The sequence below is a fragment of the Acinetobacter sp. GW821-FHT01C12 genome (assembly GCF_059422625.1).
This window is the reverse complement of the sequence record NZ_JBWKXD010000008.1, coordinates 57,672-115,342: the sequence shown is the minus strand read 5'-3', so window position 1 is coordinate 115,342 and position 57,671 is coordinate 57,672. Positions and strand designations below refer to the sequence as shown.

The 57,671-nt window shown below is 37.4% G+C and carries 44 protein-coding genes, 1 pseudogene and 1 CRISPR repeat array (2 of these 46 cut by a window edge); of the genes and pseudogenes, 38 read left to right on the top strand and 7 right to left on the bottom strand.

Going from position 1 to position 57,671, the window contains the following annotated elements; all coding sequences use genetic code 11:
* The 5 genes from AC07WY_RS16475 to AC07WY_RS16455 all read left to right on the top strand — a co-directional run.
* Positions 1-647 carry the 3' portion of an aldo/keto reductase gene (locus tag AC07WY_RS16475; RefSeq protein WP_494736751.1) on the top strand. It extends 364 nt beyond the left edge of the window, so 647 of the gene's 1,011 nt are visible here — the last part of the coding sequence; the start codon falls outside the window, past its left edge; the stop codon is at positions 645-647.
* A gap of 42 nt (positions 648-689) precedes the next feature.
* A complete protein-coding gene (locus AC07WY_RS16470; protein ID WP_494736750.1) occupies positions 690-1,484 on the top strand; it encodes an SDR family NAD(P)-dependent oxidoreductase in 795 nt (264 codons plus the stop codon).
* Positions 1,485-1,518: 34 nt separating this feature from the next.
* Entirely contained in the window at positions 1,519-1,929 is a 411-nt protein-coding gene (locus AC07WY_RS16465; protein ID WP_494736749.1) for an SRPBCC family protein, read from the top strand.
* 993 nt (positions 1,930-2,922) lie between these two features.
* Complete coding sequence (locus tag AC07WY_RS16460; RefSeq protein WP_494736748.1) at positions 2,923-3,987, top strand: AraC family transcriptional regulator; 1,065 nt, start codon at positions 2,923-2,925, stop codon at positions 3,985-3,987.
* A gap of 291 nt (positions 3,988-4,278) precedes the next feature.
* Positions 4,279-5,952 (top strand): hypothetical protein, encoded by a 1,674-nt coding sequence (locus AC07WY_RS16455; protein WP_494736747.1) that lies wholly within the window; start codon positions 4,279-4,281, stop codon positions 5,950-5,952.
* A 224-nt stretch (positions 5,953-6,176) separates the two neighbouring features.
* Here the strand turns inward: AC07WY_RS16455 and AC07WY_RS16450 are convergent.
* The 4 genes and pseudogenes from AC07WY_RS16450 to AC07WY_RS16435 all read right to left on the bottom strand — a co-directional run.
* Positions 6,177-6,594, bottom strand: a pseudogene (locus AC07WY_RS16450) (exodeoxyribonuclease VII large subunit); the annotation flags it as partial.
* A 265-nt stretch (positions 6,595-6,859) separates the two neighbouring features.
* The gene (locus AC07WY_RS16445; RefSeq protein ID WP_494736746.1) at positions 6,860-9,010 is read right to left on the bottom strand and encodes a TonB-dependent receptor plug domain-containing protein; all 2,151 of its coding nucleotides are present in this window, start codon (positions 9,008-9,010) and stop codon (positions 6,860-6,862) included.
* Positions 9,011-9,097: 87 nt separating this feature from the next.
* Positions 9,098-11,317, bottom strand: a complete 2,220-nt coding sequence (locus tag AC07WY_RS16440; RefSeq protein WP_494736745.1) for an Ig-like domain-containing protein — start codon at positions 11,315-11,317, stop codon at positions 9,098-9,100.
* A 312-nt stretch (positions 11,318-11,629) separates the two neighbouring features.
* The gene (locus AC07WY_RS16435; protein ID WP_494736744.1) at positions 11,630-12,463 is read right to left on the bottom strand and encodes a type 1 glutamine amidotransferase domain-containing protein; all 834 of its coding nucleotides are present in this window, start codon (positions 12,461-12,463) and stop codon (positions 11,630-11,632) included.
* A gap of 466 nt (positions 12,464-12,929) precedes the next feature.
* Between AC07WY_RS16435 and AC07WY_RS16430 the strand changes: the two genes are divergently transcribed.
* Positions 12,930-13,898 carry an acetoacetate decarboxylase gene (locus tag AC07WY_RS16430; RefSeq protein WP_410004175.1) on the top strand — a complete coding sequence of 323 codons (969 nt, stop codon included), beginning with the start codon at positions 12,930-12,932 and terminating at the stop codon, positions 13,896-13,898.
* A 177-nt stretch (positions 13,899-14,075) separates the two neighbouring features.
* Here AC07WY_RS16430 and proP read toward each other — a convergent pair whose 3' ends face one another.
* Together proP and AC07WY_RS16420 are read right to left on the bottom strand one after the other, a co-directional pair.
* On the bottom strand, positions 14,076-15,557 hold the full coding sequence (gene proP / locus AC07WY_RS16425) for a glycine betaine/L-proline transporter ProP (RefSeq protein WP_004722280.1): 1,482 nt from the start codon (positions 15,555-15,557) through the stop codon (positions 14,076-14,078).
* A gap of 460 nt (positions 15,558-16,017) precedes the next feature.
* Positions 16,018-16,452 (bottom strand): hypothetical protein, encoded by a 435-nt coding sequence (locus AC07WY_RS16420; protein WP_262085348.1) that lies wholly within the window; start codon positions 16,450-16,452, stop codon positions 16,018-16,020.
* 205 nt (positions 16,453-16,657) lie between these two features.
* On the opposite strand from AC07WY_RS16420, the gene AC07WY_RS16415 reads away from it, so the two are divergent.
* The 17 genes from AC07WY_RS16415 to AC07WY_RS16335 all read left to right on the top strand — a co-directional run bounded on the left by AC07WY_RS16415 (position 16,658) and on the right by AC07WY_RS16335 (position 35,415).
* Entirely contained in the window at positions 16,658-17,272 is a 615-nt protein-coding gene (locus AC07WY_RS16415; protein ID WP_034615920.1) for a MarC family protein, read from the top strand.
* Positions 17,273-17,556: 284 nt separating this feature from the next.
* A complete protein-coding gene (locus tag AC07WY_RS16410; protein ID WP_494736743.1) occupies positions 17,557-19,761 on the top strand; it encodes a TonB-dependent siderophore receptor in 2,205 nt (734 codons plus the stop codon).
* Positions 19,762-20,055: 294 nt separating this feature from the next.
* A complete protein-coding gene (locus tag AC07WY_RS16405; protein WP_494736742.1) occupies positions 20,056-20,757 on the top strand; it encodes a TetR/AcrR family transcriptional regulator in 702 nt (233 codons plus the stop codon).
* A 620-nt stretch (positions 20,758-21,377) separates the two neighbouring features.
* Positions 21,378-22,643: an alpha/beta fold hydrolase gene (locus tag AC07WY_RS16400; RefSeq protein WP_494736741.1), complete on the top strand. Its 1,266-nt coding sequence runs from the start codon at positions 21,378-21,380 to the stop codon at positions 22,641-22,643.
* Positions 22,644-22,674: 31 nt separating this feature from the next.
* The gene (locus AC07WY_RS16395) at positions 22,675-23,562 is read left to right on the top strand and encodes a VOC family protein (protein ID WP_494736740.1); all 888 of its coding nucleotides are present in this window, start codon (positions 22,675-22,677) and stop codon (positions 23,560-23,562) included.
* Between the two features lie 49 nt (positions 23,563-23,611).
* Entirely contained in the window at positions 23,612-25,303 is a 1,692-nt protein-coding gene (locus tag AC07WY_RS16390; protein WP_494736739.1) for an AMP-binding protein, read from the top strand.
* Positions 25,293-25,757, top strand: a complete 465-nt coding sequence (locus AC07WY_RS16385; RefSeq protein ID WP_494736738.1) for an acyl-CoA thioesterase — start codon at positions 25,293-25,295, stop codon at positions 25,755-25,757. The genes AC07WY_RS16390 and AC07WY_RS16385 overlap by 11 nt, the downstream gene beginning before the upstream one ends.
* Before the next feature lie 11 nt (positions 25,758-25,768).
* Positions 25,769-26,914: an FAD-dependent monooxygenase gene (locus tag AC07WY_RS16380; RefSeq protein WP_494736737.1), complete on the top strand. Its 1,146-nt coding sequence runs from the start codon at positions 25,769-25,771 to the stop codon at positions 26,912-26,914.
* Positions 26,915-26,929: 15 nt separating this feature from the next.
* A complete protein-coding gene (locus AC07WY_RS16375) occupies positions 26,930-27,685 on the top strand; it encodes a maleate cis-trans isomerase family protein (protein ID WP_494736736.1) in 756 nt (251 codons plus the stop codon).
* Positions 27,686-27,836: 151 nt separating this feature from the next.
* Positions 27,837-28,592, top strand: a complete 756-nt coding sequence (locus AC07WY_RS16370) for an MFS transporter (RefSeq protein ID WP_494736735.1) — start codon at positions 27,837-27,839, stop codon at positions 28,590-28,592.
* A gap of 35 nt (positions 28,593-28,627) precedes the next feature.
* Positions 28,628-29,188, top strand: coding sequence for an MFS transporter (locus AC07WY_RS16365; protein ID WP_494736734.1), 561 nt, complete (start codon positions 28,628-28,630; stop codon positions 29,186-29,188).
* Positions 29,189-29,262: 74 nt separating this feature from the next.
* Entirely contained in the window at positions 29,263-30,495 is a 1,233-nt protein-coding gene (locus tag AC07WY_RS16360) for a DcaP family trimeric outer membrane transporter (protein WP_494736733.1), read from the top strand.
* A gap of 385 nt (positions 30,496-30,880) precedes the next feature.
* Positions 30,881-31,483 (top strand): TetR/AcrR family transcriptional regulator, encoded by a 603-nt coding sequence (locus AC07WY_RS16355; protein WP_096733492.1) that lies wholly within the window; start codon positions 30,881-30,883, stop codon positions 31,481-31,483.
* A gap of 9 nt (positions 31,484-31,492) precedes the next feature.
* Complete coding sequence (locus tag AC07WY_RS16350) at positions 31,493-32,470, top strand: zinc-binding dehydrogenase (RefSeq protein WP_494736732.1); 978 nt, start codon at positions 31,493-31,495, stop codon at positions 32,468-32,470.
* Between the two features lie 65 nt (positions 32,471-32,535).
* On the top strand, positions 32,536-32,892 hold the full coding sequence (locus AC07WY_RS16345; protein ID WP_262085353.1) for a DUF1304 domain-containing protein: 357 nt from the start codon (positions 32,536-32,538) through the stop codon (positions 32,890-32,892).
* 421 nt (positions 32,893-33,313) lie between these two features.
* On the top strand, positions 33,314-34,273 hold the full coding sequence (locus AC07WY_RS16340) for an oxygenase MpaB family protein (protein ID WP_494736731.1): 960 nt from the start codon (positions 33,314-33,316) through the stop codon (positions 34,271-34,273).
* A 92-nt stretch (positions 34,274-34,365) separates the two neighbouring features.
* The gene (locus AC07WY_RS16335; RefSeq protein ID WP_494736730.1) at positions 34,366-35,415 is read left to right on the top strand and encodes an AraC family transcriptional regulator; all 1,050 of its coding nucleotides are present in this window, start codon (positions 34,366-34,368) and stop codon (positions 35,413-35,415) included.
* 14 nt (positions 35,416-35,429) lie between these two features.
* Here AC07WY_RS16335 and AC07WY_RS16330 read toward each other — a convergent pair whose 3' ends face one another.
* A complete protein-coding gene (locus tag AC07WY_RS16330) occupies positions 35,430-36,497 on the bottom strand; it encodes a hypothetical protein (protein ID WP_494736729.1) in 1,068 nt (355 codons plus the stop codon).
* A gap of 876 nt (positions 36,498-37,373) precedes the next feature.
* Between AC07WY_RS16330 and AC07WY_RS16325 the strand changes: the two genes are divergently transcribed.
* The 15 genes from AC07WY_RS16325 to cas6f all read left to right on the top strand — a co-directional run bounded on the left by AC07WY_RS16325 (position 37,374) and on the right by cas6f (position 53,969).
* Complete coding sequence (locus AC07WY_RS16325; protein ID WP_419334710.1) at positions 37,374-37,712, top strand: hypothetical protein; 339 nt, start codon at positions 37,374-37,376, stop codon at positions 37,710-37,712.
* Positions 37,713-38,119: 407 nt separating this feature from the next.
* Positions 38,120-38,656, top strand: a complete 537-nt coding sequence (locus AC07WY_RS16320; RefSeq protein ID WP_419334708.1) for a Csu type fimbrial protein — start codon at positions 38,120-38,122, stop codon at positions 38,654-38,656.
* 60 nt (positions 38,657-38,716) lie between these two features.
* Positions 38,717-39,271: a spore coat protein U domain-containing protein gene (locus tag AC07WY_RS16315; protein ID WP_494736728.1), complete on the top strand. Its 555-nt coding sequence runs from the start codon at positions 38,717-38,719 to the stop codon at positions 39,269-39,271.
* Between the two features lie 11 nt (positions 39,272-39,282).
* A complete protein-coding gene (locus AC07WY_RS16310; protein WP_419334706.1) occupies positions 39,283-39,789 on the top strand; it encodes a Csu type fimbrial protein in 507 nt (168 codons plus the stop codon).
* A 19-nt stretch (positions 39,790-39,808) separates the two neighbouring features.
* Positions 39,809-40,609 carry a fimbrial biogenesis chaperone gene (locus tag AC07WY_RS16305; RefSeq protein ID WP_494736777.1) on the top strand — a complete coding sequence of 267 codons (801 nt, stop codon included), beginning with the start codon at positions 39,809-39,811 and terminating at the stop codon, positions 40,607-40,609.
* Positions 40,610-43,108: a fimbria/pilus outer membrane usher protein gene (locus AC07WY_RS16300; RefSeq protein ID WP_494736727.1), complete on the top strand. Its 2,499-nt coding sequence runs from the start codon at positions 40,610-40,612 to the stop codon at positions 43,106-43,108.
* Entirely contained in the window at positions 43,105-44,124 is a 1,020-nt protein-coding gene (locus AC07WY_RS16295) for a Csu type fimbrial protein (protein WP_494736726.1), read from the top strand. The genes AC07WY_RS16300 and AC07WY_RS16295 overlap by 4 nt, the downstream gene beginning before the upstream one ends.
* A 488-nt stretch (positions 44,125-44,612) precedes the next feature.
* Positions 44,613-45,197: a recombinase family protein gene (locus tag AC07WY_RS16290; protein ID WP_419334702.1), complete on the top strand. Its 585-nt coding sequence runs from the start codon at positions 44,613-44,615 to the stop codon at positions 45,195-45,197.
* 1 nt (position 45,198) lies between these two features.
* Positions 45,199-45,459 (top strand): hypothetical protein, encoded by a 261-nt coding sequence (locus tag AC07WY_RS16285; RefSeq protein WP_262085362.1) that lies wholly within the window; start codon positions 45,199-45,201, stop codon positions 45,457-45,459.
* 361 nt (positions 45,460-45,820) lie between these two features.
* Complete coding sequence (gene cas1f / locus AC07WY_RS16280; RefSeq protein ID WP_494736776.1) at positions 45,821-46,786, top strand: type I-F CRISPR-associated endonuclease Cas1f; 966 nt, start codon at positions 45,821-45,823, stop codon at positions 46,784-46,786.
* Positions 46,783-50,172, top strand: a complete 3,390-nt coding sequence (cas3f, locus tag AC07WY_RS16275) for a type I-F CRISPR-associated helicase Cas3f (protein ID WP_494736725.1) — start codon at positions 46,783-46,785, stop codon at positions 50,170-50,172. The genes cas1f and cas3f overlap by 4 nt, the downstream gene beginning before the upstream one ends.
* Before the next feature lie 14 nt (positions 50,173-50,186).
* Entirely contained in the window at positions 50,187-51,437 is a 1,251-nt protein-coding gene (gene csy1, locus AC07WY_RS16270) for a type I-F CRISPR-associated protein Csy1 (protein WP_494736724.1), read from the top strand.
* Positions 51,437-52,321 carry a type I-F CRISPR-associated protein Csy2 gene (gene csy2, locus AC07WY_RS16265; RefSeq protein ID WP_494736723.1) on the top strand — a complete coding sequence of 295 codons (885 nt, stop codon included), beginning with the start codon at positions 51,437-51,439 and terminating at the stop codon, positions 52,319-52,321. Before csy1 ends, csy2 begins: the two co-directional genes overlap by 1 nt.
* A gap of 26 nt (positions 52,322-52,347) precedes the next feature.
* Positions 52,348-53,361: a type I-F CRISPR-associated protein Csy3 gene (csy3, locus tag AC07WY_RS16260; protein WP_262087680.1), complete on the top strand. Its 1,014-nt coding sequence runs from the start codon at positions 52,348-52,350 to the stop codon at positions 53,359-53,361.
* Positions 53,362-53,363: 2 nt separating this feature from the next.
* Complete coding sequence (gene cas6f, locus AC07WY_RS16255) at positions 53,364-53,969, top strand: type I-F CRISPR-associated endoribonuclease Cas6/Csy4 (protein ID WP_262087681.1); 606 nt, start codon at positions 53,364-53,366, stop codon at positions 53,967-53,969.
* A 131-nt stretch (positions 53,970-54,100) separates the two neighbouring features.
* Positions 54,101-57,671: a CRISPR direct-repeat array (repeat unit 28 nt; unit sequence GTTCACTGCCACATAGGTAGCTTAGAAA); it runs 1,023 nt beyond the window's last position.

Genomic DNA, 57,671 nt, shown 5'->3' with positions numbered 1-57,671 from the left:
TCGAAGACAGCTTAAAGCGCTTAAAAACAGATCGTCTTGATATCGTTTGGATTCACGATATCGCTCAAGACTTTTACGGTGATAGCTGGCTAGAACAGTTCAACATTGCCCGTACAGGTGCGTTCCGCGCTTTAACCCGTTTACGTGAAGAAGGTGTTATTAAAGCATGGGGCTTGGGTGTAAACCGTGTTGAACCATGTGAATTAACTTTGGATTTAGCTGAAGCTCAACCGGATGCATTTTTGTTAGCAGGTCGTTATAGCTTGCTTGACCATGATCGAGCTTTACAACGTTTGATGCCAGAAGCATTACATCAGAATGTAGATATTGTGATTGGTGGCCCTTATAGTTCAGGCGTTTTGGTGGGTGGAGATCACTTTGAATACCAAAAAGCATCTTCTGAGATTTTGGATAAAGTTGCCAAGATTAACCAGATTGCACAACGTTATGGTGTGGATATTAAAGCAGCTGCACTCCAGTTCTCTTTGGCAAACCCAGCAGTTGCTGCGGTGATTCCAGGCTCAAGTCGTCCGGGTCGTATGGCAGAAGATTTGGCTGCTCTTGATGCTGTTATTCCAGTTACGTTCTGGGAAGAAATTCGCCGTCAAGGTCTTGTATCTGAATTTGCACCTTTACCAATTCGTTAATTTTTTAAGGGGGCGGTAGCCCTCTACAGTGAGTTTTTTATCGTGAAATTAGATCTTCAAAATAAGGTCGCCGTGGTGAGTGGTTCAACTTCGGGGATCGGTTTAGGTATTGCCAAAGGTTTGGCATCTGCTGGTGCTACGGTTGTAGTTGTTGGACGTAAACAAGCTGGTGTAGATGAGGCAATTGCGCATATTCGTCAAAGTGTTCCAGAGGCAAGTCTACGTGGTGTTGAAGCTGACTTGACCACTGAACAGGGCGCAGCTGTTTTATTTGCAGCGGAACCTCAGGCAGATATCGTAGTGAATAATCTGGGAATCTTTAATGATATTGATTTCTTTGAGGTGCCTGATGATGAGTGGATGCGTTTTTACCAAGTCAATGTCTTATCAGGTGTGCGTTTAGCCCGACATTATGCGCAGTCAATGGTGAAGCAAGGTTGGGGCAGAATCATCTTTATTTCTTCTGAGTCCGGTGTGGCAATTCCAGGTGACATGATTAATTACGGTGTGACCAAAAGTGCCAATCTAGCTGTTTCACATGGTCTGGCTAAACGGTTGGCAGGCACGGGAGTCACAGTGAATGCCATTTTACCAGGTCCAACCTTTACCGATGGTCTGGAAAATATGCTGGCTGATGCCGCAACGAAGGCAGGGCGTAGTACGCGTGAACAAGCTGATGAGTTTGTCAAAGAATCACGTCCAAGTTCAATTATTCAACGTGCAGCGGAAGTGGATGAAGTCGCCAGTATGGTGGTCTATATCGCATCACCACTTTCCTCTGCAACCTCAGGTGCAGCGTTACGTGTTGACGGTGGCGTTGTCGATACGCTTGTTTAACTTAATGATTTACTGAAATATACGGAGAAAAATCATGGCGAATACTGTCGCAACTTTAGAAATCCCGGCATCACCAGAACAAGTTTGGCAATTGATTGGTGGTTTTGACAGTTTACCTGACTGGCTACCATTTGTTGCCCAGAGCGAATTAAGTGAAGGCGCTCGTGTTCGTAGCTTAATTTTGGCAGATGGCGGAAATGTAGTTGAACGTTTAGAGACTTTCGACCATCCAAAACGCAGCTACAGCTATTCAATTATTAAGGCACCTTTCCCAATAGTGGATTACCTTTCTACGATCACTGTACTAAAAACAGATCAACCGAATGTTTCGCTGGTGGAGTGGAAAGGGCAATTTACCCCTGTAAATGTAAGTGATGAAGAAGTCATTGCTTTATTCACAAAAATTTATTCAGATGGCCTTAAAGATTTAAGAAATAATTTCTAAGATTGTTTGATGCAGAGTCCAGAAAGTAGAACTTTCTGGACTCCTATTTTTTTATTAAAATAACCTAGTAGTGTTCTTGATTTAAGCAAAGTAATGATTCTTTAGCCAAAGTAATAAAGTATTCTCTTTTCTAATCTCATCCTTTTTCGGAATGATATAAATATTTTAAAATCAATTTCTTACTATGTTGCATTAAAGGTTTTCTTTAGGGGGGACAAGTTGTTAAAATTTAAATATTAGAGATTTGAGGAAAAATGACTTTTCTTTATCGTAAATGTTATTGAGTAAAAATTTTAATCCATAAAGAAATGTAAAAAAGTAAGGGTTAAAGATTGGGTGAATTTTAGGTGTTATGGGAATAAAATATAAATTAAACATAGTGTTATTGATTGGTTCAATTGATGCCATCTCCACCAAAATATTAACCAAGATCTTTTTTAAACTTGATAAAAAACCTTATCTAGTACAGCCCTTAATTAATTTAAGCTTTTGGAAAGGGGAAATGCTAGCTTGTTTGCACTTTCTAATGTTAATGATGATATGTTTGGGGGTACTTTATTGTATATTTTTGATTAATTACGACCTAACTTTCATCAGAATAATCATGATACAGCTAGAATTTCGGAGCATTACAAGGAATGCTTTTCTCAGAAGGTAGCCTATTATTCCATTTCTATTAAGTAACTTACCTCAAGAGTTCCAACTTTTGTTGCAGCATAATTAAAGGCCGAAAGGATTTTTTAAACATTTTCTTTATGTTTAAGTATTTTGCTTTCTCCATAGAAAAGGTCAGCATATCATTGAAGCATTACACTTCTTTTTCGTAGCAAGTTAGCATGAGTGTACTTTGCCATCGTTTTGTTCCTATCAGTAGGTGATAGTTGTTTTTTCACTGCACCATCATTACTGATTGACATCCAGAGTTTGAGTTGGTTAATTATTGTGGTTTACAATAATTAAATACTTGGGATTAATTATCAAGGATGCCGATGTATGATTGTTGATTTACATAAAAAAATTGATAAAACTTTAGAAATTAAAGTACTTGTTGGTCTGGTAATACATTTTTTGGAACATATAAGTTTTTTGGGAATTCAAAGAGAAGATATTTTACAACATGGTGAGTTAAATGAAGCGCAGCTCAGCGATTCAAACCAATGTATTTCACTTTATCATTTCGAAAAAATGGTAGCATACACATATAAGTTGTGTAAAAACCCATTAATCGCTTTAGACTTTTCTCAAAAGATGGATTCCACCGCATATGGCGTTTTAGGGCATTTAGTCCCATTATCTGCAAGTTTGAATAATGCGATTGAGACATTAAAAGAGTTTCAGCCTCTTATTGGCTGTATTGGTGATATTTCTCTTCAGGTTGAATCAGACATTGTCTATTGGAAATGGGCTTGTCGATCAAATGATCCAATATTTAGTCGTTGTGCAAATGAATATAATTTGGCTTGGTGGGTAAGTCTCATCCGTTTAGTTCGAAACGAGGGTTTTTCTATACTGAAAGCGATTCATTTCAAGCATAGTTTAGTAAAACCTGATCTACAGAGTTATTATAATAATTTTTTTGAATGCCCTGTCTATTTTGGTCAAAAAGAGACTGCTTTATTACTATCACCAAACTCATTAAATATGCCATTGAGAACAGGAAATGCTGGCTTATATGAGAGTGTAAGAATATTTGCTTCTAAACTACTCGAACAACAGAAAGTTGAACAAACTTTTACTCAGCAGGTGAAAGCACAAATCTTTTTATTACTACATAAGGATCGACTTTCCCGTGAAAATATTGCGGATCTGTTAGGTGTAAATGTGAGAACATTAAGCCGGAAACTGCATCAGGATGGAAACTCATATAGTAGATTGTTGGACCAAGTTAGGTTCGAGTTAGCTGAAAACTATCTGGTAAGTCATCAGCATTCTATTCTTTTTATTTCTAAAGCTCTTGGTTTTTATAATAGCCATTCATTCATTTCATGGTTTAAGCAACAGACCAATTTAACTCCTACCCAATATCGAAAAAAATTGAATAGTCAAGGAGTTGAGTAACTTCTTCTTGATATTTTTTCTCTGTCCCATATTAGAAGTTAGTTGCCCCATAAGCGTTATTTTTTTTCTTATTCGTTGAGAATATGATTGAAAGATAATCTATGGGACAGCACTGGGTATCTATTCAGTAAACAGGATTACTTATACCAAATTATTTATGGTTGGTTTGTCTGCTTTATAATGGAATTTTAAAGCGTATAGATATTCAACAACAGTTATGCCTATAAGAAAAACATGTCTTGGTCACTTGAGGTCGTTATCAAGATATAGGATAAATATCAAGGAGATGATATGAAATTACAGCAAGTTTATACAAAAACAATAGGTCTCATTCTGCTTGGCTATTCAATTACAGCTTGCCATAATGATGATAAGGATGTTGTTTCAAGTACCTGCCCAGTCATCATGGATGAGAAGTTGTTTGCTGATGCAAAGACGCTGGAAAAACTAGTTCAAGTTGGTCCTGAATTTGGTCAGTTGCGTTCTACGGGGAGTCAGGCACATAACCAATTAATTGACTGGATTGAGACAGAAACAAAGAAAATACCAGGTATGCAAGTTAAATCTGATAGTTTCGAAATTCAACGTTGGCAACCGATTGTACCAGCAGCGAATGGTAAAGGTCGAAGTCTATCTCGCTCTGCTCAATTATCTATAAACGGTAAAGATATCCCTGTAGCAGGCGCAGTACCCTATTCACTAGGGACATCGTTGACTGGTAATATGGGGCAATTGGTTTATTTAGCAAGTAATGAACCTATTACCGTTGAGCATAAAGGAAAAATCATTGTACGAAAAATTCCAACGGCTCAAGATCCTGTTTTTGCTAATGTAGTTGCACCACCTTATGCCTTTTTATTCCAATTTGCGAAATATTTGAGTCCTTTATTAGAGGACCTTAAGACGCAAAGATATGATAGGCCCCAATTAGCGGCTCAATGGATGAATAGTGATTTGGTTGCTGCGGGGAAAGTGGGAGCTACTGGTGTTATTCTTGGTTTTGATGTTCCCCGAGAGCAGGTAAAAGATTATTTTGATCCTCATAATGGATTGCATTATCGCCTTCCTGCTGTTTTTCTAGGAGCAGATGAGTTTGCCGAAGTAAAAGAATTAGCGGCAAATAAAATGGTGGGGCGTATCGTTGTTCAAGCGGAACGTGATAGTGCTTCTACACGTAATTTAATTGCTACTCTACCTGGTATGAGCCCTGAAAAAATAGTGTTTGTAGCGAATACGGATGGGAATACTTGGGTACAAGAAAACGGTGTAGGAGGAATGATTGCCTTAGCACAATATTTTGCGAAATTACCATTAAAATGTAGACCTAAGACTTATGAGTTTGCATTTAATTCAGCTCATCTCCATATGTCAAAGGAGGGAACAAATCGATATATGAGCGAGTTGGACAAAGAATATAAAGAGAAAAAAGTAAGTTTTATATTTGCTGTTGAACATCTTGGAACAAAAGAAATCGTTGCAAAGCCAAGACAAGATGGTGGATTTGGTCGAACCCTGGAATTTTCTGGAAGAGCTGAGCCTCAAGCTTGGTTTGCGCCAGAGGATCATGTATTGATGCAAAATATTGCAATAGAGGCTGCACAAAGACATGGGTTACCGAGTGTATCGATTGCAACGGGTCAAGATGTACCTGACCCTAAACGATTACCTAAACAATGTAATTTCGGAGGTATTGGAACAGCTTCACATAAGCAATTAATTCCAACTATGGCTACAATTTCAGGTCCATGGTCACTTTGGGCCCCATCATACGGCCGTGATGCGGTTGATTTTAATTTGATGCGTAATCAATTGTTGGCAATAGGAGATTCTGTTTTAGCTTTACAAACTCATTCTAGATCAGAAATAGAAGGGCCTTATGCAGCTTGGAGAACAGCTAGAGATGAAGGTAAACTGGTTTGTAGGCCTGAAAACAATGATGGTATAGAAGATGCTCCAAGTCAGTAAGTGGGATTGTAAAAATGTATAAGATCATAGGGATTTAAATAAGGACTCCATTTGTAGACTTGAACTTAAAGATACGAAATACTATTTGCGATAGTATTAACTTCGAAAAAGAGCTGTGTGTTATGCAAACCGCATACACCAGCTTGTTCTAAAAGTAGATCTTTTGAGGTTCTTTGGTGAAATCACCAAGATATTTCAATTTCAATAAGTAGGTGGCTTATTCATATATTCACCAAGCGTTTGATGGTTAAACGAACACGAATTTTTTGATAGCGTTTGCCAATATCATCTATTGTAAAGCTGGATTCGATATCCTTAATGTTGACTGAAAACCCATACTGTAGATCAAAATGGGCTTTGAGTTTCATCAGGATATTCAAGCTTTTTGAAATTCAATCCCAGTTTCACACTCAAACTTGAGTACAATTTTTACAGCACTGGATTCCCAGAGGGTTGCCTTGCTGATTGCGATGACCTTATCTGTATCCTCTTCTTTTTCAGCCCATTCAAGATAGTAATGTCTATCCTTGATAGTTAAATGTTGTATCTCGGTCTTTACTCATATAGGTTCATCAAAGACAGGCGAATAACTTCCTGTATGGTTGATAGATAATCACTAAGGGAGAATTGAAATTCGGGCATTTAATTTGGCTGTGGATAGTTGTTTTATGGTAACTAAGACGAACACTTTTTAATAAATTAATGAGATATTGGGATAATTAATATTTCGGAGAGCATTATTAAAAATGCCGTCTCAAATGATATTGAGACAGGCTTTTTTGCTTTGATTTTATCTCACGTACGCTATATAAACTTTGGATTGAAATAGAACAGATCAGATTGATTTAGATGATCATCATGTTGAATCTATTTTCACAGGCGAGGGCAGCAACCCAAAAATTTACATTCATTTATAATTATTCCATTTAAATTCAGCATTGATAAAATAAGTACGTTCCAGACCATTTAAACCACTATACGCGGCTCTATAGGTGGTATTGCCGAGGTTACGGATCCCCGCACTTAAATTGACATATTTATGATTAAAACCAGCATACAAGCTACCAATGGTATAGGATTCAAAGCCGCCTTTCTGTATGACTTGAGGTTCATTAAATACGGTCTGAATTTTGCCTTTCACCCATGGCTGTAACGGCAATTGGCTAAAGGTATATTTATAATGGCTGTTAATATCAATTGGATGTGCCGCAGCTTGCACAAAAACATCCTCAGAATCAATCTTATTAAAACTGCCTGAAATCCCGAAATCATGCACTTCATCCATATAATTGGCACTGAATTCCATGCCCCAATTATTGACTTGGTTGGCATTATAATATTGAGTGGTATCTTGGAAAAAGTCAGATTCACGATCATTAAAATCGCCTGTCGCGATATTGCATTTACCGATGCGAATACAACTTTCCAACCCAGCCCGATCAATAACTCTACGATTGGTTTTTGTCCAAATATATTGGTCAAAGTCGCTATAAAACACACTGGTATTTAACGCCCAATGATCATTGAGGTATTTCCAAGCAACTTCGGCATGGTAGCCTTCTTCAGGTTGTAAAGCTAAACCTCCACCCAAAAAGCCACCAAATGTATAGCGTTCATACAAATCAGGTGCACGGAAAGTACGGCTGATGTTGGCGGAAATATTCTGAGTATCGGTGAGGTGATATTGTGCTCCAAGCGCCCATGTTGGCTCGAATATGGTTTTTTCAGGGGTAATTCCCGAAATACCGATGAGTTGCGAGGCAAGTTCAGCATTTGCGCCTGGCAGTAATTTTTGTCGGGTTGCCCAATAATTGGCGCGTACTCCTGCAAAACCTGTCCATGTGCCAAAGTCATATTCTAGATTGGTAAAACCTGCATAATAATCTTGTTCAGAATACACCGCAGTGACGGCTTTATCTAAAACAGCTTCAAGACCAAAACTGGCTTGTAATTGATGCCAGTTTAAAAATAGATTGGCATTAAAATTATCACTGTCTAAGGTTTCGGTATAACCGCCTTCTTGTTGGCGTTCTAATAAGGACTGTTTGTTATATTTAAATGAGAAGTTATTAAAAATACCCAGATTGTCTTTACGATAAGTGATGGATTTTGATTCACGTTCTTTGCGTGCCAGCAGCATCACCATTGCATCTTGCATGGTACTCCCATGTGCTGATGCAATATCTTTGCCGATCCATTGGTCATAATCGAGATCAATTTGGCTATCTGTAGCAAATTTTCCTGATAATTTGGCACTCAGTGATTCGGCGTCATAACCCAAATCTTTGACGGTTACTGTGCTATTCACTGCATTTAATGCATTGGTTTTACTAATCGCATATTTTTTATCAGCATCACCACGGACCCGATAGTCATTGGACGATTCTTTGGTATAAGTGACTTTTGCACCAAAATTATCCATGCCTGCGTTTAGACTGGTGGTGGAACTAGTTTTGTCATAACCCTCATCATAAGCGAATTTTTGACTGACCCCGATGCCTTGACTCATTTGTACAGGTTTGGTCTTGACGATAATGACACCACCTGATGCACCCGGGTCGTAAATCACCGCAGGACTACCTTTTACCACTTCAATCATTTCAACGTTGTTAATATCCACCTGATTGATTTCACCAGAACCTGAGTGATCTAAACCTTGATTGGCGATTTTGATGCCATCAACAACACTGACCACGCGTTGCCCAGTCAGACCACGAATTTTTACATTTTTACCGAAAGCCCCAGTTTCGGTAATGGAAACACCCGGAATATCCCGAATCGCTTCTTTGACATCGGCTAAGCCTTCCTGCTGAATTTTTTCCTGACTGATGATCTGTTTGGAATAGGGTTTGTTAAACATTTCTTGTTGATTTTGTCGCTCTGCCTTGAGGACTTTTTCTGCTGTGACTTCAATGACAGGTAGTTTAGTGGGTTGTTCATCAATTATGTCGGTATCTTTATTATTTTCTGCTGCATAGAGTTGATAGAAAGGAGAGTATCCACTAGCAATACACATGGTCAATAATAGATATCGTGGGAGAAAGGGAGGTGTGTGCATGACAGAAATCCAGTCAAAATAAACGCAGGGTTGCTGCCCCATCTTAAGAATAGAAACAGCAACCGGATTGAATAAGCTATGTATAGATTAGTCAGTGATCCAAGAACCATTAATATGATTAACTTTTTTCAATGATTTTTCTTTTTCTGAGAAGCCACTAGTCAGTATAGGAACACCAGCATGACTACCTGTCATATGCAAGCCAAATAGACCACCAATCCCAGCCAAAGTGTTATTACCTGAAGCGTCGGCTGTGACATTGGTAATTCCACCCTCTAGATCCTTGATGTTACCCATGAGTTTGCCCGTGGTGGCATTGACAATGCTACCGACTGTGTCAGCTGTATCCGTTGCCTGATTGGCGCGTTTATTCCATAACAATACATTGCCTTCATAAACACCATTGGCACGGAATGCAGTGCGTTCAAAGTACATGCGGCCAAACGTTGGGGTGACGCTGGTTTTGCTGGCTGTTGGCGCATTGAGTGGTAATTTATAAACGTTATAAACACGGGTTTCTGTGGCAGTTGGATTGGTCTCATTGACATAGACATAATCACCTACGGCCACCGCAGGTACCCGCATTGAAGTAAAGTATGGAATATCCTGATCAATGACAGCATTATCCAATGCTGTTTTTGTGGTTGTGGTTGCTGTATTTAACCAGCCTTGTTGATAGTTGAGGTTCATCTTGTCTTTAGATGGCTTGGCCGCTTCGACAAATAAATAGCCATTTTTGACCGCAGTTAGGTTCAGATTATATGACAAAGCCACATTGCCTGAATTATTGGCTAAATCCGTACCAGTGCCATTATCATAAATTTTGCTTGCGCTGGTGCCTGTTAATTTAAGAATCTCGGCATTTTTATAGACATAGACTTCACGAAATACTTGATGGGTGAACACGGCATTTTGTGTATCAAGGTTATAATTAATCAATAAATAACCAGTATTACCTTCTGCTAAATTATCGACTACATTTGGCATGTTAAAGAAATTACTAAAGATACCTGCGCCACCATGTCCGCCACCAAATTTAATTTGATGATGTTCAGGATTATAATTGGCAGGATATTCGGCACCTGTTACATTCACTATACTTTTTGCAGCCTTATCATAAGCATAAAGTGTTTTTACACCTTCTTTTGCCAAATAAATATGGGTGTCATTTTGTGCTAAGAAGTAGTATTGACCTGTTCCTCCACCAATATCAGTACAGGTGATTAAATCAACGGTACAGCTTTGTAAACGCGCAGCTTCATTACTTGCGGTTGGGTAGCTTCCTTTAACATAGGCAGCACTATAGTTGACCAATACCGAATCAGTTTTACCTGTCGTGTTATTGACAACCGGCTTAATGGTACGACCTTGTGTTACTTTGCCATCTGATAAACGTACAGTGATGTAGGCATTTTTAATATTGTCAGACAGTTCGCCTCTAAAAATATCAGGTAGTTTGGCAAACGTACGCAATTGCACATAGGAATTGTCAATATCTGTTTCATTGAGATACATGGTTTGTGTATCACCAATCGCGGTCATTCCTGCAGCTGTTAATGCAGCTGGTAATGATGTTTTACTAAAAATGGTGGCTTGACTGTTTGGATTGCTTGCATCAAAACGTTTCAGAATATTGTCGGTATAGAATGTATATTCAGTTGCTGTTGTTGTACCAGCTGGTGTGTAAGTTCGTTTTTCTTTAGATGCATTTGGGTCAAGGAAAATACCATATTCACGCTTTTTATAAACCGTTTTATCGCCATCTTTTGCAGCACTCATCACAAAGACACGATTACCTAAAATCACGTTGTTGATACTGCTGTAAGAGTCCTGTTTGTCATTATTAGGGTCATAACGGACAATTTGAGAGTTACCAGTATCTGGGTTGGTGACTTTGTAGAATTGATAATCAAACACCGATTCAACTTGAGTATTAATCGTAATGCTCAGATCTGTGCTAAGTGAACCATCACTGACACTTACTACAAGTGTATCTGCACCGACCACATTGCCTGCAATATAAGTGATCACACCTGTTTTACTGTCAATGCTTGCAGTGCCTAATTTTGGCGCTGTTTTAATGCTATAGGTAAGCGCGTTGTTTTCAGCATCTTTTGCCGTTACGCTAATTTTTTTACTGTCTAAGGTTTGTATGGTCACTGGGCTGATTGCATCAATTGTGGGTGCAGTATTGCTCGGCTTGCTGTCTCCACCACCACTACCACCGCCACCACAACCAGCAAGAATGGTACAGATTGAACTCGCAATCAGGGTTTTATGACCTATTTTCATTTTAGATAACAACATTGCTTTATCCTTTGCTTGATAAAAAAATGGACAATCATCGTGGCTAGAAAGGACAATGCTTTGTTGGCTATATGATAATGATAATTATTTACATTAAAATACTAATCTAATACAAAAACAGAGTCAACATAATAAATCTGTTTAGCATATTGATATTTATTGTGAATTGTTGAAATGTCTTTTAATTAGATTCGTATGGTGCAAATTTTTTAAGCGTGGAAAATTTTTATTGCCGTCATACAAGTACTTTAAGATGAGGCGATATTTTGCAAGCCTTCACTCACAAAATATGCCCAATTTAGCTAATTTAAATTATTGTATAGTCACTAATTTTTTGACTACTTCTTCGCCTACTTCACGTGGTGATTGAGGATTTTGACCTGTAATAATACGGTCATCGACAATGACATAAGAGGTAAATGGAAAAAATCCTTGAGAATATTTTGCACCTTTTGATTTCAACTGATTTTCAAGAAAAAAGGGCACTTGTTTTTTCATCCCTGAAAGCGATTCTTCACGATTTGAAAATCCTGTCACTTTACGGTTTGCAATGAGCGCTTTGCCTTGTTCATCTTTTAGGGAAAGTATACCTGCCACACCATGACATACCGCAGATACCACACCACCTTGACGATAAATTTGTTCAGCTAGTGCGGTTAATTCAGAATTATTTGGAAAGTCCCACATCACGCCATGACCACCAGTAAAATAAATTGCTTTATAGTCAGACGCTTTTACCTCACTTGGCTGTAAGGTGTTATTTAACCGCGACATAAATGCAGGATCGGCTAAATAAGCGCGTGCTTGTTTATCCATATAGATCCATTTTTGACTACGCTCATCCAGTGGCACTGGACCCCCTTTAGGGCTAATAAAATCCATTTGGTAACCCGCTTTATGCGCAACGTCATAGAAATGTGTGAGCTCAGTTACCCATAGCCCTGTAGTATCTTCACGTGAAGGGTATTTGTCATGATTGGTCATCACAACCAATATTTTTCCTTTAGATCCTGACGAAGATGGGTTCGAAATTGATTTTGAACTGCTGTTATCATTCGCAGATGCAAAAGGCACTGAAAATAATGCTGCTAAAATAACCAATAACTGTTGAATTATACGATGCTTAATAACCCAAGTATTTGTCATCATGATTTCCTGTGAGTTGTTTCATGGTGAGTATAAGGTTGAAGTAAGCTTTAAGGTAAAGCCTGTTTTTTAATCTTTTGTCTATTTTAGATGAATGGCATTTTACCCATAAAGTGCTGACTCTGGGCATCATTCAGCATTTGCTTTTATTAGATCTTTTGCAAGTGCGATCAAATCTATATTCATCATTTTAAATTTGAGTTGCGGTTTTTTGTGCATGAATTTTAATCACAATTCAATTTGAATTAAAAAACAAATAACCCTATTGACCTTAAAGTCCACTTTAAACATAGCATGAACTCAATGCTGAATTAGAGTGAAAGCGATGTTGAAATTTTTTAATTTAAATCGAACAACGCAAACACTTTTTATGGGTTTTGCATTCGCACATTCTGCTTTTGCAGCAAATGATCTTACACCAAACAATCAGCTCAGTAACATCTCACATTCACAAGAGTATACAGCGATGCAAAATATAAATACTGTAACGACCAATCGAGTTAATGCAAAGCATCCAACCACTCAATATCCAAATGCAAAAGCGTTTGTAGAGGTTGAATTTGGACCGCATAAGGTACAGGTTCCTAAAGGTGGTTTTTATGACCGATTCCATATGCAACCAAATTTAGATGAGGTCGCAAAAGAATCTGGTGTTGGCAATATAGATTTCTTTAGAAAGATTCCTAAGCAACTGGTTGAAACACGTATAGGTCAAGTGTGGTCGCCAAACTATTATTATAAAACCAGCAATGTTCAACTGTTGATGCTTGCACCATTAGATAAGTTAACAGCAAAGTTGCCTGCTAAAGTTGAACCCTTAAGCCCAATACCTGGCTATGGATTGGTCTCACTTACTTTTTTTGCCTATGATGTCTGTGATAACGATCCTTATGATGAAGTATCTGTTGCTGTTGTGGTTCGCAGTCCTCATGCAAAAGGCGCCAATATTTCAGAGTTAATCAAATCTGCACGTACACGCGATTATTATGGTTATGTCCTTGCGCTTCCTGTCGATACTGAAATTGCACGTGTACGTGGTGTTTACGGTTATGATTTACCCAAGTGGCTCACTGCAATTGATTTAAAAATAGCTGATCAGGTCCAAGCGCATTTGTATGATACTCAAGGCAATCTCGACATCAGCCTCTCTGCGCCAACACCAAAACTTAAAACTGTAAAAAATCAATCACAGCAAGAAAAGAAAACCATGCTGAATCAGGTTGATGGTATTTGGTATCGTTCATACGTTCAGTCAAATAACCAAAAATTTGCTCAAAAATTATTTCCAAAACATGTTGAGTTAAATCGTTATGGTGGCCCAGTCAGTCAATTATTGGATCAACTCGGTGCTAAAAAAATCTTACGAATGGATGTGATCAAAGATGCTCAGTTGGCACTACATATGCCAACACCGATTGCTGAATGGAATAAATAAGTAGAACAATACTTATGTCATAAAACGCTCAATCAATTTCATTGGGCACTTTAATATTCTCGTGACATCTATATCATCCACTCCAGCATCCTTATGTTTTACCTGCTACAAAGAATAATCAATCTAAGCTTGAGGCTTATCCAACACAATTCTATTGAATAAGCCCATGTAAAATCATTAATCAATATCAGGATGCTGCTTGGCGAGATGATCACGCTTTTCTTGCAACTCTTCGATTTTTTGATCAATTTTTTCGATTTTTTGCTCAATATTTCCATGATATTGTTCGAGAAGTTCTTCAGCCTCTTCTGTATCAACAGCCATTGGTTTTGCACCTTTGAGCGGTAAGTTGGCTGTTTCTTTAAGATAAATCGCAGTAATCACCCCAAAGCAACCACAAATCACCAGATAATAGGCAGGCACCATAATATTCTGAGTGGTTTCAACCAATGCTGCTGTGATGGTCGGGGTTAAACCTGCAATTACCACAGAAATATTAAACGCGATTGCAAGTGCACTATAACGAATTTCAGTTGGAAACAATGCGGGTAGGGTAGAAGCCATTATTCCAATCAACATATTCAGTGAAAGTGCCAACATCAACAGACCCAAGAAAATTAAGTAAACATTGTTTGTGGCAAGCAATATAAAGGCAGGGTATGACAAGACAATCAGGGCAATGCTGCCTGCAAAGACAAATGGGCGACGGCCAATTTTGTCACTGAGCATACCTACAAACGGCTGTACAAAGAGCATTCCAACCATTACGGCAATAATAATCAGAACGCCGTGATTTTCTGAATAGCCTAAGTTATGTGAGAAATAACTTGGTAAATAGGTGAGTAGCATGTAGTAGGTGACATTGGTACATAGTACGAGTCCAACACAAACCAGTAGACTGCGTTTATGTTCACGGAAAATTTGTTTAAAACCGACTTTTTGCGGTTTTTTCGATTGTGACTGTTCTTCAGCATGTGCCTGAAAGGTTGGTGTCTCATCTAAAGAGTGACGTAAATATAAGCCAATCAGTCCCAGCGGTAGCGCTAAATAAAAAGGAATACGCCAGCCCCAATCGACAAAGGCAGCTTCGCCCATGGAAAAGCTGATCATTGAAACGACGCCCGCACCAACAACAAAACCTAAAATCGAACCAAAATCCAGCCAGCTTCCCATGAAACCGCGCTTTCGATCTGGAGAATATTCCGCTACAAATATTGCTGCTCCAGCATATTCACCTCCGACCGAAAAGCCTTGAGCAATTTTTACAATGAGCAGCAAAATAGGGGCCCAAATCCCTATACTTTCATAAGATGGAATCAAACCAATACCAAAGGTACTGACCGACATGATAATAATGGTGATGGCCAGAATTTTTTGACGACCGTATTTATCGCCTAAATGCCCGAAAAATAATCCACCCAAAGGTCGAAATATAAAGGGTATAGAAAAGGTGGCAAGGGCCGCAATCATTTGTATACTGGGTGATGAATTGGGGAAAAAGACTTTACCTAATACATAAGCGACATAGCCATACACACCAAAATCAAACCATTCGATGGCATTCCCTAAAGCTGCGGCTTTAATGGCTTTTTTAGTCTTATCATAATCAATAATTTCGACATCATCGATTTCAAGTGGTTTGATTTTTCTTTTATACATAAATGGCTTAATCCTAATGAATGACAGTGTTAAAAAACCTCTTTAAAACACAATCAAAAAAATTCATCATGAGCAGAAATGATTAAAAAATATAACGCTAGGTTACATTTAAGATTTCAATGTCATAGAATTTTAATAAATATCAATTGATTATAATTTTAGTTTTTTTGTGAATTTTATGTGTTGGGTAATCATGAACAAAATGTATGAGATCTGATGCAATTATGTAATAAGTTTAACGTATATAAATCAATCAAAAGGCTTGAGAATAACAGTTGTGTCTCCTGTAGCTAAATTTGTTTTAACCATACTTAAAAATAAATTGAATGATTAAAAATTTTGAGATTAAAGAAGAAGTGTAGGGATGATGACTAAAGCAATGGATAGGCATTGATCCTCACAATTCAGCAAAACACATCAAAAAATTATTTCACATAAAACTTCTACTTATACAGTCGAATTATAAAAAATCCGGATTTTTGACAACCTGTAATAGCTGAGGATTATCGATTGGAATTGAGAATATCACTCCATTGGTACTTTGAACAAAAACAATATGGTCTTTAATAATCGTCTTACAAAAAGGGTTACTATTCTCCAAAAACAAAAACCACACTAACTCATTTTTTAAAAACAGACCGACCACACCATCCCCACCAAAACTACCCTCACCATATCTTATCTGATAGTCTGCATAACTAATCTGCCCCATATAATCAAAATCAATAAGATCCGCTTTCTTCACTTCGTCATCAAAGAAATTTAATTTCCTTACGATATCCACAGTTGCGTTATTCTTGTTTCTATAATCGAGAACAAATATTTCTCCATTGTGCAGAAAAATTCCATTTATAAATGGACATTGAAAATTATTGAATATCTCTATTCGTTTCATATATGCAAGTCCTTGACTCGTTGCTGAACCCCGTTTGTGTAAGTCCTGATTATATTTTTTGTAAAAATAAGCGACTGAATCTTAATAAAATTTACAATTTTAATGATTAGTTAGACAAAGTATCCCCTTGTTGAGAAGTACAATTTTAGCAAAGTAAGCCCTTTTTTTGATTTTGTTTCCTGATTTTGTTTTATGGAAAGCCATTATGTTTTCAAATTATATCCATCCATTTGTTTTGTTTTTCTCATTACTCAATCCGTTTTTAATGAGTATCTATATGATCGGGATGATTCGCCATACTGAAACCCATGTATTCAATAAAGGTTTAGCCCAAGGTGCCTTGATTGCTTATGTGGTTTTTATGCTTTTTGCATGGGGTGGTGAAGCCATTTTTAGTACTTATTTAAATGTTCGTTTTGAGTCATTTCAGATTTTTGGCGGATTAATATTCTTAGTGATTGGCTATCGCTTTGTATTTCAAGGCGCAGATACCATTGGAGAAATGAGAGGAACACCTGCGCATTTGGCCAGTACCATGGCGATGCCATTTATGATTGGCCCTGGCACAATCAGTGCGGCTGTCGTAACAGGAGCGAGTATGTCTTTACTCGAATCCGCTGTGCTGATTGCTTTTACCTTATTTATTAGCTGTGGCATTTTAATGATCATGAAGTATGGGCATGACCATTTACGTTATAGCCATGCAAAATATATTGATCGCTATTTTGATATTGTTGGACGTTTATCTGCCTTGTTAATCGGCACAATTGCAATTGATATGATCGCAACTGGGGTTATTGGTTTGCTTGAAAAGTATTAATAATAATTTGTTTATATTCATTTTTTGAGGTAATTATCAAATAAATATGGTGACATGATTTACGCTGAGGTGAGGGATACACATCAGGCCATGTTAAAGTTTATTCAGTAATATCATCGAGAAATCTTCGTCTTAGCCTTTCAGATTGAAAGGCTTTTCATTTCATAGCTTTGTTTAACAAAACGAATTTGAATTAGAAAATAATGGAGGAATGTAGAGATATATGTTGTTTTTATGTGAAATATAACGATAATGATTTTTATTTAGATTAAGAGTTTTGTTTCGTGAATAAATGGATTTCTCAAAATCGAATCTTTGCTAAAAGTGCAATTTATCTTGCACTTTATAGTTGTTGGATTGGGACAGCTTATGCTGCGACAGAAGCAACAACAGAACAAACAAATGCTTTACCCATGATCGTTGTCACAGCAGAAAACAATTCAGAAAATAACTACACTAAAAAGAATGCCAGTACATCGACTAAACTCGATTTGAGTATAAAAGAAACCCCACAATCGGTTTCAGTGATTACCCGCAAACAAATCGAAGATATGGGTGCGACAAATTTGGGTGATGCACTTTTAAATACAACAGGGATTTTGCTAACAGGGGATAATACGGAGAGGACCAACTTTTCTATCCGAGGCTTTAATGTTGGAGATGGCTGGAATTCAAATATATTGCAATATGATGGTGTTGCTGTAAATGCAAGTAATGTCACCTCTTCTAAACCAGATATGGCAACAATTGAAAGTATTGAAGTATTACGAGGGGCAGCAGGGTTAATGCAAGGTTCAGGAGAACCGTCTGGTGCAATTAATCTTATTCGTAAAAAGCCAACAGAAGTTTTTCAGGCGAGTGGCGCTGTCAGTTATGGTTCATGGAACACTGTACGTGGAGAAATGGATATGTCTGGTCCATTAAATCAATCTGGAAGTGTGCGTGGTCGTTTAGTGGTGGCAGGTCAAGATGGTGATTCATTTATGAAATCTGTTACTCGTGATTCTAATGTTTTGTATGGAATCGTGAGCAGTGATTTAACTGAAAATACGCTATTGAATATTGGATATTCACGCCAAGGTGAACATGCTGTTCCCGTCAATACAATTCCTAACTATTTCAATGGAACCAAAATAGGCATCGATAATTCCAACTGTGGTTGTGATTACAGAGATTTTTGGGATAAAACCAATACACAAGCTTTCTTAGATATAAGCCATAAATTTAATAATGGATGGGAAGTAAAAGCCAGCTATATGAAGGCAAACTATGCCATGGATATGGCATTTACTTCATTGAGCGTAGCTCCAAAAACCACAAGTGCTGATAATGCTTTAGCAACTGTTTATAAGTACGGATATAACTATGAGCAAAAATTAGATATTTATGATTTTTTTGCAAAAGGGACATATCAATTATTCGGTCGTGAGCATGACTTGGTATTTGGTGCAAATCACAGTAAAAGTAATATTACTGGGGCTTGGACAAGTTGGGACCAAGTGCTTGAAGATTATAGTTTAGTTGGCGGAGGTGAAACACCGACACGTGACTATTTATACGTCAATATTAAAAATTACAGTCCTTATCAGTTACCTTATATCGCACCACGTTATCAAAATACCAGCGCTGATCAGGTACGCCAGACAGGATACTACCTCACCACTCGTTTAAATATTATTGATCCGTTCAAAGTTATTGCAGGTGTGCGCCAAAGCAATTATGAAAGTGTCAATGAATATAAGAAATCAAATATTTTAACACCATACTTTGGGCTTACTTACGATATCAATGAGGCATTGACTGCATACGCGAGTTATACCGATACCTTTGTTGTGCAAAATGTCAAAGATCGTAATGAGACATTACTTGATCCAGTACAGGGTAATGTTTATGAAATTGGGTTAAAAGCAGGGCTTTGGGATGATCGTTTAATTGCATCAGTTGCAGGATTTAAAACCAACCAAATTAATCGCTCAATACGAGATGAAAGCACCAAAGGCCAATGCCCATTTAACGGTGGTGAGGCTTATTGTAATGTTGCATCGGGTGAGGTGATCAGTAAAGGGATTGAAACTGAGATTCGTGGTGAAATTATACCCAACCTTAACTTGAGTTTTGGCTACACATACAATACTACGGAATATGCGAACGACCCTACAAATCAAGGTTTGGTTTTTAATGAGGATACGCCTGAACATATTGCACGTTTATTTGCGACCTATAAATTTGCTAATAATTTAATCCTAGGCGGTGGTGCAAATTATCAAAGTACTTGGAAAGTGGGTCGCTATAGCGAACATCCTTATAGTCAGCCTGGATATACGATTGCTAACTTGGTGGCGAGCTATCCACTAAGTGATAAAGTGAATATTGCATTAAATATCAATAATATTTTTGACAAAGAATATTATTCACAAATTTATAGTGATGGAACTATTCGCTTTGGTAATCCTCGAAATGCGACGCTCACCTTACGCGCAAAATTTTAAATCAATCGAAGGATGGCTGATATTTTCAGCCATTTTCAGGACAAGACACAATTATTAAAACTTATTTTAATGTTCGTTTAGCGTTTTTTTAGATTTTAGCTGGATGAATTTTCTTGGTCATTGGCTATCGTTTTATACTTTAAAGAGCGAATACAATTGAAGGGATAAGCGCAATGCCTACACCTTTGGCGAGTACTAGGGTTATGCCTTTTATGCTTAAAGTAAAAATTAACACAAATAACGAAATATAAGTAAACTACAATTCTAATAATTGATCAGGTTTCACGTAGTTTTATGTTCGATAAGCCAAAACCGATGAAGAGCCGTCATAATGGACGTAATGAAATGCAAAGAGAATCTATTTTAAAAGCAGCATCTAAGTTGTTTATCGAAAAAGGATTCGGTGGTACCAGTATGCATGATATTGCTGAATTACTAGCTGTTACACGTCCTGCAATTTATTACTATTTTCCAAATAAAGAATCAATTCTAGAAGCACTGACGGATGAAATTACGCGTGAAGCAAGTAATCTAACCAAGAATATCTTAGATCGGAATGATCTCGCACCAGAAGAATTACTTCGAGAGCTTATTATCAAACATGCGATGTTAATACTCACCCATCCTATACAGTTTAGAGTGGTAGAACGTAGTGAGAGTAGTTTATCTGAAAAGGGTAGAGCGACTGCTGAAATTTCAAGAAAATCAGTGCTATCAAATTTTGTACATGTGATTAAAATGGGGATAAATGCGGGGGTTTTCCAAGTAGCAAATGCTCATATGGCTGCTTTTTCAATGATTGGTATGTGTAATTGGACGGCATGGTGGTTTGAAGGCGATGCTCAAGAAGCCAGTCAAATCGCACAGCAAATTGCAGAATTGGCACTTCGTTCAGTGTTAAAGCAACAACAATCAGAATTTCGTTCGACTTCTCCACGAGAGAGTTTGCAAATTCTTAGAGATCAATTAGATATTTTAGAGAGCCAATTGCCATAAATATAGAACGTTAATTTTGATGAAAATTTAGTGAGATATTGATTTCACTCTATAATTTTTACTTTATAGAATAAAAAGATACGGTTCATATTCAAAACTGCAGAAGTCGGTGATTTGTCGGTTTTTCTAGGTTGTATAGAGCTTAGATAGCGCTCATTTTACCTATAATTCTGTGTGTTTTATCGAGCCCATATAATTGAGCTTCACAAAACAAATTTAAAAAAATTCAAAAAAACAAAACTCACTTTTACGAGAGAAAGGATTCAGGCTTAAATGATTTCTTGCAATAAATACTGATAGAACTAAGAAAATATTGCCTCAATAAGATCTATCTCTCTTAGATATAAAAACTTAAGAATTTTTTAAATTTAACCATTTTATATTTTTATTTTTTATAAATTTACAGATATGTAAAAATTTTTACAGTAATAAAATAGGCGTCTAATATTTTTATAAAAATTATAATCTATTGTTTTTACTATTTTATTTTTCAAATTTCTTTGTCAATTTAATGCTTGGTTCTGTGATATTTCTAGCTATTTTACTATTATGTAAAATATTTGACATATATGTCAGTTTGTTCTAGATTAAATCAATACAGGAATGTAGGTAAGCGATTCATGATGAATTCAACAAAAAGTACCGTACAAGCGATTGCTGGATTTTTAAATACGGATTGGAATCCAAGAGATATCCCTACGGGTACAGTGACGCGTAATGTGGTATTGCGCACAGCAGACCAAGCCGCTACAGGTGGTTCGTTATATATGCCAGCACAAGGAACTGATACGGTTGTTTGTATTATGCATCCACGTGAATTTATGGCGTGTCACTATTTAATCCCAGATGTTGTTGAGGCGGGTTATGCTGCATGGTCGCAGTTTCCACGCTCTGTCGGCAATGATTTACGTCTTGAACATGAATTGGCATTACACGATGTCGCTGCTGGATTGCATTTTTTAAAGGAACAAGGATTTCAGCGAATTATCTTGTTAGGAAACTCTGGTGGTGTTGGGCTATTTTCTTTTTATGTTCAACAGTCTAGTTTGTCCCCAGAACAAAGAATTAAGCATACGCCAGGAGGGCGACCTACAAAACTTGAACAACTCGATATGCCGACAGTAGATGGTTTAATTTTTGTCGGTCCTCATCCAGGTCAAGGCGCATTACTTTTAAATTGTATTGATCCATCGGTTATTGATGAAAACAATGCTTTGCTTGTCGATCCATCTTTGGACCCGCTCAATCCAGAGAATGGTTATAAAGGAAAACAAAATACCCATTATCGTGCTGAATTTATTGCACGCTATCGTGCTGCACAAAAAGCACGGGTCGCCCGTTTAGATGCGTATGCTCATGAATTAATTAACCGCCGACTTGAAGCTCGTAAGCGAGTCAAAATAGCAGGAACATCAGCAACGATAGAAGATCGCCGATTAGCTGCACATACTCCGATTTTTAATGTGTGGCGTACAGATGCCGATTTACGTTGTTTTGATCTGTCACTTGATCCATCTTTGCGTAAATTTGGGTCTTTGTGGGGAAGCGATCCATTTACTTCAAATTATGGTGCTGTGGGTTTTGCTCGGCAATGTACCCCTGAAAGCTGGCTGTCTACATGGTCAGGTTTATCTTCCAATGCAACCTTAGAAAAAACCATTTCCTCCCTGCATCAACCGATTTTGGTGATTGAATATACAGGTGATCAAGCTTGCTTTCCCGAAGAAGTTCAGCACGTTTTTCAAGCCCTACCGACACAAGATAAACAACATTTATGTATTGCAGGAGATCATCACGGTCGTGCCTTAAATCCCGAAGATGAACCTGGGCGTTTGGAAGCAGGACGGCAGATTGCTGTTTGGCTTAAGCGTACTTTTCCAAATTGATATTCAACGAGACACGTTGAGGAGTTTTATGATGAAAACCGCTTCTCCATCAAAATTGGTGCTTTGTGGTGTAGACCATACTGCTAGACCGACATGGAAGTTAAAAGAAACGGTCGAGTTTTATCGAGATATTTTAGGCTTGCCCCTCATTCATGTGATTTCAGCCCGAGGCTGGGGACCTGCTACACATCCAGATTTTTTACACTTTTTCTTTGATAGTGGTCATGGCAGCACGATTGCATTTTTCTACTATCTTGGTAGTGACGCACCAGAACAAATGCAGGGCAGAGACAATGCTGCACCATTACCCGAAGATCATGTGTTTGATGCAACGCATACGGCTTGGTTAGTAGAAAACCCAGATGAATTAAAAGCATGGAAACAACATCTGGAATCTAGAGGTTTAACGGTTTCTGCTGAAACCACACATGAAGTGATTGAGTCAATTTATGTGCGTGATCCAAATGGTTACTTCATTGAGTTTACGCGTAAATTAAGACCACTGGTTCAAGTGGATGCTGATGATGCTGCACTGACTTTAGCAGCCGCAATTGCTGCGGAGGAAGAAGCCAAGTTGCGTGGACAACGCATCACTAAGATTGACCAGATATGGCATAAAAAGGGCATGTTTATTGAACAGGTACCTCAAGCAAAGCTTGAGATTTATGTACCAAAAGTTGAGGAGTTTTCTGCCTTGGTACGCAGTGCTGAAACGCAAGCAGGTTGTACCGTCAGCTCAGATCATCCTGTCTATCACATTATTCGATCCAATGCGCCTATTGAGTTTCGCCGCAAAGCGTTGGGATTAAAACCCGCTGTTTGGTGGGGGCTATTTACAGGTGGTATCCATGGTCGTATCGAAAGTTATGATCGAGATCAAGTCCGTTTAGTACCAGCCATGGAGTCACTCAAATTGTGAGTTAACCGTTTAGATCAGGAAAAGATCGCATAAAAATAGGGAGAACAAGATGAGTAGGATACTCAACCCAATACAAGGTGTTATTTATCATCCAGCTGAAAATGCTAAAAAATGGATTGAAAGTGGTGCGTGGATTAATGACACGCTTGGAAATTCACTAAGGAAAATTGCACAACGTTATCCAGATAAATTGGCCTTTATCAGTGATGAGCGCAATTTAACTTTTCAGGAACTGGATCATCTGACAGAAAGATTGGGCGCAGCATTACTCAATCATGGCTTGGAAACAGGGGATCGGGCAATTTTTCAGCTGGGGACGAATATTGAGACCATTCTGGTTTTAGTCGCCTGTTTTAAAACAGGCATTATCCCCGTGTGCTCTTTACCTCAGCATCGTGAAGTTGAAATTCGACAATTGGTAGAGAAAAGTGCGGCAAAGGCTTACTTCGTACAAGCTGATTTTAGTCCTAATTTTGATTTGGTGGCATTTGCCCAATCTATGCTGGAGCAATCGGAAAGTCTTGAAAAGTTGATTGTGATTCGTGGACAAGACGAGGGTTTGACTCATCTCAATGATCTGATTGCCACAATAGATTTAGAAACAGCAAAACTAAAGATGCAAGATGTGCAGCTAGGTGCAGAAGATGTACTCAGTTTTCAGTTATCAGGCGGTACAACAGGCATTCCAAAAATTATTCCACGTTTTCATGCTGAATATCAGGGCCATAGTTTAGGTTGGATGCGTACCTATGGGATTGATACAGACAGTAGGGTGATTTGGTCTTTACCGATTGTACATAATGCTGGAACAATTTATGCCTTGGTATCGGTGATTAGCTTTGGTATTTCAGCGGTCATTATGCCAAAGGTCGATATTAAACGTATGTTGCAACTGATTGAAATACATAAAGTTACCCATGCGCTTTCGATTGGTCCAATTGCACCACAGCTGATGGCATATCAAGCCATTCAACAACATGATTTATCTTCTTTAAAGCTGTTTTGTACCATGTGCCGTGCCGATATGTTAGAGCAGCATTTAGGGGTGCCGTGTTCCAATTTATATGGCATTACTGAAGGATTGTTATTGGGCTCGGGTGCTGAGGCGCCTATATTTCAAAGACATCATTCCCAAGGTGTTTCGGGTTGCCCTGAAGATGAATTTTGTCTACTCGATCCTGAATCAGAACAACAAGTCAAATTGGGTGAAATGGGCGAATTATGTTTTAAAGGACCTGCCACGTTACCTGGTTTTTACAATGCATCTGATATTAATGCCAGTGCTTTTACCCAAGCGGGTTTTTATCGTACCGGTGACATGATGACTGCGCATCAAATAGAGGGTGGTGTCATTTGTTATACCTTTGAAGGTCGGTTACGTGACAATGTCAATCGAGGTGGTGAAAAGATTGGCTGTGAGGAGGTGGAGGCATTCATCTGTAAACACCCATCAGTTGCCGACGCTAAATTAGTGGCAATGCCTGATCCAATATATGGTGAAAAGGGCTGCATTTTTATTATTGCGAATCTCAATTGTACTGTGCCAAACGTCGCAGCGTTGGCAGCATTTCTGATTGATCAGGGGCTTGCCAAATATAAGTGCCCTGAGCGTATTGAAATCATAGCTGAATTTCCTCTGACCAATGTTGGTAAGCTGAATAAGCCTGAACTAAAACGGATCATCACCGAAAAATTACATGAAGAGCAGGCCAGAGCGAGAGGTGCCTATGATGCAATGTAATGAACAGGTGATCAGTACGCTGCCAGTGGTGATTCGTCGCCGTGTACGGTGGTTGGAATGTGATCCAGCCGGTGTGGTTTTTACAGGTGTATTTTCAGACTATGTGGTTTCGGCTGCGGAATGGTTTTATGAAATTTTACTGGGTGAATACTCGCAAAAGGCAAAGTCAGCACATGGTTTTGGAACCCCAACTCGAGGATTGAGCTTTGATTTTAAGCGTTCATTAAAACCAGATGAAATCTTTGATCTGACCGTTATGGTTGAAGAGATTCATAGCCGTACTTATGTTTTGAATATTACAGGGCGGACTTTAGATCAAAATATAATTTTTATTTCAAAACTTACACCTGTCTGTATTGCTGTTGATGAGCGGCGTTCGATTGATATCCCATCTACATTTCGTTTGGCTTTAGAACATTATCAAAGTCAGTGTTTATTCCAAAATTTGGCGTAGGAAATCCAGTTATGAAAATTGCAGTGATCGGAGCTGGCCCAGCGGGATTATATTTCTCATTATTGGCTAAAAAGAATAATCCTCAGCATGAAATTACCGTCTATGAGCAAAACCGCCGTGGTGCAACTTATGGTTGGGGCGTGGTGTTTTCTGATATTGGCTTGGCCTTTTTAGAAGATGCTGATCCGGAATTTTTTAAAGAATTCACAGATCATCATGAATGCTGTGACTATATGGAAATCGTACATCAAGACAGTCGCGTACAAGTACATGGCAATCATTTTTCCCGTACTTCACGAATTGATATGTTAAATACATTGAATGCTGCATGTGAAGCGATTGGTATTGAGATTCAGTATGAACATCAAATGCTAGATATCGAAACTTTATCTCAACAGGTTGATCTCGTGGTTGCAGCAGATGGTGGCAATAGTGCGATTCGTAAACAATATCAAGCCCACTTTCAGCCACAATTTGAACTACGTCGTAATAAATTTGTCTGGTATGGCACTCGGCAACGTTTCCATCCCGTATCGCTGATTTTCCGTCCATATCATGATGCTGGTGTCTTTATTGCGCATGCTTATCAATATAGTTCAGAACTGAGTACGTTCTTGGTTGAAGTTGACCCAGAAACATGGAAAGCCTGCGGTTTGGACCAAATGAATGAAGATGAAAGTCGAGATTTCTGTGCCAAAGTTTTTGCGCGTGATTTAGGCGGCAATGAATTACTTACGAACCGTTCCTTATGGTTTGAAGCCAATATTGTTAAGAATCAGTGTTGGACATATAAAAATATTGTATTGCTTGGCGATGCGTTAAGAACTGTTCATTTTTCTTTGGGATCTGGCACACGTATGGCGATGCAAGATGCAATTGCATTACATGAAGCGATCGTCAAGACTCCAGATGATCTTGTCTTAGCTTTTCAACTGTTTGAACAGCAACGTCGTCATGCCTCTTCCTCGTTTCAGACAGCCGCAGCTAAAAGTCTTGACTGGTATGAAAATGTTGCGACTCGGTTAGATTTAGATCCGATCAGTTTTACTTATGACTATATGCGCCGTACAGGCAAAGTCAGCCATCAGGATTTAAAGCAACGCGATCCACAGTTTATTGCAGCATACGAACGTCTGCATCCAGATTTTAATGATTGATAAAAGGATTTAGAAATGAGCAAGACAAATTATCGGATAGGACAAATCGTCCCTAGTTCGAATACCACGATGGAAACTGAAATTCCAGCGATGTTCCGTATGAGAGAAGAATTCTATCCAGATGAAAAATTTACTTTTCACTCCAGCCGTATGCGGATGCACCGAGTGACCAAAGAAGAACTGCTTGTAATGAATGCAGAAAGTTTACGTTGTGCCGCAGAGCTTGCAGATGCGCGTGTGGATGTGATGAGTACAGCATGTTTGGTGGCCATTATGGCAATGGGTGCAGGCTACCATCGGGAAACTGAAAAAGCCTTAACAGAAGTTGTTCGGGCAAACCATTGTTTAGCCCCAGTAATGACTTCGGCTGGAGCATTGGTCGATGGTTTAAAAAAATTGGGCGCAAAGAAAGTGTCATTAATGGCACCTTATATGCGACCTTTAACTGATCTGGTGGTGCAATATATCGAGCATGAAGGAATTGAAGTGATTGATTCTATTTGCTTTGAGATCCCAGATAATTTGGAGGTGGGGCGACGTGATCCGATGTTGTTATTAGAAGATGTTAAGCATTTAAATACACAAGGTGCTGATGTGGTGATCGCTTCGGCATGTGTACAAATGCCATCCTTAGCTGTGATTCAGAAAATTGAAGACATGCTAGGGATACCAACCCTATCAACTGCTGTATGTACAGTACGAAAAATGATGGATGAATTAGGAATTGTGCCTGTTGTTCCACATGCAGGTGCATTGTTGGCTAAAGGCTAAATGATCATTGTGTTGATCAAAATATAAGGCTTTGAAATATAAAAAGTACTATTGAAAACAATAGTGCTTAGGGATGCTTTTATTTTAAAGATTTATACCACTGTCTGGGAAGACGGCATGCAATAACGATAAAAAATACAAGGAGAGATAGATGAATATCATCAATATAACGGACTTAATAGACCAAAGTAAGCTGACCAAGCATCAGATATGGGTGTTGCTGTTATGCGCTTTATGTATGGTCGTTGATGGCTTTGATGTACAAGCAATGGGCTATGTTGCCCCTGCAATTATCCAAGATTGGGGAATTGCAAAAGCAGATTTAGGTTCAGTTTTTGGTGCTGGACTGATTGGGATGGCATTTGGTGCATTATTTCTTGCCCCTTTTGCCGATAAGTTCGGGCGTCGACCTGTATTAATTGGCGCTATGTTTGCCTTATCCGTATGTATGGCAGTCACCATGATGGCTGAGTCCGTTCAAGCATTGGTGAGTTACCGCTTTATAACGGGGATTTGTATGGGGGCGATCATTCCGAATTGTGTCACTTTAGCAGGAGAATATAGCCCAACTCGTTTCCGCGTCACCCTGATGATGATTATTTCTTCAGGTTTTATTCTTGGCGGTGTTTTGGGGGGCGTACTTGCTGCTGCCATTATTCCAATTTGGGGATGGCATTCGATCTTTTTAACAGGCGCAATTGCTCCATTGATCCTCGCCGTAAGTATGTTGCTTAAGTTGCCAGAATCATTGCCTTTTTTAACCCTGAAAAATCGTAAACCTGATGTGTTGAAAACTTGGGCGACTCGTTTGGGCTATGTTGAACCCGCTGGCACTGAGAGCAAATTTGTTGTGAGGGAATCGGCGAAGAGGGTGCACCTATTGCCCAACTATTTAAGGACAATTTAGCACTTGGGACACTCATGCTATGGGTGGTCAATTTTATGAATTTATTAGCTGCTTATTTCTTGGCAAATTGGCTCCCTGTGTTGATGACTGAAGCGGGTCATGCGGGTTCAAAAGCAGTGTTGGCAGGGGCTGTATTTTGGATAGGAGGTCTACTGGGCAATTTGATTTTAGGTTGGTTTGTTGATCGTCGTGGTTTTGGTTGGACATTGAGTTTGACTTTTATCGGTGCTGCGATAGCCATTGCCATGATTGGGCAGTCAGCGACAACACTGTCTATGGCATTTTTAGTGATAGGAGCAGCAGGTTTCTGTATACTCGGAGCACAAACTGCATTGAATGCATTAGGTGCAGTGTTTTACCCAACTTCAGTCCGCTCAACAGGAATTGGTTGGGCATTGGGTGTTGGGCGGCTAGGGTCAATTTTAGGTCCTGTATTGGGTGCCGAATTGATTCGTCTCAATTGGCCAACGCCAAATCTATTTTTAACAGTGACCATACCTGTAATTTTGGCATTAATTGCAATCCTCGTTTTTTGGAAGTTTGGCAATTTACCCACCGCTGCCAGCCAAAGTGCAGCTACTTATAAAAAAATATAGATTTGAAATAATTTCAATGTCTTAAAGATGTTGGAGTTGATCAAATTTATGAATAAATCAAGAAGGGAATTCTTATGAAAACAATATATTTCTTTATTAAAAATCTGCTATGGGCAAGTAGCGCAATATTAATGTTATCGCCAGCGTATGCGACAACCAGTAATAGCAAGGAGGGACAAAATAGTGAAAAAAATCCTGCCAATATTGAGCCACAAACGAATATTGATAAAGCAATATTGCCAAGCAAAATCAATCTTTTAAAATCAGGAACTGAACTTAATTTATATGGTTTGATTCGTTTGGATGCAACCTATCAATCGGCTGGTTCAGATACGATGTTTAATAATATCAATGTTGTACCAATTGAAAATACACCAGAAGCTCGTCAACAAGAAAATCGCTTTAAATCAACATCGAGTGTAACTCGGATTGGTTTAGATTTTAAAACACCAACAGACATAGGCGCGGTGGGCGGTAAAATTGAAATGGATTTTGTCGGTGGTGCGACTCGAGATCAGTTTCGTATTCGCCATGCTTATTTAACTTTTGACAAATGGTTAATTGGGCAAGCATGGTCAACCTTCGTTTCACCCATAGAGTTTATGCCTGAAACAGTGGATGCACTGGGTTATGTGGGAGGAGCGTTATTACGAACACCATTGCTTCGTTATAGTGATCGTTTAGGTACTGAGACGACCTATGCCGTCAGTATCGAGGATCAAAAATATATGGGACATACCGAGCCCGATGCTAAAATTCGTTTACCTGCGCTGGCTGCTCGTATAAACCATCAGTTTGCAGATAAAGCAGGGGTAATTTCAGCGAGAACTTTTGTTGCAGAGAAGAAAACCAATGCCGATGACAATATGGCTTGGGGGCTTGGCTTAGGTGTTCAATATCAGTTTACTGAGAAAAATATGTTGAAGGGTGACTATTACCATGTAAAAGGTGATGGACGTTATGTACTTTGGTCAAATAATGGTTATGCCATCGATGGCAATCAAAAAATGCATAGTAATGAATTTGATAGCATTACCTTTGGTTTAACACATACCTTTACCCCACAACTGCGTTCTACAATTGGTTATGGTTATATGCTTGCAAAAGATAATAATGAGTTTGCACGTTTAAACTATGAAAACTCAACTCAGAATAAATCTTTATGGCAAGGATGGATAAACACAATGTATAAGCCATATACACCTGTTACTTTAGGGATTGAATATGTATATGGTGAACGCGAAACCTTTAATGGAAAAAAAGGTGAAGATAACCGTTTAAACATCATGGCAAGTTATAATTTTTAATCTAAACGTGTCATTAGAATTAAATAGGTCATCTGCTCAGGAGCGCCTATTTAATTCATTTTAATATTGATTGGATAAATACGTTCAACAGAAGCTATTATCAAATGATCAGAAAATATAAAAATATTAGGTTTTTCTTAAATTTACAGAATTACAGCATTGTTTTTTAATAACTTTTAATTTTTTAAAGCTCAGTTTATTTTGTATAAAACACGACTTAGCCTTATCCCATCCAAATCCATGATTTAGAATTAAATGTATTCAGCTTTATCCAACAATCTCTCATTCTAGCGCTAAAAAGCACTTAAAACCGCAGCAAATTTTCTGAATTAAATTTTTTATAAATTTATAGACGACTGGTCTATTATTGATTTATAGTGTGTACATGAAACGATCAGATAAAAGTGAAGCGACTCGCCAACATATCTTAAATACCAGTTTTAAGCTGGTATTACATAAAGGTTTTGTTGGAGTCGGCTTACAGGAAATTTTAACGACTTGCGGTGTACCCAAAGGTTCGTTCTATTATTACTTCGCTTCCAAAGAAGCATTTGGTTGTGCACTTTTACAGCAATATCTTGCTGATTATAAAGTGAAAATCGATCAATTGATTCTACAAGAAGAGCGGAGTGCATATGCGCGTTTAGTTGCGCTTTGGCAAGCATGGATTGATGATCCATGTCATAACGATGGTGGCTGGGCTGAGAATTGTCTGATTGTAAAACTTGCCGCAGAGGTCTCTGACTTATCGGAAGATATGCGTCAGATTTTAAATTTTGGTGTAACCAAGCTGACAGAACGCATTGCAAATTTACTTAGTGACGGGCAACAGGATGGCTCAATTCCACAACATATTGAGCCTGAGAAAATGGCACAAACCATGTATCAACTCTGGTTAGGCGCAGCTTTATTGGCGAAACTAGCACAGAACAAACAGCCACTTTATCTGGCTTTAGAAACCACACAGCAATTACTAAAACCTATATAGGAACAACAAATGAAAAGTATTATTCATCAAGTTTTTGGCGAACCTGTCGACGTATTAGCAGCAGCAGAAATGCCAAAACCCGAGCCTAAAGCAGGTGAAGTGCGTATTAAAATGATTTTATCTCCGATGCATAACCATGACATTTGGACGGTGAGAGGCAATTATGGTTATAAACCAACACTTCCTGCGATCGGAGGAAGTGAAGCCGTTGGTGTGATTGATGCAGTCGGGGAAGGTGTTGATGCGGTATCTGTCGGGCAACGTGTTGCAGTTGCAGCAGTTCACGGCAGTTGGGCTGAATACTTTATTGCACCTGCGCATGGTGTCGTGCCTTTAATTGATGCAATAGATGATGAAACTGCTGCTCAATTGATTGGTATGCCGATTAGTGCACTGATGCTGTTAGATTTCATTGATTTAAAACAAGATCAGTGGCTTATCCAAAATACAGCCAATGGTGCTGTGGGTAAAACTGTTGCAATGATTGCGCATGCTCGCGGTCAAAAAGTTATTCATTTGGTTCGCCGTAGTGATGCGATTGCAGAAATGAATGGCTTAGGTATTCAAAATGTAGTGGCGACTGATCAAGCGGATTGGAAAGATCAAGTAAAAGCGATACATGCAGATCAACCTTTAATCGCTGGGGTAGATTCGATTGGCGGTAAAGCTAGTGGTGAAATGTTGGCCTTACTTAGTGAAAATAGTGTTTTGGTATCATTTGGTAGTATGACGGGTGAACTGATGCAAATTTCATCAGGCGATCTTATTTTTAAACAAGCGACAGTTAAAGGCTTCTGGGCAAGTGTAGTCAATAAACAATTGTCTGCGGAACGAAAAAAAGAGTTAATTGTAGAGTTGGTGACTTTAGCTGCTCAGAAAAAATTAGTATTGCCTGTTGAAGGCGTATTTAGTTTTGATCAAATTCAACAAGCTGCTGCTAAAGCAACCCAAGGTGCACGTCAAGGCAAAGTGTTATTAAAACCATAAAGGTATTTGACATAGATCAGTTGCAAGACTGATCTATCAGCGTTTTTAAAATAAGGAAAAAAGCGATGATTGGACAAATTTTAATTGCCTTAATTGCACTACTACATGTGTATATTTTAGTTTTAGAGATGTTCTTATGGGACAAACCATACGGTTTAAAAGCATTTGGGAATACGCCTGAAAAAGCACAACTCACTAAAGTCATGGCACAAAATCAAGGTTTATATAATGGCTTTTTAGCAGCTGGCTTATTTTGGTCTTTATGTGCACCTACAATTTATGCCTTATCGTTAGCGAATTTCTTTTTAGGCTGTGTATTGGTTGCTGGAATTTATGGTGGTCTAACAGCAAGTAAGAAAATTATTTATATACAAGCAGTTCCAGCAGCATTGGCATTACTTATGGTGAATTTGAATTACTAAAGTGAGCACTAGTCTTATTTTAATTTTTCAAAAATATTTTGCTTAAAACCAACATCAGTGTGATTTACATATCAATAAAGTTTTCTTACTGTACATTCATGAATAGTTCAGAAGATGATTTCAATTGTTAGAGATCACTGATGTTGCTTAACTTAAGTAGATTTTAATTTCCTCTATAAAAATCATAATCTTGTGATCTTGGCTTAAGCTTCCATTATGATCATTGTAGACATAAATTTTGTTCTAAAAAAATATAAACAAACCTTCTATGAGCCCTAACTTTAACACTTAGGAAAATTCAAAATTGCATTAAAAGTCAAAACTTCCTTTTTTATGGTCAAGATTATTGGTTAATGAAGAGTTACTTTAACTTGAGTTGGTTGATCATCATTTTTAATTAGCTCTATGAAAGGATTACTACATGCCAGATTCAAATATACATTTTCAAATGGATATAGATACTAATTTAATAAAAGATCATGGGTTGTTTGGCCCTTACTCTATAACATGGAAAGTCTGGTCACACCCAGCGGCATTTATTGGTCTTACTCGATCTTTTTATATAGAGGTTTTGGGAAGTATTGATGCTGCGGCAGCTTTAGCAGATAGGGCAACATATAAATCTGATCCAGTAGGTCGGCTAAGTCGTACAATGTCATATTTTTTAACGGTAATATTCGGTGATACTGAAACTGTTAAAAAAGCGAATCTTAGACTTTTTAAATTGCATTCCCATGTCAAAGGAAGTATCCCCTTAACAGGTAAACGTTATAGTGCTCACGATCCCCTTCTAGTCGTGGGGACACATCTCATAACATGGCATTCTGTATATTATGCTTACGAGAAACTAGTAGGGAGACTGTCACTAGAAGAAGAAAATCAATATTTTAAGGAAAGTGTTAGATATCTTGAATGTTTAAAAGACGTTTATCCTGATTTAAGTATTGAGACAGTAAAAGAAAGCGCATTGAATCATGGTTATAATTTAGAAAGCCTCAAAAATATAACAAGACTTCCTGAAACACGTGAAGAATTTAGTCAATATATTCAACTCACTAATTCAAAAGCAGTTATTACCCAACAGACTAGAGCGATTATCAATACTTTATTAGATCCTTCTACGATTGATACTAATGACAAAGCTATAAACCTTGTACTTAAATTTTACCCCGTATTGAAAACAATCGTTGTTGCATTAACACCAAAAGAAATTTGTGACTTAGCTGGGTTATCACGTTCACCGAAAAAAGATAGTTTTGCAATATTACTCGGTAAAGCTTATGTACGAATTGCCTCAACAGGAAAAGTTAAGAAATTTTTTGAGAGTAAAATTGGAGCAAATGGATACGCACTTATGAATAATGCGATGTTAAAAGAATAGTTTAATGAATAATCTTATTTTTACTGTAATTGTTATCCAACATAAATTATCATTTTACGATGTTATAATTCAAAAAACTCCTACGATATCTTATGAGCAAAAATAATCCGACTATTAATGGTTCTATTGCTGGAATGTTTCGTGACTTTATTTTAGCTAATCATTTAGATGTGCCTCTAAGTATCTCGTATCTTAAAAGCTGGAAAGTTGATGATAGAGTTTCCATCCTAGAATTAGGATTGTGTTTACGTTTAATACAAGATAAATGTCCAGAATCAGGTCTTGGAATAAAAATAGCCGAGTTTTTTCAACCAGCATATTCAGGATTGTTAGGTTACTTAATCTTACCTTGTCAAAATCTTAATCAGGCGATTCTACAATTTAAAAAATACTATGCATTGATGTGGGATGGATTTTTAATTGATATCGTTGAGCAGAATGAAATTGTTACAATCACTTGGGATATTCCATTATTTGAACCTTTTAAAAATCATGATGATCTTTTAGAAATTCTCAGAGTTGGCTACGAATTAGGAATAAGTTGTTTTATCAAGATGTTGCAACAAATTACCAATGAACATACTCTTTTACAGCCTATTTCTATTCATCTCCCAGGAAGTCAGCCTAAAAATTCTAAAATTTATAGTGATTTCTATAGATGCCCAGTAATTTTTAAATCAGAAGTTGGTGCAGTCAGTTTTAATATTTGTAGCTTAAATATACCAATTGATTTAAATAATATATATTTTATAGAACTATTAGACAGGCAAGCGGATGCTTATCTTAAATCAATAAATATCAATACCAAAACAAGTGAGAATGACTTTGTCTTTAAGTTTCAAAAAGTCCTAGGTCGCGGGATTGAAAAGGGTAAACCAACTTTAGATTTTGTAGCTCGAGAAATGGCAATGTCTAAATCAACGTTGCAAAATAGATTAATCGAACAAGACTTAAATTTTCAAAGTATGTTAGATCGGATTAGATTAGAGTTAGCTAAAATGTATATGGAAGATAAACTTTTATCTTTGACAGAAATATCTGAATTGTTAGCTTTTTCTGAACAAAGTGCTTTTAACCGTTACTTTAAAAGGGTAACTGGGCTAAGTCCAAACAAATATAGAAAGTCCATAGTAAAAATATAGTCAATATTTATTTATTAACAAAATTTCAGAGATCCATAGCAATTTTGCGCTGGTTTTTGTCCTAAATCTAAAGGATTAATGTTGATCGGTTGGCTAAATAATAAGCCTCCAATAACATCCCCAGCTGAAACTTCTACTTGTTGTTTGATATCTAAATTGCTTATTTGTACATTGGGTAATGATATCCACCATCCAGATTGGGCTTGTGGATTATTAAAGTTTTGAGTACTCAATTTCTGCCATGTAATTGGAATTGATTGTAAAGATAAATAAAAGTCACTGGTAGGAATCACACCATTTTTATCTTTTGCAAGTAATAATCTATGCACAGTATTTAATGGTTGATTAAGCACATTAATATTATTGAGGGTTAAACCAACTGGAAAACCTATAACAGATGTAGTTGTTGCTTGTAAGCCTTTGAGATCGATTGTTTTTGCTCGATTTACATTTATAGATGTATTGTAGGGAGCTAAGGTTCCAGTAAAAGGTAAGCAAATTAAAAGTCTTACACATCCATTACTTAATTGGGAATCAGTGACACTGATGTTTAAGTCACCAGTGATTGTTTCGATTCCAAAATCATCTGTTACAGTTTCTGAATTTGGATTCGAACCAATTGATAATAATCCCAACACAGACTCGGCCCCAAGGCGCAAACCTACAACTTCACGAAGAGCGGCAGAATTAGAGTTTTTGATAGCGAACTCTAAATAAGGATTATTAATTACTGCATCTGTGGCTGCAAAATTTTCATTGATTGGATTTACGCCAGTTAAGCTAACATTAGATAGATCAATATCGCATCCAACACCTTTCATTCCATCACAACCAAGTTGCAAAGTTTTTATATTGGCATTCAAATCCATGTTCACTTGCATACCGAGTCGGTAAAAGCCAATATTTTGATTTGGGTTATTAAATTCGTTTGGTGCGATATGCTGAAGATTGAAAAGTGATTGCCCAGTTTCAGCGGATAACTCTTTATTGCTTAAAATTTCCATTGAATTTGCAGTATTTAAATTCATAATTACTAGACTAATGGAGAAAAGTAATGTTTTAATTCCGTGTTTTGTAAACATAATAATCTTTGTGTCTATAGAATTGCATATTTTAAATATAAGGGAGTGTAAATTTTATAAATTGATTTTAATAATAAATTTATTGATAATAGACTTATTTCATAAGTCCTTTTTAAAGTCATAAATCAACATAAAAGCGCTCTCATTCTAGCTATCTTCCAGAGGGGAGTGGAGCTTTTAATGCTAATATAATTCACTCTACATGATTATTTTAATTCAACTTGGCTATGTATTTTTTTTGTTTTTAAATGTTTATAAGTGAAATAAAAAGTCATCATTTTTATAAGAGTTTTAAAGTAAATTTGGATTTTAATTTTTTATTTTTAAATATAAATTTTTGATGATTTTTATTTAAAAATGGATTGATTGTGCATCTGTGTTTTTATAAAAATAACTATCACATAATAAATATTATGTTTTTGTTTGATTTTCATTTTTGAATAATTTTTTATTTATAAAATTTAATTCGGTTAATTGGTTTTGATTTTATTTGATTAACTTCTCATAAAATATAAAAATAATCTATTATTTTGTGTTTTACCTATCGTTGATCTAGAATATAGATAAATAAAATATTTTTTTGTTTAAATTACAATTGGTTTTATTTTTTTTTGTAGATTAACATATTTTTTGCTTGGTGCAATACAGTAAATATTAATTAAAGCGAATATTGGTGATAAGTCGACTTTAATATGTAATTTAATGATAATTATGCATTTAGCTTATACTGGTTGTGTATTTAATTAAATGTAATTAAATACTTAACTTTGAAATGTTATAAAGTTGATGATAAAAAATATACACGAACTTCGAATGAAAAAATTTTCATCAACCTATTGAGCTATGGAAAACTCTACGAATAAGTAGTGGGTGTACATGATGAAGATCTACGAAATGATTTTTCATAAAGGAATGGGTGAAAACTCTCATTTTTTTTATACTGTAAATAATCAGATATCGCGTCAACATTTTATTCGAATGCTTCGGAAAGAAATTGATGGCGAACTGAATGGTTTTAAACAGAGTTATATGGAAGATCATAAAAATGATCTTGCATGGCTCTATGAGGAGCTGAGTAGAGAAAGCCATTTTTATTTAGATATCATGGAAAATGATTTTCTTCATAATTCTGTTGCTGCATTAGGTTTGCATATTTCATTGAGTGTTGAGGAGCAAGATGTAATGGAGTTACAAGAGGGAAATGAGTTTTTATAAATTGATTTTAATTAGTAAAACTTAAATTGTAAGATTTTAATGTCCCGTTCATTATTTTTTCGATTAGCATCCGACAATGCTATATCGTCAGCCCATTCTTCCCCCCGAAATTGAATGGGCTTTTTTTTGACATTATTTTTATAAAAGGAAGATTTATAAATAAATAATTTTTTATTATCAGTAGAATTATCATGTTTTTATCGTGTATTTTTATGTGTTTTAATCTTTGATATAATTTAATTCACACCATTTTATAAATTTATTTTTAAAAAACAAAATATTATATTGAGAATTTAGTATTTCTGAGTCTGTTTATTGAACACCAACTTTATCACATGCAATTATGTAAAAGCTTTCACACTTCTCGTGTAAAAGTTAATAAATAATACATAATCATGGGATTTAATATGAATATTTTTACAAAACTAACGCTAACTGCATTGTTAAGCGTTGGGTATGTCGCGACTACACAAGCAGCGGTGACTGGTCAGGTTGATGTTAAGCTGAATGTTTCAACGGGTTGTACCGTTGAAGGTTCTACTGTGAATGGAAATATCAACAAATTTGGTGAATTGAATTTCGGTAAAACTTCTGGTATTTGGACCAATATCCTTACAGCTCAAGTTGCTTCATCAGCGACGAGTGGCCATCTAAACGTAAAATGTGACGGTACAACGCCTGTTAACTTTACTGTTGCAATTGACGGTGGTCTACGCGCTGATCGTAGTCTTAAACATACAACTGCTGCGGATACGGTCAGCTATAACGTTTATCGTGATGTAGCACGTACCAATCCATATGTCATTAATACAGCTCAGACTTTCACTGCTGCGGTAGGTGTAGCTCAAGATGTCCCAATCTTTGGTGCAATTGCTGCAAATAGCGGCACTGCAAAAGCACAGGGTGATTATACAGACACTTTATTGGTGACTGTTAATTTCTAATCAGTATACGTAACAGTGAACAGGCTTGTTATTAAACAAGCCTGTTTTAAGGAGAAACGTATGCATTTGTTGCTTAAACAATGCGTGGGATTATTGGCCTGTAGTCTTGTTTCGTCATTCGTTGGAGCTGCACAGTTTGTAGCCAAATTAAATGTGCAGATTGAACTGGAGTCATCCTGTGAGATTAATAATCAATCTGTGAGTAATGGAACAAATGGCTTGAATTTCGGGCAGCTGAATTTTGGAGAAACCACAGCTGCATTTAATCAGGTGATAGAGACCAGTTTAAGTCAGGGTTCTACATCAGGTTTGACCATTCAATGCTTTGGCAATTCCCCGATAAAAGTTACCTTTGGTGCAGGTCAGAATGATAGCAAGGTTCCAACACCTTTTGGCGCAAATTATTTTCGTGCAATCAGTAATGGCACAGATTTCCTTGCCTACAACATCTTATATGGAACTGCTCGCGAAGCGTTAAGGCCCAATCAATCCATCACTTTGACCAACAATGGTCAGCCACAGACGCTTAATCTCATGGGTCAAACTGTTAATAATGGTCGGTCAGTCTCGCTTGGACAATATACCGACACTATTCCAATTACCATTGAATTTTAAAGAACAAAATCATGAAAAAAATAGGTTTAAGTGTTCTGCTGATGCTGGCTGTACCGAGTGTATGTGCTGAAACAACAGCAACTTTTAAAGTAGAAGCAACCATTGCAAATGGATGTGGGCTAAGCAATATCGAACAGCGACTTGATTTTGGTCGTCATCCTGTTGTGGCACAGGGGCAATTAAAAGGATCCGTCATCAATACTGCGCAAAGCTGGAATATTCAGTGTACTGCACGTTTGCCTGTACAGATCATGTTGAATGGTGGTGATCACTTTTCAAATAACTTTCGACGGATGAAACATGCCCAGCAGAATGAGTTTGTACCTTATCAGCTTTATCAGGACAGTAGTTTGCAAGGTGAATATGCCAGTGGCAGTACTTACTCACTGACACCAACCACTACTTTGAATACCGTACTGGGTTTTGCAGTTTACGGCGTTGCAGACTTGAATAATAACAATCAACCACGATCAGCAGGCCTTTATAAAGACACGGTCGCAATTACGATTACATGGTGATTCTATGAGCTTAAATAAAATGAAAATATGGTCGGGCAGGACTTTCTCTGCGGCCGCGATATTGATGGTCACTTCACCAGTATTTGCACAGGCCACTTTTTTAATCTGGCCAATCTATCCCAAAATTGAAGAAAACGAAAAAGCCACTGCGGTATGGCTACAAAATACCGGTAACTCTGATGCCATGGTACAGATTCGGGTATTTAAATGGGATCAGAATCATCAGCAAGATGCTTATGCGGAACAAACTGAAGTTATTCCGAGTCCACCCGTGGCAAAGATCAAGGCAGGTGAAAAGCATATGTTGCGTTTAACCCGCTCGGCTGCTGTACCTGATGCAAAAGAACTGGCCTATCGAATTATTGTTGATGAATTACCCATCAAAGTGAATCCAGAAACGGATAAAGAAACATCGACAGTCAGCTTTCAGATGCGTTATTCGATTCCTTTGTTTAGCTATGGCAAAGGACTTGGCAGTGGTTTAACTGAAGTTTCACAAAAAGCCAATACTAAAAATCCTTTGGCTAAACCGATATTAAGTTGGTGGGTCAAGAATAATGAACAGGGCAAACCTGAACTTTATATTAAAAATACCGGTTCAAAATTTTCACGACTTTCGGGAATTAAATTAACTCCGACTTCAGAGCAAATGGTTTTTGGCAAAACCGCCTTTGGTTATGTGTTGGCAAACAGCACCATGAAGTTTGATCTGGACAGCAAGATACTCAACAGTCTGAGTGGTCAAAGCAGTTTGTATGGGGTTGACAGTTCAGGGGTGAAACAGGAATTGCTTGAGATTAAAAAAGAGGGAGGGGGATAAATGGGTTATTTATCAGGGTTACACCCCCCTTCTTTTTTATGTAAAAGCCTGACATTGATATTGGTCGCGAATATCCCATTGTTGAGTTGCAATGTCTATGCAAATGGTTTACCCCCGCCACCACGAGATGTTTCAGAAGTGAATAGCTTATTTAAGCTCTATCTGGACTTGGTGATCAATCAATATTCGACGCGACAGGTGATCCCCGTTATTGTCAAAGGCGATCATTATTTTATCCAGCAGTCGAAACTGGATGAGTTGCAGATTAAGCTGCCTGCGGATGCACTACAGCAACAGTCAGAAAAAAACCTGACGGATCTGGATGTATTCACTTTGGGCTTTTCGGGCAAAGCTTTGGATTGGGTTAGCCTCAATCAGATCCCCGAATTGAAGTATGAGTACAATTCAGCGCAACAGTATTTTAGTTTGGATCTACCTGCCAGCTGGATGCCTGTGCAGATACGCGGCTTGGATTCATGGTATCAACCTGAAACACCGCAATCGGGTATTGGTTTATTAAATAACTATGACTTTTATACCTACCGCCCAGAGAATGGTGGCTATAGCAGTACACTGTTTACAGAACAACGCTTTTTCTCGCCTTATGGGGTACTGAGAAATTCTGGGGTTTATAGCAAAACTGATTTTGACTCATCCACTCAGAATGGTGATGGCTACCACCGCTATGATACGACTTGGCAATATGATGACCCAGCCAGAGTACTTTCATTTTTAGCGGGTGATGTAATTACGGGAAGTAAAAACGCCTGGGGAAGTTCAGTGCGTTTAGGTGGATTGCAGTTACAACGTAATTTTGGTACCCGTCCAGATTTGATTACCTATCCTTTACCTCTGTTTAAAGGACAAGCGGCTTTACCGAGCACCGTGGACTTATTGATCAATGGACAGAAAGCCAATTCAACCGATGTGCAATCAGGCCCTTTTATTCTAAATAATGTTCCATTTATCAATGGTAAAGGCGAGGCGGTGATTGTCACCACAGATAGTGTTGGCCGTCAGGTGGCAACCTCTGTACCATTTTATATTTCGAATACTTTGCTTAAACCGGGGTTATTGGATTATTCGGTGTCTATGGGACAAATCCGCGAAGACTATGGGATTAAGAACTTTGCATATGGCAAATTTGCTGGTTCGGCGGATGCACGTTACGGGATTAACGACTGGCTCACGGCAGAAGGGCGGGTTGAACTCTCAGATTCAATTCAGTTGGCTGGGCTAGGTTCAGTGCTTAAGCTGAATCAATTTGGGATATTCAATGGTTCGGCAACCCAAAGCTGGGCAGATCGTGAGTTTAATCGAATCAATAGTCAAAATCTTAAGGGAAATCAATATACTTTAGGCTATAGCTATAACCAGCAGCGTTTTGGATTTAGTCTCAATCATACCCAACGCGATCAGGATTATTATGATCTTTCTCGATTGCAATATAGTAATTTGATCTCAGCCAACAGTCATAAGAGTTTGGTTGCCAATACTTATTTTGCCACAGATAAGTCAGGTACTCTTGGGGTGGCGTATATCCAGACCAAGAACCGCGACATTAAAAATAAACTGATGAACCTGTCTTGGGCACCGGTATTACCGTCCTATATGCGTGGTGCGACAGTGTCGTTAAGTGCCAATCGAGATTTTGTGGAAAAAGAGTGGAGTGCAGCATTTCAGTTGTCGGTTCCATTTTCCAAGAGCAGATCCACTGCCAGTCTAGGTTATAGCCAACAATCCAGTGGCGATTATGCTTATATCAACTATAACCGCAGTGTGCCATTGGATGGTGGCGTTGGTGTTGATTTAAGCCGACGTTTTAATGAAAACAGCGATGATTACAATCAAGCACGCATGAACTATCGTAACCAATATTTTAATACCGATGTCGGCATGTCGGGTAGCAATGATTACAACTATTGGTTTGGACTTTCTGGTTCAGTGGTGTTGATGTCAGGCAATGTCTTTGCTGCCAATCGATTGGGTGAATCTTTTGCTTTGATTGATACTAACAAAGTTGCAGATGTACCCGTACATTATGAAAACAGTTTGGTGGGGCGGAGTAATGCCAAGGGCTATGTTTTTGTACCGTCAGTGACCCCGTATTACGCAGCCAAATACAGCATCAATCCGATAGATTTACCTTCCAACTTTAATGCAACCCAAGTTGAAAATCGGATTGCGGCAAAACGTGGTTCAGGTGTGGTGATTGGCTTCCCAATCAAACAGTCTTATGCGGCGAATGTGTCTTTAGTGCAAAGCAATGGGCAAGTGATTCCAGTAGGTGCGGTGGTACATCGTGCCGATCAAGAATCGAGTTATGTGGGGATGGACGGGATAGCTTATCTTGAAGATTTGAGTGCAGAAAATAGCATTCGGGTGCAACTGCCAGATCAGCGCATATGTGAAGCAAACTTTTCGTTGGATTTAAAACAAGCGCAACAACAGATTGCTGTGATTAAGTCAGTTGTTTGTCGTGAGGTGGCTCAACCATGATTACTTTAAAAAAAATAATACCCGCAGGTTTATTATTCTCTGGATTAATATTGATTACTGCTCAGAGTCAAGCGGCTTGTGTTATCACCTCAAGTGGTAATGTGACGATGGGTGCTATTTCGTCTATGACATTGGCGGAGCAAGGGACACAATCTAATCAGTTTAGTGCGGGTTTAAGATGTGAAGGATTTAGTTTGGCTTTAGCAAATATGACTTACCTTAAATATCGGGTCGATCAGATGCCAATAAACTATATAAATAGTGGGACTGGTGAAAGTCTTACAGTGGATTATCTGGACACCAATAATAAAGCAATTGGTCTTGGTAAAGAAGTTGATATGAGTGCTTTTTCACTTCTTAATTTCTTTACAGGACCTAATGGTGCATTACCATTTTATGCCAAAATTAATTCAGGGCAAAATGTCTCTCCTGGGAGATACACAGCGGACAAATCCTTTAAAGTCAAATGGTATTATTCTGTACCTGAGCTTGCATTTATAGGAATAGGCAGCTTTTTTGAAAGTCCGGGTTTTAACCGTGGTGGTCTAATTACTGCTTTTAATTGGGGCACCGGGAGTGATGCAAACTTGAACTTATATATTGACGTTTTACCTGATTGCCGTATTTCCACCAATGCTGTTAATTTTGGAACATCGCCTTTTGCAGATGTTTTTACACCAGTTCAAACCTCTCTAGGCGTACGTTGCTCAGTATTTACACCTTATCATGTCGGTTTAAATAATGGTCTCTATCCCCAAAGTGGTAACCAACGTGCAATGAAGGCAAGTAGCAGCAATAACTATCTACACTATGAGATTTATAAAAACGCAAGCACTGAGCGTTGGGGCAGTAGTGGCAATGAACGCTGGTCTAGTCTTGAGGCGACAACCAACCCAGGTCAGCATAATACCAGCCAACAGGGCTTTGCTTTCACCACAAAAATTCTGGATACGAATCCAAGCAATTTACCAGCTGGTAATTATTCAGATACCGTAACAGTAAATGTTGAGTTTTGATCGTATAAAACCATAGTAATAAATTTTATTATGGTTTTATTTAAAGAGTAAATTCATAGATTGTTTTTGCTCATACTTAACATAAAAAATCATTAAATATATTGTTTTTTATAAAAATATATAGCGATTTATTCTCTATTTAAAACATTTCTTAAAATAACACATCATAAATATGCAAGTGTATTTATTTTCTTTGATGTGTCTTTGTTATGTGAAATTTAAATAAATTAAGCATATTTTAAAAGAGTATAGGATTTTTTAAGGAAACTAGCATTGGCATAATATTTGTTTTTTTTTGTGTTTTTACCAATTTTTTGTGGTTGTAATTTGTGCTTTAATTTTTAATTAAAGTATGGATTTAAATAATTATTTATTATAAATGTGAATAATTTGCTTCCATGCTTTAAATTCTATACGTGTTTTATACATGTTTATTTTTATAAAAAATATTTAATATAAATGTTATTGTGAATTGAAGAGGGTTCATTGTGCGTGCTTATGCATATTTTAGAGTTGAGGAACTTTCAGTGAACGAATTTAATTATGCTGATTATATTCTTGGATATGGTTATGAAATACCACAAAATAGGCTTGTATTTGAACAAGTAAAAGTGGGTATACCGTTAGAGTTTAGGCATAAGCTTATAAGTTTAATTAATTATACACTGGAAAGTGGAGACCTCTTATTAATCGATGGAATAGATTCTTTAGGTAGTGATTTTAAAGAAATATATTCTACTGTCAATTTTATTTTTAAAAAAGGAATAAGGTTAGTATGTTTAGAATTTTCAAAAAAGGAAATAAAAGGAGATATTAAAAAAATTTTCTTTCATTTTTTAAAAATATGTTCTGATTTTGATGGAAAACTACAATCAGAGAAAAGAACTGGAAATAAAAAGATAAGTAAAGTAGGTCGCCCTGAAATTTTAACTAAAACTCAGAAAAATGAAGTTTTAGAAAGATTTAAAAATGGACAGAGTGTCTATTCTTTAGCGAAAGAGTATGAAGTTACAAGAACAGTCATTCAACGACTACTTGCTAAATCATCAGACACTATTATTGGTGAGGAATAAAATGAATACAAATACTAAAATCAGTCGGCTGGTTGCCGCAAAACAAAAAGGTAATCTAGATAAAGTTGTGGTTGTTCAGCTTAAGTATTGTTTGAATAATAAATATAGGATTCTAGATAAAATGAACGAAATTGAAATAAATTCCGTGAGTGGAACAATAAATTATAAAATTCTGAAAATTGAATATGATGAGGAGAGGGTTACTTTTCTATATGGTCTTACTCCTTATATTTTAGAAATAAATCATGATCGATCTTGTTAGTTTTTAATTTAAGTTTTTGTTTGTAATTTTTTTAATATTTATTTTGGTTGTTTGTTGGAGTTTGAATATTTTAATATGGTTGGTGTTTAGGTATTAAGTGGAAGGTTGTTAAGCAGTATTTAATGGTTATACTATTTTGGTCTATATTGGGGCGGTAAATATAAAACACCACCAATGATTATTTATAAATAAAAATACATTTAATTGAAGGTTGTTATAAATGTTAATAAAATTATATATTTAGTTATATTTTTTTATTGAAAAAACGCGACATAATATGTCGTTTAAAATAAAAAGACATTGGAAAATTTGAGTGATTCAGTTAAATTGGTTCTATAAAAATTTTATGACTACTAATAATATGGAACAACTCAACCCATCAGACTTAAAAGCTATTTTACATTCAAAAAGAGCAAATCTTTATTATTTAGAACATGCACGGGTAATGCAAAAAGATGGCCGTGTTTTATATCTAACCGAAGCAAAAAGTGAAAATCAGTATTGGAATATTCCCATCGCTAATACAACGGTGATTTTATTGGGAACCGGAACTTCGATCACACAGGCTGCAATGCGAATGTTAGCAAGTGCAGGGGTATTGGTTGGTTTCTGTGGCGGTGGCGGTACGCCTTTATTTTCAGGTAGTGAAGTGGAGTGGTTAACGCCACAAAGTGAATACCGGCCAACCGAATATATACAAGGTTGGATGAGCTTTTGGTTTGATGAAAAGAAGCGTTTAGATGTGGCCAAACAGTTTCAGTTTGCGCGGATTGAATTCATCCGTAAAGTTTGGGCAAAAGATCGAGACTTACAGGCAGAAGGGTTTTATTTAGATGATCAGGATATTCAGCAGGCTTTAAGTGGTTTTGAAAAGAAAATTCCCAATATGAGCAAAGTCGGGGATTTGCTTCTAGCAGAAGCGCAGACCACCAAACAGCTTTATAAAATTGCTGCAACTCGTTGCAAACTCAAATTTGAGCGAAATGCTGAATATGGTGATTTAGCCAACGACTTCCTCAATCATGGTAATTATTTAGCCTATGGTTTGGCTGCAACAACGCTTTGGGTTTTAGGAATTCCCCACGGTTTTGCTGTGATGCATGGTAAAACTCGGCGAGGTGCTTTGGTTTTTGATATCGCAGATTTAATCAAAGATGCTGTGGTGTTGCCATGGGCATTTATTTGTGCCAAAGAAGGTTTTAAGGAGCAAGACTTTAGAGCTTTGCTGTTGCAGAAACTTACCGAGCACAAGTGTCTGGATTGGATGTTTGATCAGGTGAAATTGCAAGCTTGCAAAAATCATGATGAAAAGGATGAAGCATTATGATCGTAACCTTCATTTCCCAATGTGAAAAGAAAGCACTTTCTCGAACGCGTCGTGTACTGGATGCATTTGCTGACCGAATTGGTGATAACACTTGGCAAACGGTGATTACCGAAGATGGTTTAATTGCAGTAAAAAAACTGCTTAGAAAAACAGTGACTAAAAATACAGCGGTGTCTTGTCATTGGATTCGAGGGCGACGTCGAAGTGAGCTGTTGTGGATTGTTGGGAATAGAAATAAGTTTAATGGACAGGGTATTGTTCCTGTAAACACGACCAAAAAAAGCCTTGCTCAAAATAAATGGGAAAATGACTGGCATTATTTGCCTTTAATTAAAGCATTAGTGGCTGTGTCTGCCTTATTACATGATTGGGGGAAGGCAACGGTTTTATTTCAAAAAAAATTATTGGAAAAAAATAATCAGTTTAAAGGTGATCCTTTACGGCATGAGTGGATTTCATGTCTATTGCTAAATGCTTTAGTGCATTCATCTGGCAATATTGAGTCCGATGAAGCATGGCTGAAATTATTGATACAACAAAGTTGGGACGAAGAACTTCTTAAACAAACGATTAGCAAAAACTCAGATCAATCTAAAGTTTTGGATCAACTTCCGCCTTTAGCACAATTGGTTGCATGGTTGATTGTATCGCATCACCGTTTACCTGCGTTAAAAGAAGAACAACGACGCAAAGAATATACTGAAGTTAATAAAGATACGATTACAAGTTTATTTAAAAGCATTAAAGCAGATTGGGGATATCAAAATAAATTTGATGAAGATGACTATAAACAGCGATTAAAACTCTGTTTCGAGTTTGATCAAGGGTTATTAAGTCAGTCTACTGAATGGACAAAGCAAATCAAAAAATGGTCAGCACGTTTATTACAAGCATCTGATGCCACAGAACAAATTTTTGCAGATGGAAGTTGGCGGGTCATTTTACATCATACCCGATTGTGTCTCATGTTAGGTGATCACTATTATTCATCTTGTAATGCTGATAAAAATTGGAAAACCAATTTATTGTTAATTGCCAATACTGATCCAAAAACTAAACAAGCCAAACAATTTTTAGATGAGCATCTAGTTCGGGTGAGTGACAATGCTATGCGAGTCGCGCAATCATTAAGTCGTTTGGCAGATGAGATGGAACCAGCTTATGATATTCAAAAATTAAGAAAGAAGAGTCCTCAAGGTTTTGAATGGCAAGACCAAGCAGTAAAGGGCATTCAGCAATTTATTCAAAAAAATGAAAGTGCTGCAAATCAAGGCTGGTTTATTGTCAACATGGCGAGTACGGGTAAGGGTAAAACTATTGCCAACGCCAAAATTATGCAAGCCTTATCTAAAGATGCTCAATCATTACGTTATATTCTAGCTTTAGGACTACGGACATTAACTTTACAAACAGGTGATTCTTACCGCCAAGATATTGGTTTAAGTCATGATGAGCTTGCGGTTTTAATTGGCTCAAAAGCCGTTCAGGAATTGCATCATCAAAATACAAAAGAACATCCTCAAGATGAATTTCATACTGTAGAAGAAATAGGTTCAGAATCATTAGAAGCTTTATTGGACAATGAATTGAATTATGAATCTATGCCACAAGCTGACTTTATGAATGCATTATTTCCACAACATCAGGAGGAACGAAATAAAGCCTTTTTATATAAGCCTGTTTTAGTCTGTACGATAGACCATATTATGGCTGCTACAGAAACCAAACGTGGTGGAAAATATATTTTACCGAGTTTAAGGCTTTCATCTTCCGATCTGGTGATTGATGAAGTCGATGATTTTAATGGTCAAGACTTAATTGCAATAGCTCGGCTTATACATTTAGCTGGAATGTTAGGTCGAAAAGTGATGATTTCTTCAGCAACGATTCCACCTGCTTTGGCTGAAGGTTTTTTTAATGCATATCAGCAAGGTTGGGCCTTATATTGTGCATTTAAGAAATTAAAGAATGTAGATACTGTTACGATGTGGGTCGATGAGTTTAAAATACAAATTCAAACAATTGATTTAGCTCAGCAAAAAGAGGCAATACAACAATATAAAAATGCACATGATCGCTTTGTTGAACTTCGTGCAGCTGCTTTAAGTAAACAAATAATTAAGCACAAAGCTTATCTTGTTGATTGCTCAGATCTTGTTGCAGAAAAAGAAATCCAGCGTATAGATCAAAGTTTACAAGCTGAATATTTTAAACGGATTCAACAGAATGTTGAACATTTACACCATGACCATCACAGTATAGATGTTAAAACTGGAAAAAAAGTTTCTTTCGGTGTCATACGAGTTGCCAATATTTCCCCATGTGTTGCTTTAACTCGATCTTTACTTAAGACCGAATGGTCACAAGGTATTACGCCTCGTGTGATGGCATACCATAGCCGTCAAGTTTTATTGTTACGCAGTAAACAAGAACAACATTTAGATCATATTTTAAAACGTAAAGAAAAAGCAGGAGAACAAGCAGCTGCATTTTCAGATGAGGTGATTCGTCAACATTTAGATTCGACGACTGATGAAAATGTCATTTTTATCTTGGTTGCCACACCTGTGGAAGAGGTGGGACGAGATCATGACTTTGATTGGGCAATTGTCGAACCCTCTTCTTATCGCTCGATTATCCAATTGTCAGGGCGAGTTTTACGACATCGCAAACGAGATGTAGACATTCAAAAACCGAACATCGCCTTATTGCAATATAACTTAAAAGGCTTGCACCGAGCTAAAGTTGCCTTTGAAAAACCTGGCTTTGAAGTTAATTCTGCTAAAGGTAACTTTATATTAGAAACAAAAAATTTATCAGAATTGATTGATCCTGAACATTTACAACAAATTAATGCTATTCCAAGAATCAAAGCAAATCAGCCACTACAATCCATAAAAAAATTGGCAGATTTAGAGCATGCTGTTATGACAGATGCCTTAACTTCATATAACAAAGTCGGAGCAAAACCACTCAATGCTTGGTTAACACAAAAATGGTTTTTAACAGCTTTGCCCCAGCAATTTAATCCGTTTAGGCAAAGTTCAGCCAATATTCAGCTTTTTGCAATCTGGAAAAATCACAAGCTTATATTTTGTGAAAAAGATGATTTTGGGAGGTATATTGATCGAAGTGGTTTATACAATATTCGCGAGATTGACTATTCTAAATTGAGTGAATTAGAACAACAACGATTATGGTTGAATCGAGATTATCACGACATCTTACGTCGTTTAGCACTTGATAAATTTCCTGAAAATGAAGATATTGAGGAAAAGATAGAAAGATTATCAGAGCGTTATGGGGAGATTGTGCTGCCCGAATATGACGAAGATAAGCAACTTATATATTCAGAACAGTTTGGACTTGTTGTTTTAGATCAATAATTAAAGAGGGAAGCATGACAGAACATATTCATCATTTTTTAAATGAACGAAAAGATCTTTGGTTGAAAGACCGTTTAAAAAAAGCAGAAAGTGAAACTGTAATTGCAGAATTACAACGTCAAGCAGATGATAGATTTAGTTTGAAAGTGTGGTTACCTGACGCAGCAAAACGTGTTGCGCAGCTTTTTATGGTCAGTCATCCAAGTAAATTTAGTCATCCAAGCGCAAAAACGTCAAGTATTATTGCTCAAGCGAAACAGCAGAATGATGGTTATTTACGCAGCGGAAATGTGAACTATTCATTCGATGTATTTGGCAATGCGGCTGCAATGGACGTATTTAAATTTTTATCTTTACCGCTGACAGAAAAACTTACGGTATTAGAAGGTTTTGAACAACAAGATGAAGATTTAAAAAAGCTGCTTATGGATGATAATTTAGATTTTGAGTCATTCAGCGCAGCATTTTTAAAAATAAAGGCAACAGATACATCAGTAAAAACTGATCACTTAGTGAAGCAGGTTTATTTTCCCATTGATCAGGATGAATACCATTTATTGTCGATCTTAACACCATCAGGATTGGTGACTAGATTAAAGCAAACAATAGATGAAATACGTTTTTCAGAGGCAACTAAACAAGCCAAAGAATTTCGTAAGAAAAATGAGCATCATACAGAGGGATATGCCGATATTTATGAGCTTACAGTAACGGCGTATGGCGGCACACAACCTCAAAATGTCAGTGTTCTAAATAGCCAAAATGCAGGGCGAGCTTATTTATTATCTAGTTGTCCACCTGTGCTTGAAAAAAGGGCAATTCGGCTACCTAAAACAGATTTTTTTGCACAATGTTTATATCGAAAGAACTATCAGGAAAGTTTTGTCCAATTGCATAAATTTATGCAGTTGGATCTAAATAATATTGATATTCGTATTGCTATACGGAATATTATTCAGTTTGTTGTTGATCAAATATTAGTACAAGCACATAGAACTAGAGAATATTCAGTTGAAGGCTGGTCAAATCAGACTTATTACTTAAATCTACCTAAACTTCAGCGTATTTGGTTGGATAGCGCTTATAGCGCAGAGAGGGAAGATGATACTGATTGGCGTGATGAGTTAAGCCGAGAAATTGCGCGCTGGATAGTACGAAGCTATGAAAAACTGATTAGTAATGCCTATACCTTGGGGACTGCTGAGTTACTTGATGTAAAACTACGGGTTGAAAAGTCGTTGCAACAAGCAAAGGAGTATTTTTAATGCGTCATTTTTTATTGATTCCTCATTTAAAGCTTCACAATGCCAATGCAATGAGTAGTCCTTATACCATTGGATTTCCAGCGATGACGGCTTGGCTGGGTGCAGTCCATACCTTGCAGCGTAAGTTAAAAAGTAAAAACTATGACATTTCTTTAAACAAAGTGGCGGTGAGTTGTCATGACTTTAATTTGCAAACCTATAAAGGGCGAGGAGATTTTGTTCATTCGATCGTAGCTACAGCGAATCCTTTAGATAAAGATGGTAGTAGACCAGCTTTTATTGAAGAAGCGCGTTGTCATTTGGAGGTATCTCTTTTAATTGAATGTCAAAGTATAAATCCAGATGAAAAAGAACAATTTTTAGAGGATGTTTATAAGCTTATTTGTAGTATGAAGTTTGCCAGTGGAGATGTTTTAGATGTTAAAAACTGCCAAATACTGCAATTTGATGAAGATGAACATCAGGATCGGGAATTAAAGCCAATTTTAAATAAATTGATGCTTGGACATGTGCTGATTGAGCGTCGAGATTTAGTGATCGAAAGTATGAATGAAGGTAAAAATGCTTTGGATGCTGTTTTAGATTATTTAAAAGTCACACACAGTTCTGAGGTTGATGATGACGATAAAGTGACATGGGCATCAAAACGAAAAGTACAGGGGTGGTTGGTTCCAATTGCCGTAGGCTTTCAGGGAATTTCTAATTTGGGGCTAGCAAAAAATCAGCGTGATGCCAGTACACCACATCGTTTTGCTGAAAGTGTTCTCACATTAGGCGAATTTGTAATGCCTTATCGTATAGAACATATTGATCAATTGTTATGGCAATATCATGTTGACTTAGAAAACAATTTATATCTTTGCCAAAACATCACAACAAACTAATTTGATATCAAAAAGAGGAAAAACTCATGGCTAAAAATGAAAAAGCGGTTGCAAGTGTGCTCGCATTTGAAAAGAAACTTGTCCCATCTGATGGTTATCTCTATGGTACGAGTTGGGAGAAACGCACTGAACAAACAGCATTAAAACTAATCGAAAAATCAGTGCGAGGGACAATTTCAAATCGCTTAAAACCCGCTGTAGCAAGTGATCCATTAAAATTAAATGCAGAAGTTGAAAAGGCAAATTTACAAAAAGTAGATGCATGTGCTTTAGGTGAAAATCAAGATACTCTAAAAGTTTCATTCACACTTAAAGTTTTAGGTGGTGTTGAAAATCCATCTGCTTGTAATAACGAAAGTTTTTTAAATTCATATCAAGCTGCTGCTAAAAATTATATTGAGCAATATGGCTTTAACGAGCTCGCTAAACGTTATGCATTAAATATAGCAAATGCGCGTTTTTTATGGCGTAACCGTGTAGGCGCTGAAAAAGTTGAAGTTGTTGTAACGATTAATGATCAACCTGCGATTACATTTAATGCATTAGCATATCCATTAAATGATTTTGATCAAGTGGATGAAAAAGTACAAGTTTTAGCAGATCAGATTGCAAAGGCATTAAAAGGTGAAACACCTTATTTATTGATTAAAGTTGATGCTTATGCACTGGTGGGTAAAGCTCAGGAAGTTTATCCAAGTGAAGAGTTAGTACTAGATAAAGGTAAGGGAGACAAAAGTAAAATTCTTTATCAGGTTAATGATGTTGCAGCAATGCATTCTCAAAAAATAGGGAATGCATTGCGTACTATTGATACGTGGTACCCTGAATTTGATGAGAAAAAAACGGCAATTGCAATTGAACCATATGGAGCCGTAACCAATCTTGGAAAAGCTTACCGTACACCAAAAGACAAAAAAGACTTTTTTACCTTGTTCGATAAATACGCTTTAGGTGAGTCTTTAGAAAATACAGAGCAAGAACATTATGTTATGGCTGTTTTAGTTCGTGGTGGTGTATTTGGTCAAAGTGCTAAGGACTAATAATGAAATGTTATCAAGAAATCACACTGATTGATCAGGCTGAGATTTCGCCATATTTTCTTTGGTCAAAAATCTATACTCAGCTGCATATCGCTTTTGCTGAACAGATGGATGAGCAACAAAAGATCCCTTTTGGTGTATCTTTTCCCCAGTATGTTTACGAGAAGATAGAAGGCAGTAAACCTCGTATTGGTAAAAAAATACGCATATTTGCCCAATCAGAAGCAGCGCTGGAAAAGTTGAATATAAGAAAATGGTTAGATCGACTTCCTGATTATGTGCATATCACAGGTGTACGTCCCGTTCCTGAAAAAGTAACGGGTTACGCAGTTTATAAACGTAAGCAAGTTAAAACCAACGCTGAACGTTTGGCTCGCCATCGAGTGAAAAGAGGGGATATTGGTTTTGACGAAGCATTGAGCCGTTATCTTCAAGTAGTGACAACAACTGATTTGCCTTATGTACAGATGCTAAGTTTAAGTACATCGGATGAACAAGATAAAAAGCGTTTTAAGCTATTTATAGAAAAGCAAATCACTAAAAAATCTGAAACTCAGGTTTTTAGTACATATGGGTTAAGTTCTGTGTCTACAGTACCTGAGTTTTAACCCAATATTTTTTCACTCTTTAACAGTTTAATAAAATCAATAAGTTATGATTGTGGGTCAAAACTTTGGTCTTTTATAGGTTTTTAGTCTTAACTCACTGTTATAACTTTATTTTTTGTTTTAAAATTATTGTTCACTGCCACATAGGTAGCTTAGAAAATTGCCATTCATTTTGTTAAGCTGGTTGTACGGTTCACTGCCACATAGGTAGCTTAGAAAGATGTGATCGTTCCTGAGAGTGAAGTTGAAGCGTTCACTGCCACATAGGTAGCTTAGAAATAGCGTATATTTGGCTGAAAATCGCAACCGACGTTCACTGCCACATAGGTAGCTTAGAAAGAGGGGCCAACAGCTATCGGGGCGTTAATTGAGTTCACTGCCACATAGGTAGCTTAGAAAATATTGAAACAACAGGATGGCATATTGCGATGGTTCACTGCCACATAGGTAGCTTAGAAAACTTTATTTGGCACACGCATTATTCCTGAAAGGTTCACTGCCACATAGGTAGCTTAGAAAAAAATAACATCGCACAATGGCGCGGTTCAGTAGTTCACTGCCACATAGGTAGCTTAGAAAGTCAATAGTTACAGATAAGTCACCATTGATTAGTTCACTGCCACATAGGTAGCTTAGAAAATTTGCTAATAGCGGAACGAAAAACACGATTCGTTCACTGCCACATAGGTAGCTTAGAAAGACTAGCTAAAGCTTCACGCGCTTTTTTATCAGTTCACTGCCACATAGGTAGCTTAGAAAACAGGTATGTGAAGCTGCTCAAACTGTAATTTGTTCACTGCCACATAGGTAGCTTAGAAAAGTCTGTCAGTGTTGTCGGGAAAGAAATTACAGTTCACTGCCACATAGGTAGCTTAGAAAATTCCATTGCGTGAAAAGGCAATCCCGTTGTTGTTCACTGCCACATAGGTAGCTTAGAAAAGGAGGATTAACCATCAATGCGAATACAACAAGTTCACTGCCACATAGGTAGCTTAGAAATCTTAATTCAGTAAGCAATGTGTGTAGATCCGGTTCACTGCCACATAGGTAGCTTAGAAACTTAAGAAGAATAGCTGAATCAATTAATACACGTTCACTGCCACATAGGTAGCTTAGAAATGTTTCCGTCTGCCAAAGCAATACAAATGCATGTTCACTGCCACATAGGTAGCTTAGAAAGCATACCGTTAAGATTGGCCCTAAGAAAATCAGTTCACTGCCACATAGGTAGCTTAGAAATCCGAATCCGTGTTGCGATAACGCTTATCGAAGTTCACTGCCACATAGGTAGCTTAGAAAAGCGTATGAGCAAAGAAAAATGGTGTCCAACAAACAGTTCACTGCCACATAGGTAGCTTAGAAAAGAAGCAAAACAGGCATTTGATGGAATGGGTGGTTCACTGCCACATAGGTAGCTTAGAAAAAGATCAGTCATCAGGCAAAACAATTGAGTTTGTTCACTGCCACATAGGTAGCTTAGAAAGACTGCTTGACGATTTATAGTTTCTTGTACTAGTTCACTGCCACATAGGTAGCTTAGAAATTTCCAAGCAAAATATCTATAATCATTATTATGTTCACTGCCACATAGGTAGCTTAGAAATGATAAACCACCAAATTCTGAGTATTATTGGCGTTCACTGCCACATAGGTAGCTTAGAAAGCATCATTAATAGCTTGAATAATAGCTAACAGGTTCACTGCCACATAGGTAGCTTAGAAATTGCAATTACCAACCAAAGTACACAGATTGGGGTTCACTGCCACATAGGTAGCTTAGAAAGATGTCGCACGGAGTACCAGCTTAATGAGATTGTTCACTGCCACATAGGTAGCTTAGAAAATTGGAACAATCTTAAATGGGCAAGTTATTGAGTTCACTGCCACATAGGTAGCTTAGAAAACTGGTGTTTTAGTTGCAACAAATGCAAATGCGTTCACTGCCACATAGGTAGCTTAGAAAATGAAATAAGCATCACCATTAGGGAAGCTTGCGTTCACTGCCACATAGGTAGCTTAGAAAGCCTGATCATTTCCCTTTAATCAATCCAACATGTTCACTGCCACATAGGTAGCTTAGAAATTTACAATTGGTAAAAGGGAAAGTACTGCGCCGTTCACTGCCACATAGGTAGCTTAGAAATAGCAAACCTGCTTCTTTAGCCTGCGCGCATTGTTCACTGCCACATAGGTAGCTTAGAAAAAAGCAAGCATACGCCTCAAGCATGCAAGAAAGTTCACTGCCACATAGGTAGCTTAGAAACAGCGGACACAGGAAATAAATCATATATTATTGTTCACTGCCACATAGGTAGCTTAGAAAAGTTATGATAAGGAAGTGCTTTAATCCGATCCGTTCACTGCCACATAGGTAGCTTAGAAACATACTTTAAACCGTTCGCAAAGAAAGCCCGAGTTCACTGCCACATAGGTAGCTTAGAAATTCAACGATATCACGCGGTTCACCGCTTGATGGTTCACTGCCACATAGGTAGCTTAGAAATATGCAAGTAGGGAAAATTCTTAAGGTTGAATTGTTCACTGCCACATAGGTAGCTTAGAAATGATAAAGATTTGCGAAACGCAACTTCATCTTGTTCACTGCCACATAGGTAGCTTAGAAAAGCCCGTGGTGGTTCTTTTAATTGTTTTAGACGTTCACTGCCACATAGGTAGCTTAGAAATGATTTATTTAAGAAAAAGTGAGGTTTCAACAGTTCACTGCCACATAGGTAGCTTAGAAAACTGGATACACGTTTGGGAACCATTCGGTTGTTGTTCACTGCCACATAGGTAGCTTAGAAATCATTTAAAAAGGCGAGAAAATGCGAGTAAGAGTTCACTGCCACATAGGTAGCTTAGAAAAATTAAAGACGTAAAAAAAGCAGCCGAAGCTAGTTCACTGCCACATAGGTAGCTTAGAAAAAAACTTATTGTTGTTTTTATCAATAAGCAGAGTTCACTGCCACATAGGTAGCTTAGAAAATGATCAATATAACTTAATATTTGTACTGATTGTTCACTGCCACATAGGCAGCTTAGAAATGATAAAGATTTGCGAAACGCAACTTCATCTTGTTCACTGCCACATAGGTAGCTTAGAAATAGTGCAGCTACTGGCAACTCTGTTGCAACATGTTCACTGCCACATAGGCAGCTTAGAAAAATCATTTCACCTTTGATGAACCCGCATTTTTGTTCACTGCCACATAGGCAGCTTAGAAATTGTAGTTGTGCTTGTGTTTGTGCGTGTTGCCGTTCACTGCCACATAGGCAGCTTAGAAAAGAAGGATTTAAACAAGACAGTAAAGGACGTTGTTCACTGCCACATAGGCAGCTTAGAAATCCTCAAGTGGGGCAGCTGTACGCTCAATCTCGTTCACTGCCACATAGGCAGCTTAGAAAAGAAGATGGTGATAGCCAGCTCGACTCGATTCGTTCACTGCCACATAGGCAGCTTAGAAAACCCAAAAAATTTATTTAATTTCTTTTTTAAAGTTCACTGCCACATAGGCAGCTTAGAAAAAAGATAAAAGCAGCATTATTTAGCCATCCATGTTCACTGCCACATAGGCAGCTTAGAAATGAGCAATTCAAGCAGGGTGATAGCTATATTAGTTCACTGCCACATAGGCAGCTTAGAAATCAGAACTCACAACGTTAACACCACCGCCCCCGTTCACTGCCACATAGGCAGCTTAG

What these genes read in the sequence shown, in the direction of transcription:
- cas3f (WP_494736725.1), top strand. Translation starts at nt 46,783, where the DNA reads ATGATCGTAACCTTCATTTCCCAATGTGAAAAGAAAGCACTTTCTCGA.
- AC07WY_RS16370 (WP_494736735.1), top strand. Translation starts at nt 27,837, where the DNA reads ATGAATATCATCAATATAACGGACTTAATAGACCAAAGTAAGCTGACC.
- AC07WY_RS16390 (WP_494736739.1), top strand. Translation starts at nt 23,612, where the DNA reads ATGAGTAGGATACTCAACCCAATACAAGGTGTTATTTATCATCCAGCT.
- AC07WY_RS16330 (WP_494736729.1), bottom strand. Translation starts at nt 36,497, where the DNA reads ATGTTTACAAAACACGGAATTAAAACATTACTTTTCTCCATTAGTCTA.
- AC07WY_RS16320 (WP_419334708.1), top strand. Translation starts at nt 38,120, where the DNA reads ATGAATATTTTTACAAAACTAACGCTAACTGCATTGTTAAGCGTTGGG.
- AC07WY_RS16435 (WP_494736744.1), bottom strand. Translation starts at nt 12,463, where the DNA reads ATGACAAATACTTGGGTTATTAAGCATCGTATAATTCAACAGTTATTG.
- AC07WY_RS16460 (WP_494736748.1), top strand. Translation starts at nt 2,923, where the DNA reads ATGATTGTTGATTTACATAAAAAAATTGATAAAACTTTAGAAATTAAA.
- AC07WY_RS16430 (WP_410004175.1), top strand. Translation starts at nt 12,930, where the DNA reads ATGCAAAATATAAATACTGTAACGACCAATCGAGTTAATGCAAAGCAT.
- AC07WY_RS16405 (WP_494736742.1), top strand. Translation starts at nt 20,056, where the DNA reads ATGTTCGATAAGCCAAAACCGATGAAGAGCCGTCATAATGGACGTAAT.
- AC07WY_RS16415 (WP_034615920.1), top strand. Translation starts at nt 16,658, where the DNA reads ATGTTTTCAAATTATATCCATCCATTTGTTTTGTTTTTCTCATTACTC.
- AC07WY_RS16365 (WP_494736734.1), top strand. Translation starts at nt 28,628, where the DNA reads ATGAATTTATTAGCTGCTTATTTCTTGGCAAATTGGCTCCCTGTGTTG.
- AC07WY_RS16295 (WP_494736726.1), top strand. Translation starts at nt 43,105, where the DNA reads ATGATTACTTTAAAAAAAATAATACCCGCAGGTTTATTATTCTCTGGA.
- csy1 (WP_494736724.1), top strand. Translation starts at nt 50,187, where the DNA reads ATGACAGAACATATTCATCATTTTTTAAATGAACGAAAAGATCTTTGG.
- AC07WY_RS16380 (WP_494736737.1), top strand. Translation starts at nt 25,769, where the DNA reads ATGAAAATTGCAGTGATCGGAGCTGGCCCAGCGGGATTATATTTCTCA.
- AC07WY_RS16285 (WP_262085362.1), top strand. Translation starts at nt 45,199, where the DNA reads ATGAATACAAATACTAAAATCAGTCGGCTGGTTGCCGCAAAACAAAAA.
- AC07WY_RS16315 (WP_494736728.1), top strand. Translation starts at nt 38,717, where the DNA reads ATGCATTTGTTGCTTAAACAATGCGTGGGATTATTGGCCTGTAGTCTT.
- AC07WY_RS16375 (WP_494736736.1), top strand. Translation starts at nt 26,930, where the DNA reads ATGAGCAAGACAAATTATCGGATAGGACAAATCGTCCCTAGTTCGAAT.
- AC07WY_RS16385 (WP_494736738.1), top strand. Translation starts at nt 25,293, where the DNA reads ATGCAATGTAATGAACAGGTGATCAGTACGCTGCCAGTGGTGATTCGT.
- csy3 (WP_262087680.1), top strand. Translation starts at nt 52,348, where the DNA reads ATGGCTAAAAATGAAAAAGCGGTTGCAAGTGTGCTCGCATTTGAAAAG.
- AC07WY_RS16305 (WP_494736777.1), top strand. Translation starts at nt 39,809, where the DNA reads ATGAAAATATGGTCGGGCAGGACTTTCTCTGCGGCCGCGATATTGATG.
- AC07WY_RS16465 (WP_494736749.1), top strand. Translation starts at nt 1,519, where the DNA reads ATGGCGAATACTGTCGCAACTTTAGAAATCCCGGCATCACCAGAACAA.
- AC07WY_RS16400 (WP_494736741.1), top strand. Translation starts at nt 21,378, where the DNA reads ATGATGAATTCAACAAAAAGTACCGTACAAGCGATTGCTGGATTTTTA.
- AC07WY_RS16455 (WP_494736747.1), top strand. Translation starts at nt 4,279, where the DNA reads ATGAAATTACAGCAAGTTTATACAAAAACAATAGGTCTCATTCTGCTT.
- AC07WY_RS16325 (WP_419334710.1), top strand. Translation starts at nt 37,374, where the DNA reads ATGATGAAGATCTACGAAATGATTTTTCATAAAGGAATGGGTGAAAAC.
- AC07WY_RS16445 (WP_494736746.1), bottom strand. Translation starts at nt 9,010, where the DNA reads ATGCACACACCTCCCTTTCTCCCACGATATCTATTATTGACCATGTGT.
- proP (WP_004722280.1), bottom strand. Translation starts at nt 15,557, where the DNA reads ATGTATAAAAGAAAAATCAAACCACTTGAAATCGATGATGTCGAAATT.
- cas1f (WP_494736776.1), top strand. Translation starts at nt 45,821, where the DNA reads ATGGAACAACTCAACCCATCAGACTTAAAAGCTATTTTACATTCAAAA.
- AC07WY_RS16440 (WP_494736745.1), bottom strand. Translation starts at nt 11,317, where the DNA reads ATGTTGTTATCTAAAATGAAAATAGGTCATAAAACCCTGATTGCGAGT.
- AC07WY_RS16300 (WP_494736727.1), top strand. Translation starts at nt 40,610, where the DNA reads ATGGGTTATTTATCAGGGTTACACCCCCCTTCTTTTTTATGTAAAAGC.
- csy2 (WP_494736723.1), top strand. Translation starts at nt 51,437, where the DNA reads ATGCGTCATTTTTTATTGATTCCTCATTTAAAGCTTCACAATGCCAAT.
- AC07WY_RS16345 (WP_262085353.1), top strand. Translation starts at nt 32,536, where the DNA reads ATGATTGGACAAATTTTAATTGCCTTAATTGCACTACTACATGTGTAT.
- AC07WY_RS16360 (WP_494736733.1), top strand. Translation starts at nt 29,263, where the DNA reads ATGAAAACAATATATTTCTTTATTAAAAATCTGCTATGGGCAAGTAGC.
- AC07WY_RS16420 (WP_262085348.1), bottom strand. Translation starts at nt 16,452, where the DNA reads ATGAAACGAATAGAGATATTCAATAATTTTCAATGTCCATTTATAAAT.
- AC07WY_RS16335 (WP_494736730.1), top strand. Translation starts at nt 34,366, where the DNA reads ATGAGCAAAAATAATCCGACTATTAATGGTTCTATTGCTGGAATGTTT.
- AC07WY_RS16395 (WP_494736740.1), top strand. Translation starts at nt 22,675, where the DNA reads ATGAAAACCGCTTCTCCATCAAAATTGGTGCTTTGTGGTGTAGACCAT.
- cas6f (WP_262087681.1), top strand. Translation starts at nt 53,364, where the DNA reads ATGAAATGTTATCAAGAAATCACACTGATTGATCAGGCTGAGATTTCG.
- AC07WY_RS16355 (WP_096733492.1), top strand. Translation starts at nt 30,881, where the DNA reads ATGAAACGATCAGATAAAAGTGAAGCGACTCGCCAACATATCTTAAAT.
- AC07WY_RS16340 (WP_494736731.1), top strand. Translation starts at nt 33,314, where the DNA reads ATGCCAGATTCAAATATACATTTTCAAATGGATATAGATACTAATTTA.
- AC07WY_RS16310 (WP_419334706.1), top strand. Translation starts at nt 39,283, where the DNA reads ATGAAAAAAATAGGTTTAAGTGTTCTGCTGATGCTGGCTGTACCGAGT.
- AC07WY_RS16350 (WP_494736732.1), top strand. Translation starts at nt 31,493, where the DNA reads ATGAAAAGTATTATTCATCAAGTTTTTGGCGAACCTGTCGACGTATTA.